This is a genomic window from Sphingomonas sp. IC-11, from assembly GCF_021043365.1.
Taxonomy (GTDB): Bacteria; Pseudomonadota; Alphaproteobacteria; order Sphingomonadales; family Sphingomonadaceae; genus Sphingomonas.
Genome location: NZ_JAJNDU010000001.1, coordinates 1,726,204 through 1,783,874, shown reverse-complemented (window position 1 = coordinate 1,783,874; position 57,671 = coordinate 1,726,204). Strand labels below are relative to the sequence as shown.

Sequence of the window (57,671 nt, the reverse complement as noted above, 5' to 3'; positions counted from 1 at the left end):
GGAGAGGAGACTGGCGACGTCCAGGTGAGACCACTGAGAATGGCGCTCGCGAAAAGCCATCTGGCGACTTCCCGGTATCGTGGCGACCTGCTCTGAACTGGCGATGTAAGTCGCCGGGAGCGTCGTGCCGCGCGACAGGTGCCCGGCACATCCGCCGCATGGACGTATCAGCGTTACTTCACGACTGCGCGATGCACGGTGGGATGCCCCACGGTTATATAACGATAAGTGGGACGTCGGTTGTGGAACAATCTGCCATGCTTATGCAGGCGCGCCTAACGAAGTGGTGCGGCCGGCGATCTCCGTTCCAACGCGAGGCAGGCGTGCGGCGGCGAACGACCAACTTTGGTGGTGGATGCGGGAGCATCCAAAAGAGACTTTCAGGGGGTATATCGATGATCAACCGCGGCGCTTTTCTGGCGACTACGGCCTTTGCTTCACTAGCCATCGCCAGCTCCGCTGTTGCGCAAACCCAGGCGACATCGGACAATGCGGCGTCGACCGCGGCTGTGGAGGCAGCTGTCCAGGGCGACGATACGGCACCGGCAGAGGACATTGTGGTCGTCGGCAGCCAGATCCGCGGCAGCTCTGTTGCGGCCGCTTTGCCGGTCACCGTGGTCGGCCAGGAGGATTTCGCGGCAATCGGCGCTACCTCTGGCGACGAATTGCTGCGCTCGATCCCGCAGCTGGGCGACGTGACCTTCAACGCCAGCTACCTGCCCAACAGCTCGAACGCGGCACGGGGTGACGTCGGCTCGGTCAACCTTCGCAACCTCGGCGTCGGCAACACGCTGGTGCTGCTGAACGGTCGCCGCGTCGTCAATCACCCGACCAGCCGGGCGAACGAGAACCTCGTTCCCGTGCTGACCGTCAACAGCAACACCATTCCCGCCTTCGGCATCGAGCGTCTGGAAGTTCTGCGTGACGGCGCTGCCGCGATCTACGGCTCCGACGCCGTCGCCGGGGTGGTCAACACGGTGCTGCAGTCCGACTTCGAAGGTGTGCAGGTGGAAGGCCAGGTCGGCTTCGCCGAGGACACCAGCCTGCTGGAAACGAACCTGAACCTGCTGGCCGGCACGAAGCTGGGCGATCGCGGCAATATCACCCTCTTCGCCTCGCGCGAATCCCGTACGATGATGCGGGCGGCGGATCAGGATTACACGGCATCGGACGACAAAAGCCCGTTGTTCGCCGGCACGCCACTGGCAGGGTCGACGTTGGTCGACGGCCGCTCAACGATTACCCCATGGGGTGTGTTCACCACCCGCGGCGGCGTACCCGTGCGTCAGGGTGTCGGCACCACCGGCGCGCTGGTGACCAGCGCTGCCGGCGTGTTCCATATCCAGCCCACGGCGAATGGCGGCTGTTCAGCGGCGATCCCGTCCAATCCCGGCATCTGCATCGACGATGGCAACAATACCGCTCAAGGCGATCGCAACCTGCGCTTCGATCAGACCAAGGCGTATAACCGGACGATCCTGCCCAGGGTCGAGCGCTACAACCTGTTCGCCAACGCCAATTATGAGCTGACGGATTCGTTGGAGCTGTTCGGGGAGGCCGGCTATTATCAGGCGTCGACCGACAGCATCCAGAGCTCGCCGGGCACGCTGGCGGCGGGACCGATCGTGATCCCGGCCAGCAATTACTACAATCCATTCGGTGCCGTCGGCAGCGCAGGCCGCATCCCTGGGCTTAATACGCCAGCAGCCGGTCTCGACCTGACGCTGACGAGCTATAATTTCTCCGATTTCGGCCCGAACATCGTGAAGGTCGATAACGAGCAGTGGCGTGCGCTCGCCGGCGTCCGCTTCAACCTGTTCGGCATCGATTTCGAAAGCGCGGCGCTGTATTCGGAAGCCGTCGTCACCGACACATCGACGGGCGTCAGCGCCACCCTGTTGCAGCGTCAGCTGGGCCTCGCCACGCCGGACGCATACAATCCCTTCAACGGCGCCAACCTGGTGTCGCCGAGCCTCGCCGATACGACGCCGTCGAACCAGGCAGCGATCGACGCGATCCGGATCACCACGACTCGTCGCAGCAAGGCGACCCTCGCGCTGGCTGACCTGAAGGGCTCGAAGTCCGACCTGTTCGCCCTTCCGGGCGGCAATCTGGGCGTCGCGTTCGGGGTTGAAGTGCGTCGCGAAACCCAGCTTGACGACCGCGACCCGCGCGTCGACGGGACGATCCAGTTCCGCGATAGCGTGACCGGCTTCGTGAACCCGTCCGACCTGGTTGGCACGAGCAACTCGCCCGACACCCGCGGCCGCCGCGACGTGTTCGGCGCCTATGTCGAGGCTGCGGTTCCGGTGGTGTCGCCGGATATGAACATCCCGCTGGTCAACCGGCTGGAACTCCAGCTGGCGGGACGGTTCGAGCATTATTCGGACGCGGGCTCGGTCGCCAAGCCGAAGATCGCCGGCGCCTGGGACATCGTGCCCGGCATCCGCCTGCGCGGATCGTACGCCGAGAGCTTCCGCGCCCCGAACCTGGAGCAGGTCAACGCGCAGCTCGTCACGCGTTCCAACACGCGGCTCGACCCGATCCGCTGCGAAGCCCAGGTGCGCACCGGCGCTATCAGCTCGTTCGCCAACTGCACCCAGAGCTTCGCGACCACCGCGCAGCGCGCCGGCAATCCGGATCTGAAGCCGGAGCAGTCCACCAACTGGACCGCAGGCGTGGTGCTTCAGCCCAGCTTCCTCGATGATGCGGTGGGCCGGATCACGCTGACCGCCGATTACTGGAACATCAAGCAGCGCGACATCGTCGGCATCTTTGGTGAGGCCAATGCGCTCATCAACGACTATCTGCTGCGGGTTGGCGGCTCGAGCGATCCGAACGTAGTCCGTCTGGCACCGACAGCAGACGACGTCGCGTTGTTCATGGGAAGCGGGATCGCACCCGTCGGCCGCGTGCAGTTCGTCAACGACCAGTATCAGAACCTTCAGCCGCAGACCGTCTCCGGCTGGGACTTCGGCTTCAACTGGCGCGTGCGCGATTTCGGCATTGGCAAGATCGTCGCGAATGTGAACGCGGCGTATCTGAAGACCTATTTCCTCACCCCGTCCCCGGGCGTGCAGACGCTGATTGACGCGCGGGCTGCGGGCACGATCAGCCGCGAGATCGTCATCGTCGACGGCGGCGATTTGGTTCGCCAGAACGGCAAGCCGGAATGGCGTGTCAGCGGATCGTTGACTTGGTCCTCGGGCCCTTTCCAGATCGGCACGTTCACCAGCTACACCAGCGACGTGGATGACACGGACGGAACCGTGAACGGCGTGCCGTGGCGGGTTGACGCTCGCACCACGATCAACCTGTATGGCCAGGTGGAATTCGGCGACCGCAGCCGCGGCGAGGGGCAGCACCGGTTCCGGATCGGCGTGCGCAACCTGACGGACAAGCAGCCGCCGCTGGCGACGAGCGGGTTCCTGGGCTCGCTCTACACGCCCTATGCTCGCTACTGGTACGCCAACCTGCGGTCGACGTTCTGATGCGCCGCATCGCCGCCGCCGCTGCGCTTCTCGCGCTTACCACCCCGCTCGTGGCGCAGGAGGGCAAACCGCCCTCCCGCACCGGGACGGGCGGGGACATCGTTGCCTACGACCAGATCCACAAGCCCGTGATCGGTCGCGGGGGAATGGTTGTCAGCCAGAACATCATCGCATCGAGGGTCGGTGCGGAGATCCTGCGCAAGGGCGGCAACGCCGTGGACGCGGCAGTTGCGATGGGTTTCGCGCTCGCAGTGACCCTGCCGCGCGCGGGCAACATTGGCGGCGGCGGGTATATGCTGGTTCATATGGCCGCGAAGGACGGCAAGCCGGCGCAGGACATTGCGATCGACTATTACGGTCAGGCCAGCCGGCATACCACGCCTGACCTACTGCTGGGGGCCAACGGTCGCTTCGACCCTGCCAAGGGTTATTCGATGAAGGGCGCGGCAATCCCGGGGACGGTCGCCGGCCTTTGGGAAGCGCACCAGCGCTTTGGGTCAATGCCGTGGGGTAAGCTGATCGCGCCGGCCATTGCGATGGCAAAACAGGGCGTCATCCTATCCGATGACGAAGCCAAGGCGAATGCCGATCAGAAGGCCGCGATGGCCGATGATCCGGCCGCGCTCGCCATGTTCTTCAAGCCCGATGGCAGCGCGTATGCGCCGGGCGAGCGCTGGAAGCAGCCGGACCTTGCCGCGACGCTGAAGGTGATCGCCGCCAAGGGGCGCGACGGCTTCTATACCGGACCGCTGGCCGAGCGGATGGCGGCGGGGATCAAGGCCGGGGGCGGCGTGATCGACGCGCAGGACCTGGCGAGTTATCGCGCCATCGTGTCGGCACCGATCTGGTCCAGCTATCGCGGGCAGAAGATCGCCTACATGCCGCCAACCGCCTCGGGTGTCAGCGTTGCCGAAGCGATGAACATCCTGGAGACTTTCCCGGTTCGCGAACAGCGTTGGGGCTCCGTGGCGAACCTCCATCTTCTCTCGGAAACGATGAAGCTGGTGTCGGCCGATCGCCGCCTTGTGGGCGGCGGGCCGGACTGGCGATCGCCGACCAAGGGGCTGGCGTCAAAGGCCTATGCCGCCGAGCGCGCCAAGCTGATCCGGCCTGGTCAGTCGCTGGGGGCCAAGGAGGCCGCGGATGGCAATCCTTATCCGTACGAGAGCCAGGACACGACGCATTATTCGATCGCCGATGCGGCCGGCAATGCGGTGAGCAACACTTATACCCTGTCAGCCTCCTACGGCGCGCATGTCGTTGTGCCTGGGACCGGCGTGCTGCTCAACAACTCGATGGGCAATCTCGCCTGGGGCCGTTCGGGGGACGACAAGGCCACGCTGCCAGTGCCGGGCAAGCGGGTCGGGTCGACCATCACACCGATCATTGTCTTCAAGAACGATCGGCCGTGGCTCGTCACGGGTACGCCGGGCGGCGGCTATATCATTGCAACCATGGTACAATTGCTGTCGAACGTGCTCGACCACGGCCTGAACGTCGCTGAAGCGGCGCAGCGTCCGCGGGTGAACCAAGGCGGCGGCGACGCGCCGCTGGAACTGGAGGAAGGCTTCTCGCCCGATATCGTGCCGCTGCTGGAAGCGCGCGGGCACAAGGTGCGGCCATCCAACACGATGGGCAGCACCCAGTCGATCATGGTTGACGGCGAGCGCTTCTTGGGCGCGGCCGATTCCCGGCGGCCCGACGCCGCGGCGATCGGGGTCAAGTAAGCCGTTCCGGCGGGACGATAGAAGGGGGCAAAAGTGGCCGCGACTGGTTCGCGGCCGGCCTGCCATCGGAGTAGTTCGGCCGTTTTCCGGCCTCGCCGGGAGAGGGAGCGGCCAGTTCCCCTCCTGGCGCCGCAGTGCCGCCACCGGGCCACTTTGACGGCAGTGGCGCTGGGCGCGACGCGAGTGCTCGCTCCTGCCGCAACCCAGTCCGATCCCGGCCCGGGCGGTCACGTCGCGTAGCGGAATTCGGGGCCATCCAGGTTGATGGCCGGGATCTCTTCGCGTTCGCGCCAATAATCCTGATTGTGCATCCATTCGGGCTTGTCGCCGCGTAGAGGCATCTGATCGAGGCCGCGGAGAAGATAGCCCGGATTGAAGTTCTCGCTGTCGATCCAGGGCAGCAATGGCATGCCGGCGTCGTCGGGTCCCAGCTGAACCTCGACGCGCTCGGCGCCCTGTTCATCCATGTGCCGGAGAAGTCGGCAGACGAAGTCGGCGAGCAGATCCACGCGCAACGTCCAGCTCGCGCGGAAATAGCCCATGACCCAGGCCATGTTCGGCACGCCGGTAAACATCATGCCCCGGTAGGTGACCGTTTCGTGCCAATCGACGGGACGCCCGTCCACGTCGCACAAAATGTTGCCCATCATCAGCAGGCGGAAGCCGGTTGCGGCGATGATCACGTCGGCGTCGATCGCTCGACCCGACATCGTCACCACACCCGTTTCAGTGAAGCGCTCGATCTGGTCGGTGACGACGTCCACCTTGCCGTCGCGAACCGCCTGAAAGAGGTCGCCCTCGGGGCAGAACGCCAGACGCTGTTGCCAGACGCGATATTTGGGCGTGAACTCCGGCCCGATCTCGAAATCTTCGCCGGCATAGGTGCGGATCGCCGCCTTCAACTCCTCGAAGACCGTGTCCGGCTCCTCCATGCAGCGCCTCGTCATCACGTCCTGATCATGGCTGATCTGGGCGCGGACCACGCGGTGAATAGTAGGCTCGTCTATGCCGATTTCGCGCAGGCGATCGGCCAGTTCGTTGCGGTTTGGCGAGCAGTAGAAATAGGTCGGCGATCGCTGGAGCATGGTGACGTGCTCCGCCTCTTTCGCAAGCGCGGGGACGAGCGTGGCCGCCGTTGCGCCGGAGCCGATGACGAGCACCCGCTTTCCGGCACAGTCGGTTGCGGGATCCCAAAGCTGGGCGTGCTGGAAGACGCCGCCATAGGTTGAACGCCCCGGCCAATCGGGGACGTAGGGCCGCTCGTGATCGTAATAGCCCTGGCACATCCACAAAAAGCGGGCGGTCAGCACGACCGGGACATGGTCGGCGAGCCTGAGCGCCTCGACAGTCCAGCGGTTCTGCGCGCTGGACCAGTGGCAGGCGGTGATCCGGTGACCGTAGCGGATGTTCTTGTCGATGCCGTTCTCGGCGATCACTTCATTCAGATATTTGAGGATCTCCGATCCGCTCGCGATCGGCGCGCCGACCCACGGTTTGAATCGATAGCCGAAGGTGTAGAGATCGGAGTCCGAGCGGACGCCCGGATATTGATGGGTGTGCCAAGTGCCACCGAAGGACTCCTTGGCCTCCAAGATCAGATAGCTCTTGCCCGGGCATTGGTCTTGCAGGTGGAATGCCGACCCGATCCCGGAAATGCCGGCGCCGACGATCAGCACGTCGACGTTCAGGCCTTCAGCATCACTGCCCACGGCAGCGTCACTTTCCCTGGTTTCCCCCACCGCGATCATCCTCCATCTCCTATCCTGGCCCGTGTGACCTCCGACCTTGCGGCATGTTCTGTCCGCCGCTGGATCGGTGCGGGATCGTGCTGGGGTACTAAGACCGCGGGAGAGCGGTTATCCGGGGGTTTACGGATATGGATGTCGCCGGCCGGTCGTCGCGCCGGGCGGAGTGCTTGCCCGCCGGTAACGACGGGGCGCCTTTCATGAGGCGAGTAACGGTAGGAGGCGGTCCAGGAAGGGGCGTTGGCTGGGGAGCATCTCGTCCGCGGCCTCTTCGAGCGAGAACCAGCGGGCGGCGTCGACTTCGGGAAAGCTGGCGGACACGCCGCTGCGCGGTGGCCACTCGACCGTGAACTGAGCGCCGGCGATGGTCGAGGGATCGAGGTCGCCCTCCACCGCGAACGCGACCACGCGCTTTCCGGCTGCCTGCGTTACCTCGCCGAGCGGCGACGCCGCTCCCACGCAGGGCGATCCCAGTTCCTCCGCGAACTCGCGGCGAGCCGCGGCAAGCGCTTCCTCACCGGGCTCGATCATGCCCTTGGGAAGCTGCCACCAGCCGCGCCAGCGATTGCGCCAGAAGGGCCCTCCCGGGTGAACCAGCAGCACCTGCGGCACGTCGCCGGTGCGGCGGTACAGGAGGATCGCGGCGCTGCGCGGGCGCTGGGAAGTTCGGGACATGAGGGCAGGCTATCGCATTGCGCCGGCGATAGAAGGGCCGCCGGCTGCTTTGGGCATAGCGACGACGCTATTCGTTGGTTGTGGCTCCGTCCGTCGGGGTGCGCGACTGATGATGACCGCCTTGCTTCAGCGTCAGCATATAAGCGGCGAGCGCGTCTGCCTGCGGCGGAAGCAGGTAGAGATCCATTTCCTGGGGATAGTTGTGCGCTTCCCGCAACCATGCCGACAGCGTTTCTGCTGTTGCGCCCTTTTGGTTGACGAGCGTCGAGAAGGTCGGAGCCTCGGAATAGTTCGACGTTCCCGAGGGGCCGATCGCGTGGCATCCGCTGCAGTTGGCCTGCGCGAGCGCTCTGCCTTGCGCGATCATCGAATTTCCTGCCGTTTCCCTGGGCCCCTCGACCTGACAGGCCGCGAGGAGGAAAGGGATGGGGAGCAGGGCAAGGATTTTCATTATACCCTCCGAAGGCGAGCGGCGGTCACACGATCCTGCGTGACGCCGGCACCAGAGTTGAGCGCGCACCGAGCAGATGGCCCAGACCTGCGCCGGGATACGGCGTCTGCCGGTGCGCCGAACCTAGTAACATTGCGTATCTTTGAAGGGCCGTGATCAGCGACCAGCAGAGCGGAGCGCGCACTTAAAGAACGAGCCAGCCGACCAGCAGTGATATGATGAGGGTGGCGGTGCTGGCGGCCAACGCCAGGGCGGCAATCCTGCCGTGGCGGCCTGCATAGGCCAGGGTGACGCCGATCTTCACCGCCATGTTCGCGATGATCGTGCCGCCGATGGCAATGGCGGCAAGCTCGGCCGTGATGGCGCTGGCCGGCAAGCCGCCGGCAGTGATGATCGAGGCATCAACATCCACCGCGCCCATCACGAACAGCAGCACGGCGATGCCCTGACCGCCGAGCTGGCCCTCTGCCCAACGAGCCGCAACGGCCGCAATGGCGACGAAGCCGACGAAGCCCAGCGCGGGCAGCAACGCAATCGGGTTGCCCGGGGCGGGCGGCGCAGCGGCGGCAGGCGCGCGCCGGTACAGCCACCATCCCGCAAGGCCAGCGACCAGAAGCGCCGGCGCCACCAGAATGGCGAAGGCCGCGAACAAACGCGTGGCGAGCGCGGCGACCAGGATCAGAACGCGCAAGTACATGACGGCGCTAGCCAGGGCGATGCCCGCGGCCTCGGCCCCGGTCCGCTCGTCCTGTCCCAGCCTTTGCGCGAGTGACTGCGTGACCGCGGTCGACGAATAGGCGCCGCCGATGATCGCGGTGGCGATGGTGCCATGGCGTGCGCCGAAGATCCGGTTCGCGATATAACCGGCAAAGGAAAAGCCGGTGACCGCGATGATCACCCACCAGAGATTGGCCGGGTTCCACGCGTCGAACGGCCCCATCGCGCGATCCGGCAAGAAGGGGAGAATGGCGAGCGCGATGACGGCGAAGCGGGCAAGGGCCTTCACGTCATGGGAGTCGAGCCGGTTGACCCACCCGTGAAGCTCCTCGCGCAGGGCGAGGATCAGCACCGCCGCCGCAGCGGCGGCCAGCGCAACGCCGAGGCTGCCGGAGCCGGCCAGAAAGCCAAGCCCGACCACCAGCAGCGCCGCCACGGCGGTGGTGGAGTCGCGGCGTTCCAATAAGATTCGCGAATAGCCGAACAGGAGAACAGCGGCCGCTCCGAGGACCAGCATGGCGGACACGAGGGCTGCGCCCGACGTCGCGATCAGGCCTGCCACCCCGCCGACCAGCGACAGAAGTGCGAAAGTCCTGATGCCGGCGATGCGCGTTCCCGGCGCCTCGTGACGCTGAGTCCAGCCCCGTTCGATGCCGATCAGGATGCCGCACGCAAGCGCGCCGGCGAGCGCCACGGACTGTTGTTCCAACTCCACGCCCTTGTTCCGTTCAGCGCGGGCATGGCCCGGTGAAGCGGAGCGCGGGTTCATGGCAGCAAGGTGCGGGATCCATGCTCATCGATGCTGTTCCCTTCCCAGGACGTCATGGCGGCGCGAGACCTCTTCGGCCCGGCGAGTGCCAGATGTTACTAGGAAAGAAGAAGCTGGCTGACAAACGGCGGGATGCGCCCCGCGTTCATTCACGCCTGATCGGTCAGCGGACGGCGCGCGATCCAGCGCCAGCACCCGGGACGTACGCATCGATCAGCGCGCCGACATAGTCCGGGCTCGTGGACGTGAGGTTTTCGTGCGGGCGGCCGGGCGCGTAGATGAAGCCGTGCACCTTGTAGACGGTCCCACCCAGCCCGTTGGAATCGCGGAACCAGACCTTCACTTCGCTCCAGTCATTGTCCTTGCTGACGTCGAAGACGGTGACGTCCTGCTCCGCATGCCCGCGCTCCCCATCGAACCGCGACCAATTGGCATGGGTGAGCATCAGAACGCGCGATTCGACGATGCGACTGACCACCGCCACGTGTCCGAGCGGCAGACGGGCCTGACGAGCGAAGGCGATCACGGAGCCAACGCGCGGTTGCTCACCACGGCTGTAACGATCCTGAGCCTGATCCCACCAGGTCCACGCGTCGCCATAGATCTGGATGCCGGAGGCCTGGCGAGCGAAGGGCACGCACTGGCCCACGTAATCGAGCAGCGAACGGGCTTGCGCAGGTGCGGCAAGGGCGCACGCGCAGGCTGCGATAATAGCAAGAGAGGAGCGCTTCATCACGCCTTCCGACTATCCCAAACGATGCATGCGATCAGTTGCCGACCACGGTTAACACCGGGTTGATCGCCCCGGCAATGCGGCGGAACGAGGCCTAAACGGCGGGGAATTTCGTGAATAGCGGTACCACCCGCTCAACAATGGCGAATCGCCATAGCGGTGAGCGGGTGACGATTCGCCAATCAAGCGGCCGACATCGCTGCCGGCCGCTTTCGGGGAGTTTACAGGAGGAAGGCTGAAGCCGTGAGGTGATCGACGCCGACCAGCGTGATGGTGAGGTCCGCCACCCGATCTCCCGTCATGTCGGCCATGCACACCACACCCTCTCCGGTGCGTTCGTAACGCAATTCGCCGGCCGCCCCGGTGAATGCGCCGGTGCCGATGAACCGGAAGGCATCGTTCGCGTCAGTGCCGAGGTTCGCATCCATCAGCGACAGCGAGATCCGGTCGCCCTTCGCGAAATCGGTGATGACGTCGCGATCGCCGAACGATTCGTCACGGAACAGGAAGGTATCGCCGCAAGCGCCGCCGCTCATGACATCATTCCCGACACCGCCTTCGATGATGTCCACCTGAGCGCCGCCCCAGATCTTATCGTTGCCTTCGCCGCCGATCAGCGTGTCACCGCCGCTGCCGCCGTAGATGAGGTCGTTTCCGGCACCGCCGTGCAGATTGTCCTTCCCGTCCTCACCATAGAGCGTGTCGTTGCCGTCCATGCCCTGGATCGAGTCATTGCCCTTGCCGCCGTAGAGGATGTCGGTGCCGGCCGTGCCCGCCAGCCGGTTGTCCAGCGCGTTGCCGCGCCCGATGCGACCGGGTTCAACCATGCGGAGCGTTTCGACGTTGTCGGGCAGCTGATAGTCGATGGAAGCATAGACGGTGTCGGTGCCGGCGTTGCGCTCCTCCACCACGACGTCCCGGTCGGACCGGACGAAATAGATGTCATCTCCAACGCCGCCCTCCATGCGGGTATGGCCGTCGCCGCCGGTCAGCTGGTCATTGCCCTTGCCGCCGAACAGGATGCTGTCGCCGATCGCGGCTGCCGTCAGCCGGTCCGCGCCGTCGGTCCCCATGATGCGGGTGAGCGGCACCGGCGGGGGCGGGAGATCGGCGAGGTGGCGAAGCTCATCCGCGACACCGCCCAGGACGGGGGAGGCATGGGCGAAGCGAACCCAGTCGGTGTTCGCCGCCAGCCAGCTGCCGACGAACGCGCTGCCGTCGTCATAGATCGCACGCGTTACCGCGTTGCCGCGCGGCGGCTCCACCGTCTTGCCGTCGATCACGTACAACTGCGCCACGTTGCCGCTCATCGCCGTCACGTCCGCAACCCGGATCCACGAGGCCTGATCGAGATAGCCGGCCACGATATTGTCGGTGACGGTGAGCCCTGCGGCACGCTCGACATGGATGCCGTTGTACATGCCGCCGACCACCAGATTGTCGGAAATGGTGACGTTCTTGTAGGGCAGGGCATCCGTCTCGTCGCCCATGAAGATGCCCTGGATCGCCGCACCGTCGCCGCGATGAATGACGTTGCCGGTGATGGTGATGTTCTCGGCGCTGACCTTCTGACCGGCGGTCCAGAACTGGATGGCATCTGGATGGTCGCCCGCTGCCGGATGAAAATCGGTGAAGACGTTGTCCGCAATGAGCACGTTGGAAAGGCCGCCGCCGTGGAAGCCATCCGCACGCATGTCGTGGAAATAATTGCCCTTGAGCGTCACGCCCGAGTTGTCGAGCATGTTGATGCCGTAACGCAGGTGCGTGATTTCCGAATTGGTGACGGAGATATCGCGGCTGCCACGCACCATGAAGGCGTTGGACTGGTAACCCGCTTCGCCATCCTGGCCGCGAATGACGACCCCGTCGAAGCTTACCTTTGCCGCGTTCTTGATCTCGAAATCGTAAGGCGTTGACGCATCCTTGTCTGCGAACACGACGTTGCGGAACGTGAGGTTCTCGACACCGATCGCCTTCAGCCCGTTGATCTCAGCGGGTGCGCCCGGCGCAGCGGAGGTGATCGTCACGGGACCGTCGAACTTGATATTGCGCAGAACGACGTTGTCGTAATTGCCAGCGGCCAGCGCGATCGTATCGCCCGACCGAGCGCGTGCCGCAGCCGCCATCAGTTCCGCAGCCGTGGAGACGCTTATCGTTGCCATGAGAAGTTCCTGCCTCAGATCCCGCGTAACGGCGCGGGCTTCCAATGCAGAGACTGATGCGGCCGGAGCCTTAGAAGAAAGGTTAAAGAATAGCTAAGGACAAGTACTATAGCGGATCATTCCATAGAGCAGCGTCAGAAAGAATGATCTGATGTTGATAGATGTTCATCCATTTTGGATGTAAATGGCTGTTCGAAAGGTTGAGAAGGGGAAGAAACAGCGTACGAAATGGTCCCGTAATCTATGACGAAGGGCGAAAAGGATCGATCGACTATGGATCGAACTGCCTCGCAGTGTCCGCGACTGCGGTCGTGTTCGTCATGCTGGGAGGGACGCGATGGCAAAAGGATGGACCCGCTTCTTCATTGGTGCGATTGCAATCGCGTGGTCTCCCGCCCAGGCGCAGCAGAGCGATCCGGCGCAGTCCGCCGCCGACGGCAGTTCAGGGATCATCGACCAGCGACCGCCCTATGTGTTCGGGCGGGGCGATGTCATTGAAACAGCGGTAATTGGCCGGACGGACTTCAACGCGCGCGTGCAGGTGCAGGAAGATGGCGCGGTGCAGCTGCCATTCGTGGGCGTCGTACCCGTGGCCGGGAGAACGGCCCTTCAGTTGCGGGATGAATTGCGCGCCCGATTGATGCGCGGCAACTTCCTGGAGGATCCCGTCGTCACCGTATCCGTCGCGACCTTCGGCAGCCGTTATGTGACCGTGCTGGGGCAGGTCAATCAGCCCGGGGTGGTGCCGATCGATCGTGCTTATCGATTGTCTGAGATCGTGGCGCGTGCAGGTGGCGTCCGCTCAACGGCGGACACCATCGTGTTGACCCGACCGGACGGCTCGTCGCGGTCATTGTCGCTGCGCGCGATCGCCGCCGCGCCGGCCACGCAGGACCCGCGCGTAGAATCGGGGGACAAGGTGTTCGTGGTGCCGCCCCCGACGTTTTACATCTATGGGCAGGTGAACACGCCGGGAGCCTTCCCAATCGAGCGCCCTATGACCGTGCAGATGGCGTTGGCGCGCGGCGGCGGCCTCACAGCGCTTGGTTCGGCCAAGCGGGTGAAGCTGGTTCGTGCTGGCAAGGAGCTGAAGGTCGGTCTGAACGAAGACGTGCGGTCCGACGACGTGCTCGTGGTCGGCGAACGGTTTTTCTGAGGCCTGGTGAGCATGTCTCCAATTCAGATCCTGCGCATGCTGCGTGCGCGATCATGGCTGATCGTCCTGCTGGCACTGATCGGGGGAGTGGCCGGCGCCATCGCGGCGAAGTGGATGCCTTCGCGCTACGAAGCGCGCTCCCGCATCGTTGTCGACATGCTGAAGGCGGATCCCGTCACTGGGGAGACGCTGCCGCCCCGCACGCTGGAGACGTTCCTGGCGGCGCAGGTTGAACTCGTGCGCGACCCCCGGGTGACCCGGCGGGTGGTCGATCATTTCGGCTGGACGCAATCGCCGAGCTTGCGCGCGGCCCATCAGCGCGCGGTAAGCGCCGGAGAGCAGGCAGGGTTGCGCGATTGGCTGGCCGAAGACGTGTCCCAACGAACGCGGGCGACCATGATCCGCAACAGTCCGCTGCTGGAGATTGCCTATAGCTCAACCGTCCCGGAGACCGCTCGGCGCGGTGCAGATGCTGTTCGCGACGCGTTCATTGCCGAAGCGCTGGACAGCAAGCGGCGGGACGCGGCGCACAAGGCACGATGGTTCTCACGACAGGTCGAGACGCTGAAAGGCCGCCTCGCCACGGCAGAGCAGCGGAAGGCCAGCTTCGAGCGCGCCAACACCATCGTGCTCCAGGACGACAATGTGGACGCCGAATCGTCCAAGCTGCGCGCGCTCGCCAGCAGCGCGCCAGCGGCACCGGCCGCCATGGCCGCTCCTGCGATTGCGCCCTCGTCAACGCAGCTGGCGCAGGTGGATGCCCAGCTTGCGGCTGCGCGGCAATCGATGGGGCGCAATCATCCGGACATCATTGCGCTCGAGCGACAGCGCGCGGCGCTTTCCGCAGCGGTGAGCCGCGAGTTGGCGAGCGCGCGGGCGGCCAGCCATGCATCGGCGGCGGTCGGCTCGGCAGGTGGAGATTTGAGCGCGCAGACGCGCAAGGTTCTGGCCCAGCGCGGGTTGGTGGATGAGGCGCGGCGCCTCGCCGGCGACGTGACGGTGCTGCGCGAGCAAGTGGCCAAAACCATGCAGCGAGCGGCGGAGTTCGAATTGCAGGCGCGATCCACGGAGGCCGGGTTCAGCAGGCTTGGCGCGGCAGCAGTGCCGAGGGCGCCAGTGACGCCTGGCCGGTGGCTGCTGATTCTAGGCGGGTTGGCGGCAGGCGGTGTCCTGGGGGTGCTGACTGCCATTGTGCTTGAGCTGATCCGCCGCCGCGTTCGTGGACCCGAGGACCTGAGCATGGCGGGAGTGCCAGTGATCGGAATGCTTCCGCGTTCCTCCTCTGGCTGGCGCCTACCTGACCTTCTCAGATCACGGTCGGGCGGGAGGGCAATTGCATGAACACGTCGAGCGATGTGGCTGCTGCGGCCTTGAGCGATGTCGTGCCGGGCGCGGGTGGGGAGCAAAGCAGCGTGGCGGCAGACGCGGGAAGCGGCGCCGAGAGGCGCGATCGCCAGGCGGGCTTGACGGGGGCGACGACCTACGCCGGTGAGCCGCCGTTTGGGCAGTTGCCCAATCAAGATGCGTTTCGACCTGACGGCGCGTCGGATGGGGAACGGCCGGGTTATGCCTTTTCGCGCCGGCTTGTGTGTTTGTCTGCGCCCGAGGGAGCAGCAGCGGCAAGCTATCGATCGTTGCAAACGTACTTGCTTGCCAGACACATAGGGGATGGCCGTCGCGGCCTGGCGCTTTGCTCCCCGAAGATCGGCTCCGGCTGTACCACGGTCGCCGTAAACCTCGCGCTGGCCTGCGCTCAGGCGGGCATCAACACATTGCTGGTGGACGCTAACCTGACGCGGCCAGCGGTCCACCAGTTCATTGCGCCGGCAGATCGGGTAGCCGGACTTGCTGAAATGCTGACGGTGGATTCGGCCGGGCGCGTGGACGAGATCCGGCGTGACATTCGGCCGAACCTTTCCGTTCTGTTTGCAGGTGGGCTCACCCTCGGAGCGGCTGGGCTTATCCCTCAGCAGCGCCGCTTCAAGGACATCATGGACGCCTGCATGCGATCGTTTGATTTCACGATCGTGGACGCGCCGGCGACGGGTGGCGCGACTGACGCGAGACATGTGGCGATGAGCGTGCGCTACGCGATGATCGTCGCCCGCCGCGACGTGACGTTGCTGGCCGACATGAAGAGAACGGCGGACGAGCTCAGTAGTGATCGGGTCAAGTTGGCGGGAAGCTTCCTCACGGATTTTTGATAGGCGTGCGCGAGGGCGCAGGCACCGTTGCGGCGGCGTCAGCCGGACGTTCGCCAAGGTGAGCGCGGGCCAGCGGCCCGGTTGATTGCGCAGGCGCTGGGTTCAAGCGAGGTCAGTCCCACGAGCAGAGGTAAATCACGCATTTGCGGAATGGGCGGCGCTTGTGTGACGGCTTGGTAGATCCTTAGAAGGGATTCGACGTTCATCATGGCTGCCGTGTCGATCGTGGGGTGCGCGACGAGCGGTGCGTTTCCGAGCGTTGATGTGACATCTGGGCGCTGATCGTGGGCACGCTGGCGCCAGTTGATGGCGACCAGTTCCAGCCGAGGCATCTTTGAGAAAGCGACGAGCCCCTTTGATCGCTCCGTAGCAAAGTCGGAAGCGCGACGAATGCGGTGAAGGTGGGTCGACCTGATCCGCTGCCCCGCGCGGGAGTTCGCGACTGGCCGCTTACGCGGTCGCTCGGCGCGCAACGTGGTGCTGATGAACTTGTGGGCGAGGATCCAGTGAGGCGTTGCTGCCTGCCTTTCGGTTCAGGCTGACATAGGCGCGGGAGGGCTTAGGCCCCCGGCGACACTCGCGCGGTATGCGGGTGTATGCTTAGCCCGCGCGATTGCCGCGGCTGTGTCCGTGCATGAGCCTTACCCAGAGGTACAGCGGCACGCCGTCGTCGACGAAGCTCAGCGCTCCCGTTGGGTCGTCGGAGACGGCGGTGAGCAGGCGGTATTGGTCTTTCAGTGCCGCCAACGCCTCGGCTGTATTGGCCGGATTTCCCGGACGCAGATTGTTCAGTTCTCGATCGATCTCATCCGACGGAAGACGAAAGCTGTTGGCGAGTGCGACTTGCGCGAGGCGGCCCAGCAGGTGCTCCTGCCCGGCACGAAGGGCCTGCTCCATCCGCTGCCGCACGTCGGGCGCGATGCGTAAGTCGAGATGATCGAGAACCTGACCAATGCCGCGATCTACGTCGGTATGGTCAATCGTCGTGGATTGCCGGTCGAGCGCGGCGAACCCGGCGTGTTGCCCGACGAGACTGGCGAGATAGGGCAGGCCGAGTGCCGCCAGGCTGATGAGCTGCAATGCCTTTGGAGTGAACGTCATTCCACTCGCTTGTTGCCCATTGCTGATGAGCTCCGCGATGTCGTCCGGCGTCATGTTCGGAACGCGCAGGCCAAGGATGTTCCGCCGGATCGAAGGCACATGCTCGACGATTTCGGTAAGGTTCTGGGCGACCCCGGCGATGACAAGCTGCACCCGGCTACCGCGATCGGAGACGTTCTTGATCAGTTCGGCCACCGAACGGCGAAAATCGGCGTCACCCGCGCGGTCGAACTCGTCGAGCACGATCAGCAGCCGCGTGCCCGCGACCTTGCCCAGAATGTCGCTGGCGCGGTCAACCGTGACCGGGCGATCATCCAGCAGATCGGCGAAGGAGAGCCCCTCCTCGATCTCCGCAGCGGTGGGATCGTAATTGGCGTGAAACAGCAGCGGTACATCCGCCATCACCGACCGGAACAAGCCATCGAAGCTCGTCCGCTCACCACAGGAGATGTAGCGGACGACGTAGCGCGATTCCTGCGCGATCCCGCACAGCACGTGAAGGAGGGAAGTCTTGCCGATCCCGCGCGGGCCGAAGAGGATGACATGCAGATATTGGTCCTCGATCGCGCGGATCATTGTTCTCAGCAGGTCAGTCCGCCCGGCCAGCATCGCCGGATTCATGATCGGGCGGGCGGGCGTGAATGCCTGGCGCAATTGCAGGCGAATGCGATCATGCAGCCGTGTGCCGGAACGAAGCTGATCAGCGGCAGTGCCCCGGAACCGAGGCAAAGGGCGGTCCCTGGTTTCGACAGAAGGCGGCGGCGCAAGGACGACGTCCGCGGGCGCGGTGACATCCTGGGCGACATCCTCTTCCCGCTTGCCGAAGAAGGAAGAAAACCAGTTCATGTCGCGCGCCCTTCCGGTGGTTCGACACTTGTCATGGGTCGCGTGAGCGCCGGCCGGCAAGGGAATGGGTCCACCTTGGCGGTATCTTCCACCGAACAGGTGGGAAGTTAGCCGCGCCGGGACGTCGGCGTCGCGCGAAAGACTTGTAGGGCAGCCGAAAGGTCGAGCCTGGCAGCGCAACGCCCGAGAAGCAGCGTGGCAAGCGGGAGGAGAAGGAGCCAGCCATAGCCGCTGCCCCACGTCACCATCAGCGCGGCCGCAAGACAGAGCGTCAACAACAGGAGAAGCTGTCGGTAACGGGCGCCGTCGATCCCGGCACGTCGGTGGGCCAATTCGCCAGCGAGGGTGGCACCGGCCAGTTCGGCGAGGATGCCGGCGAGGATCATCGGCCCGATTGCGCCGGTGAGAGTGGCCGCAGCCATTGCGAGCGGTACGCCAAGCGCTCGCACCAGGTTCGCGTAGAGCGGATTGCGGGTCTCGCCATGCGCCATGGCCGCAATCGTCGGCGCCACACGGAGGAGGCGAAGCGCATTCATGCAGGCTAGAGCGGTGAGGAAGCCCGCCGCGGGCATGAACTTCTCGCCGAAGAGCAAGGCGATGATGACCTTGCCGAGCAACAAGGCGCCCAGGATGCTGGCAAGAGCGGCCAGCGCGGTTGCGCTACAGCAGCGGTCGTAGATGCGCTGGAAGGCACCGGTATTCGAGCGGGCGCGGGAAAGAGGAGGCAGCGTCACCGTCTGCAGCGACTTGGCGATCAGGTTGGCAGGCGTGAGCGTAAGCATCACTGCCGCGCTGAACCAGCCAAGCGCGGCCGGCCCGAAGCGGTGAAGAACGATGATCCGGTCCCCGTTCAGAATAAGGAACATGAGGAGGCCGTTAGCGATCAGGGGCCAGCCGAAAGCAGCGGCGGTCTGCCAAACCATGCGGTCGAAGGCGACGCGGAAGGCTGGACGCACGTGAACATGGGTGAGGACCACTGCCGCCCATTGCTGAGCGATGATGGAGACGAGGGCTGCGCGGTGATCGCCGAGCCACCAATAGCCAGGTAAGATCGCGAGAAGCCCGATCGGCTGCGAGAGCAATGCGCGGCGCACCTGCGGCCCGAACTTGCCGTGCCGCTGCATCCGGAATGTCTCGAGATTGCCGAAGGCGTTCGCCAGCGGAACCAGCGCAAGCAGCAGATACGCGGAAGTGAGCGCCGGTGTGCCCATGGCAAGTGCGAAGGGATAGGCGAACGCGGCCAGCAACAGGGCCGCGGCAACGCTGACGCCGATCTGCGCGCCGTGAAGGCTGGCGAGAAAATGTGGATCCTCGGCGCGTGAGTCCTGCACCACGAGCCGGTTCAGCCCCACGTTCTGGAAGGTTTCGATCATGGTCATCAGGATCGAAAAGGTCGCGGCGAGGCCGAACTGTTCGACGGGCAAAAGGCGCGCAAGGATGATGTTGCGGAGGAGGACCGCTGCGACATCGACCACATTGGCAACCAGGACGATCGTACCGGACCGGAGCATCACTGCTGGCAGTTCCTCATTAGGGATCGGTCCTGTTCAGAAGCCGAGCCGGCGCAGGCGAGCATGCCGGCTTTCCGTCGGCTGTTGATCGGCAGGAGAGCCCGATGGGCATTCGGCAATGCCTGCGTCCGTGCGCGTCATCCACGCCACGGCCCCCAGCATGAACATCAGCCATATGTAGCTGTTGTTCCAGAGATGAACGCTGACCGCGGCGATCATGGTGGCAACAAGCGAGAAAATGACCGCCCGGCGCATGTCACGACCCTGTTCATCAGCGTCCGGATGATGAGCGATCCGCCAGATCGTCAGGATGAAGGCGGCGGCAAGAAGGGCAAATCCTGGCAGCCCATAGCGGTAGGCGATAACCAGCCAGAAATTGTCCATGCTGGCGTGCATGAACGCCGGTCGATCCCAATCGTCCGTCACATGGCCAAGGAGCGGCGAGTCCATGACCGCGGCCGAGCCATATTGCCAGATGAGGATGCGATTGTACGAGCTCTGGGCGCTGAACGTCGCATAGTCGACAAACAGGTGAAACGGCGTGCGGTCCGACAGCAGATCGGCGGTGACGTAAAGCGCGATCACCAGCCAGATGAGGATCGCCCATCGCTTCTTCACGTGCCGCAGAACCGCGTTCCACAGCATCAGGCCGAACTGGATATTCATGCTGAGCAAGGCGCCGGTCGACAGCGAGGTCATGGCCGAGAGTACAACCGCGGGCGCGGCTAGCCACCGCATCATCCGGCCGCGCCGCCCGTGGAACATGAACGTGGCCGCCGAGACGAGGGTGGCGACAAACATGCCGAGCAGAATGGGATGTTCGAAAACCCCCTGGGCGCGCTGAAAGCCCCAGCGCGGGTCCATTTGCGTCGGCAGCAGCGTCTTGCCGAACAGTGCGGCGACATCGAGCAGCGGTTTCGCGCCAGTAACCGATTCCCACAGGAGAAACGGCAACATCAGGGCAACGCCGGTGATCGCCGTGGCGAACACCAGTCGGGTCGCCGCTGCATTCTGGGCGAGCACGCGGCCGGCGATATAGGCGCCAGCTGTCTGAAGCAGCACGACGCCGGCCGGCTCCAACGCAGCAGCGACGTCCAGCTGTACGAAGCGGGTGAGGAAGGCCCATCCCGCGAAGGCGAGCACCAGCATGTCAGTCGCGAGGCGCGGGCCGGCGTGACCCATCAGCCAGAAGGCGAGCAAAGGGAGGAAGGCCAAGGCCAGGTAAAGCAGCGCGGGCGAGAGCACGACGGGCCCGATGAAATACACCGATGGCAGGAACAGCGCGGCGACGAACAGCACGATGGCCGCTCTGGTACGCAGGGCCAATTGCGGCACCGGCGTGAGCTGCGCCTCCGGGAAAGGGGCGGGTGTCCCCGGTGCGGGCGTGGAAACTCGCACGAGGCGCCCACGACGTAGGGCCACCTTGGGCCCGGCCCGTGTGTGCACGGATCCGAGATGCTCAGCCATAACCGACATCAGCGGCGTTGCCCCACGCGATACAATAACGAGCGATCAGGCAAAGGACTGGAACCAGCGTTTGACGATCACCTTCGCATTGAAGCGATCAACGTCGATCTGGCGCTTGGGCGAGATTCCCCCGATCAAGCTGGCTGCGACCGAGAAGGTGGAATGCCGGGAGTGGATGAGCCAGTCGCATCCCGCGAGCGCGAACATGTCGATCACGGCGTTTTCCGCTTCCCGTAGCGGGTCGCTCATCTGGGTTCCGGCATAATGTAGCGCTCGTCCATCCTCCACCAGCTGCTTGTCGATGGTGAAGACCCGCTTGAAGCGGGACGTGATGTACCGCTGAGCCTCCGCGCTGTCGGTTGCCAGAAAGATGTCGCTGGCCGGCGAATGTGCGCGCAGCCTGATCAACGCACGTTCGATCTTCGCGAGCGGAACCTTGCGGTCGGTGAAACGGATGTGGACGCCAATCATCGGGCGCCGACGCCCGGCGAAAAGATGGCTGACAGCCTGGCGCACCCGATCGTTGGGGGTGAAGAAGCGGTGCAGCATATCCTGCGTGATCGCGTCCAGGCTCCGCCCGTCGAACCGGCGATCCGCCCGCAGGCGCCCCCGGAGGCGCGCAAGCTTCGGTAGGTAGGACCAGAACACACCCACAGGAGCGGCGGGGTCGGCGGCGGTCAACGGGACGGACAGGCGCCGGTAAATGAACGGGCTGGAATGTTTATCCGGAAAGTGGCGGGCGATGATGGTGACCGGCTGTTCGGTCAGGCGGCCAGTCCACAGCGAAGGGGCGACCGCCGTGCTGTCGTCAAAATGAGCAGGATCGATGCCGATCGGGTCACGAAACAGTAGCGGATAGAGATTGGTACCCTCCGGCACGTACAGCCCATCCCGCCAGTCGATGACGGGAGTGCGACCGCTGAGCTGGGCGAGGATCACCCCGGTGACCGCGGCCAGCATACGGTTGCCAAGGCCACCCTTCGCCTTGATCAGCAGTGTTCGCGATCCTGCCGGCGGCGCCGCCTTCGTCGCAGGAGGGAAAGGATCGTTGGCGGGCGTCGGCCGCAAGGGCGCGCGCGCGTCAGAGACTGTCGACATGGCGGCGGAGACTTTCGCTGTAGCGATGGAGCGGGCGCCCGCGCGCCCAGGCTTTTAGCGCTGCCGCGCCAGCATCCGCGCGAACGGGTGTAATATGGTTGTTCGCCACAACCTTCGCGCGGTTGTTGCCGATGAGGTAGATCGGCGCGCTGTTATCACGCAGCGTTGCATGGTCGTTTACCCGTATCCAGCTCTTCTGATCCGGGTACGCAGCGACGACGTTGTTCTTAAGGGTAAGGGATTTGGTTTGGGAGAGAACAGCGATGCCGTTGAACATGCCCCCGGCGACTAAATTATCCTGAATATATACGTTGCGATAAGGAAGGTTGCTGGTTTCATCGCGCATGAAGATGCCCTGCATCGCCTTTCCGCGGCCGCGATGAATGACATTGCCAACGATCCTGATGTCATGCGCGGCAGCTTTCTGACGACTAGTCCAGAACTGGATGCCATCGGGGTGGTCCCCTGCCTTTGGGCTGAAGCCCGTGATATAATTATACCCGATCAGAACATCCGAATTGCCGCCGCCGCGGATCGCATCCATCCGCAGGCCGTGAAAGTAACTGGACGTTACCGACACGCCCTTCGTGTCGAGAAGTGAAAGGGCGATCACCGCATTGGTGAACTCGGCGCGCGTGATCGCGGCATCCGTGCATTCTCGCAATTGCATGATCTTGTCCTCGGCGAGGCCGACCGCACCGGGACGTCCGCTGGCGAGAATGTTGCTGATCGTCAGATTGCGCATGCGACGGAACAGAAAGTCTTCCTGCACCGCCTTGCCCGAGCCGCGCAGCACGAGATTGCGGAAGGTGAGGTTTGCGCCGTCCCGCAGGTTGACCCCGGTGAGCACCGCCCGCCTTGAAGGATCCTGAGAGGTGATCACCAGTTCGGCTGGCGGGGCAATGCCGCGCAGCGCGAAGGGCGCATATTCGCCCGGTGCGAGCAGGACACGCTTCCCCCCGCGGGACTGCCGCAGCACTGTCACAAGCTGCGGTGTGTCGCGCACCACCACGTCCCTCATGGCGGCAGGCGCCGGTATCGCCGAGCCTGCGATGAACGCGCCGATGCAGCCAGCAATCGTGGCCGAAACGGATCGGATTGAGGTGATCGGCATGGTCCCCCGCCGCGTGATGCTGCACCAACACAGATACCGCCGGTCGTGCGGGCTGCGGAAAGAGTTGGCGCAGAAATGGAGCAGCCTGGTTCAGGCGCCGGGAATAACGGGGGAGCGGAATGATCGAGGCGCTGCAATCAACGGTGTTGGAGAAACTGTACGCCGGGCGACGATCGCACGGCTGGTTCCTTCGGCTGATGCGGCGCTGGGACGGCGGGGAAATGCGCTCCCCGCGGCTGCGCAGGTTGATGCGGGCGCATCAGGGGGTGACGATCGGCGACTATTCCTATGGCGCGATCCTGCACCGCGGCGTGTTGCCGCGCGGCACGGTGGTAGGCCGCTGGTGCTCCGTCGGTCAGGAACTGATCGTGCGGCGCCGGGACCATCCCATCGAACGGGTGAGCCAGCATCCCTTTTTCTACAATGCGAAGCTGGGCCTGGTGCCGCGCGATACGATACCGCTGGACGAAGAAAACCCGCTGGTGATCGGCAATGATGTCTGGATCGGTGACCGCGTCACGATCTTAAGCGGTTGCCGCAGCATCGGCGACGGCGCGGTGCTGGCGGCAGGAGCCGTGGTGACACGCGACGTCCCACCGTTCGCGATCATGGGCGGCGTCCCAGCCCGTATGCTCCGGGCGCGCTTCCCGGATCCCATCGCAACGCTGGTCGCGGAATCGCGCTGGTGGGACTTCGACCTGGAGACGGTGGCTGGGTGGCAGTCGCTGCTGTTCCAGCCGCTGACGGAGCAGAGTGCGCGGACGCTGGTGAAGCAGTGCGAGAGCCTGCGGGCGGCGGGCGCCGGCAGATGATCGGACGCGACGAATAGCCCGGAGGCGCGGCGTCGAGCGCGCCGGCGGCGCCCTTTGCTGGGCTGCCGACGAAAGAAAAAGGGGCGAGCGGTTGCGCTCGCCCCCTTGATGGCGATCAGCGCGTCTCCATGCGGAGGCCGATGCGGAACTGGCGGCCGAGCAGATCCGAATAGGTGCTGTTCGCGGCGAGACCTGTTTCCGGCAGCAGCAGCGGCCAGCGATCGAAGAGGTTGGTGACGTTCACGAAGAACTGCGCCTCCGCGTCACCGAACGTCACCTTCTGCGTCAGGTTCAGGTCGGCATAAAACACACCCGACACTCGATTGCTTTCATACGTGGGTGCGTTGACCGTCGAAACCGGGCAGCCGGTGGTGCATTCCACACCGTTCGCGACATATTTGCCCGCGCTGATACCGCGACCGACCGCCGTGATCGCGAAGTTCGGCGTGTCGTAGGTCGCGCTGAAACGGTAAATCCACTTGGGCGTGGTGGACTGGCCGCCATTCACGCCGACCGAGTTGGAGATAACGGCACCCGGCACGCCAGTGTCGAGGATGTTGTCGATATACCGCGTCGCCACGCCGCGCAGGGTGAAGGTACCCTCCGCGTCGGCGAAGACCCGCTGCAGCGGCAGGCGATAGGAGGCGTCGATGTCGACGCCGCGCACCGTCTGACCGGCAGCGTTGAACGGCTGGCTGCGAACCAGCTTATACGGCTGACCCGGCGTCGAGCGGCTCGGATCGTCCGAGATCGCGGCGCAGAAATCCTGATTGCCGACATAGCACAGGTCAAAGATGCTCTGTGCGCTGAAGGTGGTGATCCCGTCCTCGATCTGGATGTCGAAGTAATCGACCGACAGGTTGAAGCCGGGCAGGAAGCGCGGCGTCAGAACGATGCCGGCGTTCCAGGAATCGGACTTTTCGACGCGCAGGTTGGTGTTGCCAGTGACAAAGCCCGAGTAGCCGAACGACGACGGACCGTTGGCGCCATCGGTGGTGTAGGCAGGGTTGCGAACCGAGTCACTGTTGGCGGAGCCGCCCTGGTACAGTTCGTTCAGGTTGGGCGCACGAATATCACGCGAGCGAGTGACACGGACGCGGAAGTCGTCGATCGGCTGCCACGTCGCACCGGCCTTCCAAGTGGTGACATAGCCGGCGGTGGAATAGTCCGTTGCACGAACGGCGCCATTGAACTCCAGCCCGAACCCGAGCGGCACCACCGTTTCGAGGAAGACTTCCTTCACGTTGTAGCTGCCGTTGGTGGGCAGATAGTTACCCACCGACCAAGCGTTCGACGTGGTCGGCCGGCCAGCGGCATTGGTGGTCGCCGTCGGCTGGAACTCAGTCGGCACGAAGCCGCGGATCTTCTCCTCGCGGTATTCCGCGCCGGTCGCGATGCTTACGTCGCCCGCCCAGGTGCGGAACGGCGTGACCGAGACGTTGAAGGCAGCGTTATACTGTTCGACCACTTCGTCGCGGTACGGATCACCAAGCACATAGGCGATGGCGGCGGGGTTCGCGACACCGATACCCAGACGGTTGAGCGGGACGCAGTTCGGATCGTTGTTCGTCGTGCTGGCGTCGACGTTGATCAGGCACTGAATCGAACCGGGGGCATAGCTGCTGCCGGCCGGGGCGAAAGCAGCCGCCGTCGCATTGTTCATGCGGTTGATGTGCATGATGTTGCGAAGCTGTTCACGCAGATCCGCGCGGCCATATTGGCCGTAGATGTTCCAGATCGCGTTCTTGCCGAACACCTCAGCCGTGCCCTCGGCGCCGATCGCGTAACGCTGCACCTCACGCTTGTTGTCGGCAGCGCGGAACGGCAGGTCTGCCGCCGTCGTGGCAAGGGTGACGCCGGTGATCCCGTTGAGCGCCGCCGGGCCAAGTGCGTTATACAGGAACGCGTTGCAGGTGACCGGAACGGGCACGGTGGTGCAGCCGGTGGCGTTGAGCGCAATGCCGGTCGACAGGTTCGGCCCGGCGTTGAAGAACACCTGCTGCCAGTTGTAGGAACCCTCCGCAAAAATCTCGATATCGTCGGCGATTTCGTAGCTGGCGCGGGCAAAGACACCGCGGCGATCGTCTTCGGGATCGAGGCCGATACGGCGGCCGGAGTCGTTGACCCGCCAGTCACCACCCTGGGTCAGCGACGGTACCGCCGTGCCCGTCGGCGACGGGAAGGTGAGGGCGCCGTACTGATATTGGTTTACCGACCCGTTATAGCCGAAATACGTCCCGCGCAGCTGATTGGTGCGGGTGCCCGTCGAGGCCGTGATCAGGCCGCCGGGGGTGGAGTTGGCCGAGCCGACCTGGCGGCGGATCAAATACTGCGGCGTGGTGCTGGTCGCGGTCCAGTTCGGATCCTGGATGCGAACATAGCCGGTGGCGTTCCAATCGCGGTCGACTTCGAAGATGCCGTCGCGATGTGCGAGCTCCGCGTTGACCAGCAGGTGGCCACGACCTTCGCTGCCCCACTCAAGGCCGCCCGTCACGGCGAACGAGTAATTGGCGCCGTCGCCCTCTCCGGTGATGCCGCTGTCGATGGCGACCTTGAGCCCGGTGTACTTCTTGTCGAGCACGAAGTTCACCACGCCAGCCACCGCGTCCGAGCCGTAAGCGGATGACGCGCCGCCAGTGACGACCTCCACGCTCTTGATCAGCGCCTGCGGGATGGTGTTGACGTCGACCAGCCCGGTGACGGTCGAGGCAACCGAGCGGCGGCCGTCAAGCAGCACCAGCGTGCGCGTTTCGCCCAGGTTGCGCAGGTTGAGCGCGTTGATGCCGGCCTGCCCGCTCGAAAGGTTCAGGCGCGAGTTGGACGGGCGGGTCGAGCCGGCCAGGGCCGGCAGCTGGTTGACGAAGTCCGCGACGTTGTTCGACGGCGAGGAGTTCTGAATTTCTTCCTGGGTCAGCACCGTGAGCGGCGTTGGTGCCTGGAAGCCGTCCCGGACGATGCGCGTGCCGGTGACGACCACGTCTGGCCCGCTGCTGTCATCGCTGGTTCCCGGCGCAGGATCGCCGATCTGGGCCGTCGCGACATTCGACGGTTGTGTTTGTGCCGCTGCCGGCGTTGCAAGGCCGGCCGCAAGGGCGATGAGCCCCGTTGTGCCGAGCATTGCCCTGGACAAGAAAATACCACGCATGTGCCGTCCCCCGAAAGCTCTTGAACCTGAACCTACCCGCGTGCGTCATGCTGTTGTCGCAGATCGCCGTTACTGTGGAACGTGCCGGTATGGGCGGAAAGGCGTCAAGAGGCGATCGACTTACGTTTGTTTGTTGATCCATAGATTGCGCATATGGAAGCGCCGCTGCGCGGCCGCATAACCGCCTTCTATGAGGTGGAGCGCGCTTGTCATGGACGCGCCGCTTACGAGGGCGTTAGCCTGCGGCGGGACCGATGACGAAAGGATCGCAATGCTCGACCGGCGCCTGTTTCTGCTTGGCTCCGCGGCGACGGCGCTGGTGTCCGTCGCATGCCACGGGCAATCCGCGCCGACCGCCCGCCCGCTCCGCGTAAAAGGATTATCGGCGCCCATCGAGATCATCGACGATCGGTGGGGCGTGCCGCATATCCGCGCGCAGACGAAGCCGGATGCGTTCTTCGGCCAAGGCTATGTCGTGGCGCGCGACCGGTTGTTCCAGATCGACCTGGCGCATCGTCGGGAGCTGGGCCGGATGGCCGAGGCGTTCGGGCCGGGTTTTGCCAAGCACGACGCCGTGGCGCGGCTGTTCCATTACCGGGGCGACCTGGATGCGGAACTGGCGCGAGTGCCCGAGGAGGTTCGCAGCTGCGTGGCCGGGTATATCGCCGGCATGAACGCCCGCATCGCGGAGGTAGAAAAGGATACAAGCCAGCTGCCGCTGGAATATCGTATCCTGGGCGTGATGCCGCTGCGCTGGGACATTCGTGATCTGGTGCTGGCGCGCGGCGGATCGATCGGCAATGCGGACGACGAGATCCGGCGCGCGAAGCTGGCTGCGCTCGGCCTGCTGGAGCTGGATGCGGTGATCGCACCGCTGCGCCCGGCCTGGAAGCTGGAGGTGCCGGCCGGGCTGGACGCGTCAAAGGTGAGCGACGCCGATCTTGGCGTTCTGCAGCTGGGTCGACTGCCCTTCGGACCGGACACGCCGACGCGCGACCCGGATGAGCAGCTCGATCGGTCTCAGGCAGGGTCCAATGCCTGGACGGTCGCGGGCAGCCGCACCACCACCGGCCGCCCGATCCTGGCGAACGACCCGCACCTGGGCATCGGCGGCTTCGGGCCGCGGCATGTGGCGCATCTGACTGCGCCGGGTCTGGACGTGATCGGCGGCGGTGCGCCGGGGCTGCCGGGCATCATGCAAGGGCACACTGACCGCTTCGCCTTTGGCCGCACGAACTTCCACATCGACCAGCAGGACCTGTTCGTGCTCGAGCTCGATCCCAAGGATCCGGAGCGGTATCGCCATGATGGCGGGTGGAAGCGGTTCGATCGGGTAGAGGAGACGATCCTTGTCAAGGGCGGCACCTCGCAGAAGGTGGTGCTGCGCTATGCCGTGCAGGGACCGGTAATCATGCACGATCCGGCGGGCGGGCGCGCCACCGTCCTTGGTTCGATCGGGATGCAGCCCGGCGGGTCCGGATCCTTCGCGATGGTGGCAATCAACCTGTCGCGCGACTGGAACAGCCTGAAGGAGGCGTTCAAGCTGCACGCCTCGCCGACGAACTTTCATTATGCGGATGTGGACGGAAACCACGGCTGGCAGGTGATCGGGTTCGTTCCGCAGCGGAAAAAGGGCGACGGGCTGATGCCGGTGCCCGGCGACGGGCCGTATGACTGGAACAGCTATCGCGATTTCCGTGCGCTGCCGAGCGAGTTCAACCCGCAGAAGGGCTGGTTCGCGTCGGCCAACCAGAACAACCTGCCGGCCGACTGGCCGCGCGATAAGATCCCTGCCTTCTCGTTCCGCGACCCCTATCGTTACGAGCGCGTCGCCGAGGTGCTGGCATCGCAGCCGCGCCATTCGGTCGCGGACAGCGTGGCATTGCAGTTCGACACGCTGTCGACGCCGGCCAAGCAGTTCCTGGCGCTGCTGCCCAAGCAGCCGTCGGCGGGCGCGGCGCCGGCGGTGAAGGTGCTGTCCGGATGGGACGCGCGGCTCGACAAGGATAGCGGCGCTGCGGCGCTGTACGAGATCGTGTGGCGCGACCTGGGCAAGCGGATGCTGGCGGCGATCGTGCCGGAACAGGCCAGGGAGCTGGTCGACGAGATCGCGCCGTCCGAGCTGCTGCGCCGCGCCGCGAGCCGGCCCGACATGGTGGACGCCGCGCTGGCGAGCGGCTGGGCCGAGGCGCAGCGGCTGATGGGCAGCGACCCCGCCGCCTGGCGCTGGGGCACGTTGCATCAGGTGCGGATCGCGCATCCGCTGTCGAGCATCCCGGCGATCGCGGCGGCCTTCCCGCCGATCGAGGGCGAGGGATCGGGCGGTGACAGCTATACCGTCATGGCGCGTTGGCTGGGCAATGGACCGGGCTGGCGGACCGGCGGCGGCGCGAGCTACCTTCATGTCATCGACGTGGGGGATTGGGATAAATCGGTGATGCTGAACCTGCCGGGGCAGTCGAACGACCCGCGATCACCGCATTACCGCGACCAATATGCCCCGTGGATCAAGGGTGAGATGCAGCCGATGCCGTTCAGCCGCGCGGCGGTGGACGCGGCGACTGTCAGCCGTTCGACGCTGACGCCGCAGGGGAAGGACAAGTGATGCGGGGCATGTTGCGCGCCGGGGTAGCGATTGGATCGCTGCTGGCGCTGGGCGCGGCGAGCGGGCCGAACGTCGATGTCGTGATCCGCGGGGGCACGATCTACACCGGCGCCGACACGCCGCCGATCACCGGCGACGTCGAGATCGCGGGCGATCGCATCGTCTATGTCGGGCCGGGCCGTGGCACGCGCGCCGGGCAGGTGGTGGAGGCCAAGGGGCAGATCGTCGCGCCCGGCTTCATCGACGCGCATACGCACCCGGACAGCTATATCCGGTCAGATGATCCCAAGGTTCGGTTGAACCTGCCGTGGCTGGCGCAGGGGGTGTCGACGATCGTGATCGGCGTCGACGGCTATGGCACGCCCGATGTGGGCGATGACGCGCGCAAGCTGGAGGCGAGCGGGATCGGGACCAATGTGGTGCCGTTCGTCGGTTTTGGCGGGATCCGCCAGCGCGTGCTGGGCAAGGCCGATCGCACGCCGACCCCGGCCGAACTGGCGGAGGAAAAGCGGCTGGCGGCGAAGGCGATGTGCGAGGGTGCCTATGGCCTGTCGGCCGGGCTGTTCTATCCGCCGCAGAGCTTTGCCAAGACCGATGAGGTCGCCGCAGTGGCGGCCGAGGTGGGCAAGCGCGGCGGCATGTACGACAGCCACCAGCGCGATGAGTCCAACTATAACATCGGCCTGATTGCCTCCACCAAGGAAGCGATCGAGATCGGGCGCCGAGCGGGAGCCCCGGTGCATTTCGCGCACCTGAAGGCGCTGGGCGTCGACCTGCACGGCAAGGCGCCCGACCTGATCCGTACGATCGAGGAAGCGCGCGCGGCGGGGCAGGAGGTGACCGCCGACCAATATCCGTGGCTCGCGAGCGGATCGAGCGTCGACGCCTCGCTGGTCCCCGCCTGGGCGGTCGATGGCGGCTATCAGGCGATGATCAAGCGGTTCGACACGCCTGCGACCATGGCGAAGATCAAGGCGGAGATGCGCGAGAATCTGCGACGTCGCGGCGGGGCGGAATCGCTGCTGCTGATCTCCCAGGGGCAGCCGTGGACCGGCAAGACGCTGGCGCAGATGGCGGCGACGTGGAAGCTCGATCCGATCGACGCGGCGATCCGCATCCTGCGCGTCGCCAATGCCAACGGGACCGATCCCGCCGGCTCTGGCGTCGCGAGCTTCAACATGGCGGAACGCGACGTCGACCTGATCATGAAGCAGCCGTGGGTCGTCACCTCCTCCGACGGATCGAACGGGCATCCGCGGCAATATGCGACCTTCCCCAAACTGTATCAGGATTATGTCGTGAAGCGGCCGGTGATCACCCTGGCGCAGTTCATCCGCCGGTCGAGCGGAGCGACCGCCGACATGTATCGCATCAAGGATCGTGGCTATCTGAAGCCCGGCGCATTCGCCGATGTCGTGGTGTTCGATCCTGTGGGTTACGCCCCGCGGGCCGACTACATCCGGCCGCGCGAGCCGAGTGCCGGCGTCAGCGCATTGTTCGTCAACGGCAAGCTGGCGCTGAAGGACGGGGCGGTAACCGGGGCCGCGGCGGGACGTGCCCTGCTGCGGCCGCGGCCAGTCAATTGCGGGCAATAGCCTTGCGTTATAGGCAAAGCTGCGAGCGCGATTGGCGGGTCCCTGCGGGCGCCATCTATCGTCCAGCGCTATGAGCATTCCGGCACCATATCTGCTGTACCTCGGCCATTCGGACGACGAATTTGGCCTCAAGACCTCGCGCGGCCTCGCCACGTTTCGACGCCAGGATTGCGTCGGCGAATGGCGGCACGACGACTGCCCGTTCAGCTTTGACCTGCCACGCATGGACGCGGCGGCCGGGGCAGCGGCGGGCGCCCGGACGCTGGTGCTGGGCATCGCCAATGCCGGGGGACGTTTCCCCGAATGGATGATGGCCGATGCGCTGGCAGCGATCGCGGCCGGGATGAACCTCGCGTGCGGCCTGCACCAGCGGCTGAAGGACGAGCCGCGGCTGGTCGAGGCGGCGAAGGCGGCCGGCGTGCAGCTGTTCGACATTCGCGACCCGCGGCCCGACCTGCCGGTGGGCAATGGCAAGAAGCGCGCGGGCAAGCGGCTGCTGACGGTCGGCACCGATTGTTCGGTCGGCAAGATGTACACGACGCTGTGCCTGCGCGACGCGCTGCGTGCCCGCGGCGTCACCGCCGATTTCCGCGCGACCGGGCAGACTGGGATCCTGATCGCGGGCGACGGCGTGCCGCTCGACGCGGTGGTGGCCGATTTCATTGCCGGCGCGATCGAGGATCTGGCGCCCGCGCGCAGCGATGATGGCTGGGACCTGATCGAGGGGCAGGGCTCGCTGTTCCACCCCGCCTTTGCCGGCGTGTCGACCGGGTTGCTGCATGGCGCGCAGCCGCAGGCGCTGGTGATGTGCCACGATCCGACGCGGCCGCACATGCGCGGCCTGCCGCATTATCCGCTGGTCGACCTTGCCGAGTGCATCGACGCAAACCTACGCGTGGCGCGGCTGACCAGCCCGGCGGTGCGGTTTGTCGGCATCGCGCTGAACACTGCCAAGCTGGGCGAGGCCGAGGCGCGCGACCTGCTGGCGGCGACGAGCGAGGCGCATGGCCTGCCGTGCACCGATCCGTTCCGCTTTGGCGCCGATCCAATCATCGACCATCTGCTGGCGACCGATGCCGCGAACGCTTGACGCCCGCCACGACGGCTTCGCGCTGCACACCCCGTTCCGCATCTCGCGCGGGGTGAAGACGATCGCCGACGTGGTGACCGTCTCGGTCCGCGACGGCGACCATGTCGGGCGCGGCGAGGGGGTTCCCTATCCGCGCTATGGCGAGACGGTCGAGGGATCGCTGGCCGCGATCGAAGGCGTGCGGGCGCTGATCGAAGGTGGCGCGTCGCGCGAGGAGCTTGCCGCCGCGATGCCGGCGGGCGCCGCGCGCAACGCGGTGGATTGCGCGTTGTGGGACCTGGAGGCGAAGCGCGCTGGGACGAGCGTGGCGGCGCTGGCGGGATGCCGCGCGCCCGAGGCGCTGGCCTCCGCGATCACGATCGGCATCGATACGCCCGAGGCGATGGCGGCGGTGGCGCAGCGGCACACGTCGGTGCCGCTGCTGAAGGTTAAGCTGAACCGCGAGGAAGCGGAGGCGCAGCTGGCCGCCGTGCGAGCGGTGGCGCCGCTGCCGCGCCTGATCGTCGATCCCAACGAAAGCTGGCGGGTCGAGGATGTCGCGCGGTGGCAGGACATGTTGCTGGCGCACCGCGTCGACTTGCTCGAGCAGCCGGTGCCGGCCGATGATGACGCAGGGCTGGAAGGGCTGAACAGCCGAATTCCGATCTGTGCCGACGAGGCGCTGCATACCCGTGCGGACCTGCCGCGGCTGCGTGGCCGCTATGATTACGTCAACATCAAGCTCGACAAGACCGGCGGTCTGACCGAAGCCCTGGCGCTCGCCGATGCGGCGCTGGGGATGGGGTTTGGCCTGATGGTGGGTTGCATGGTGTCGTCGTCGCTGGGCATTGCCCCGGCGATGCTGGTCGCGGAGCGCGCGTCGTTCGTCGATCTGGACGGGCCCTTGTGGCTGGCCGCTGATCGCAAGGGCGGGGTGCGTGACGAGGCCGGCTGGATGCAGCCGCCGGCGCCGGGCTTCTGGGGAACGCCGGCGTGACCATCCTGCGTGGATGGTTCGCGATAACTTTGTGGAAGCGGGTGGTGGCCGGGCTGGTGCTCGGCGCGCTGCTCGGCCTGCTCTGGCCCGATGCGGCGCCGGCGGTGAAGATCGTTGGCGACCTGTTCGTGCGGCTGATCAAGATGCTGGTCGTGCCAGTGGTGCTGATCACCATTGCGGCGGGGATCGCAGGGCTTGGCGACCCGCGGCGGCTGGGGCCGATCGGCGGACGCACGATCGGGCTGTTCGCGGTGACGACGCTGATCGCGGTATCGCTGGGCATGGCGGTCGGCCTCTTGGTGCGGCCGGGCGAGGGTATCGCGCTGGCCGGTGTCGCGCCGCACGTGCTGGGCGCGGCGGTGTCGCCGAGCGACCAGTTGCTGTCGATCGTGCCGGCCAACATCATCGAGGCGCTGGCCAAGGGCGACATGCTGGCGATCATCTTCACCGCAATCCTGCTGGGCATCGGCAGCGTGCTGGCGGGCGAGGCAGGCAAGCCGGTCGTCGCGCTGTTGCAGGGCCTGGCCGCAGTGCTGATGCATATCGTGCGGATCGTGATGGAGGTGACGCCGTTCGGTGTCTTCGCGCTGATCGCCAATGCGGTCGCCGCGAATGGCGCGGCGGTGTTCGTCAACGTCGGCTGGCTGGCGCTGTGCGTGATCGTCGCCTCGCTGGCGCAGATGCTGGTGGTGCATGCCGGGCTGATCGCGCTGGTCGCACGGCTGCCGGTGGTGCGATTCTTCCGCGGGATCGTCGATGCGCTGGCGATCGCATTCTCGACCGCCTCCTCCTCCGCGACGCTGCCAGTGGCGCTGCGCGTGGCGCACGACAATCTGGGCGTGGCGCGGCCCGTCGCCTCCACCGTGCTGCCGCTGGGCGCGGCGATCGGCAAGGACGGGACGGCGATGTATGTCGGGCTGCTCGGCCAGTTCGCGCTACAGGCGCTGGGCATCATCCCCGATGCGCAGATGCTGGTCGTGATGCTGGCGACTGGAGCACTCGCCGCGTTCGGCACGGCGCCGGTGCCGTCCGCCTCGTTGTTCATGCTGGCGGCGATGCTGTCGGCGGTGGGGGTGTCGCCGGAGCAGACCGCGCTGGTCGTCGGGCTGGTGCTGCCGTTCGACCGGCTGCTCGACATGACGCGCACCGTTCCGTCCGCTTCGGCCAACCTGACGGTCGCGACCCTTGTGGCGCGCGCTGAGGGAGGATTGGACGAAGAACGGTTCCGCGGACGGGTAGTCGAGTGACGGCAGCGGCGCTAGGGACCCGGCCGTGAACCTGCGCCATATCGAAATCTTCCACGCCGTTTACGTCAACGGCTCCGTTTCCGCCGCGGCCCGTGCGCTGAATGTGTCGCAGCCCTCGGTATCGAAAACCCTGCGTCACGCCGAGACGCTGCTGGGTTTCGACCTGTTCCAGCGGATCGGCGGCCGGCTGGTGCCGACCGAGGACGCCCACAACCTCTTCGCCGATGTCGCGGAGATCCAGGAGCGCGTGCGCGCCCTGCGCGAAGCCGGGCGCAACATGCGCAGCGGCGGTGGCGGCAGGCTGCGTATTTCCGCGCTGCCAAGCCTTGCCCTCGGCGTCCTGCCCGCAGCCGTTTCGCGCTTCATGGAGCGCCACCCGGACGTCCACTTCGACCTACAGACGGTTCATCACGACGACCTCCTCCGCAAGCTGTACGAGCGCGAGACCGACATTGCGGTGGCGAGCGAACCCCCACGCGGCGCCGCGCTGAGCAATACATGGCTCGGAGAGGGGGAATTGGTGGTCCTTTATCGCGAAGCGGAAATGCCCGACGCGCCCGCCCGGGTGGAGCTGGCGGAGCTTGCCAACCGCCGCTTCATCTCACTGGCCGGAAGCGGGCCGATCGGTACGCTGCTGACCGACGAGCTCGACCGGCTGGGCATTGCGCTGGACGAAGTGGTTGCGGCGCGCACCTTCTATATCGCGGCCGCGCTGGTCCGCGCTGGCGTTGGCATCACGGTGGTGGACAGTTTTACGGCCGAGGCGTGGGTGGCGGAAGGGCTCGCCACGCGGCCGTTGAAGCCGTCGCTCACCTTTGACGTGCACGCGATTCACCTGCTCGACCGGCCGCCCTCAGCGCTGGCGAGCGAGTTTCTGGCTGTCTTGCGAGAGGAGATCGATACGGAATGATGCTGATCCTGCTGCCGTTGCTGGCTGCCGCTGCGGCGGACACATCATCCCCGACCCCGACCCCGACCCCGGCCATTGCCGCGCCCGCTCCGGTGACGGAGGCGCTTGCGACCGCGGCGACCGGCACCCGTATCGGCCTGCTGGTGGTGGACGAGGCCGGACGCGAGATCGTCGCGATCCGGCCGGACGACCGCTTCGTTCCAGCGTCGAACACCAAATTGTTCACCACCGCCGCGGCCTTTGCCATGCTGGAGACGGAAGGTGCCGATACGGCTGCGGGAGCCAGCGTGCGGCTGGAACCGCGCGGCGCACTGCGGGACGTGGTTCTGGTGGGCGCGGGTGATGCGCGGCTTTCCAGCGCACGGGATTGCACCAACGATTGCCTGGCGACGCTGGTGGATGCCGTGGCACGCGAGACGAAGGTCGTAGGCGACGTGATCGGTGACGACACCGCGTTTCCGGACGAACGCTGGCCAGCGGGCATGAGCTGGAACAACATGGTGGGCCGCTATGGCACGGCCGTGTCCGCGTTGACGATGGACGATAATGAAGTGGCGCTAACGGTGCGCCCTGGCCGCGCGGGTGGCGCGCCTGAGGTTTCCGGTGACGGCTATTACCGGATCGACAATCGCGTGGTGACCGTGCCCGCAGGAGGCAAGCGCTCGATCGGTTACATGCGCGAGCCCGGAAGCGATCTGCTGCGGCTGACGGGCACCATCCCGGCGGATGCCTCACCCTATGAAGTCAGATTGGGCGTCGATGATCCGGCGCACCGTGCTGCCTGGCGCTTTGCCGAACTTCTGCGGTCGGCGGGCGTCCGGGTCACCGGCAAGGTGGGCGTGCGGCATCGGCCGGTAATGCCGGCGGACGATCCCAAGGTGCGCGGCAACGCGCCGGCAGCGAGGCCGCCCGAAGTGCCCGCGTTGGCAAGGCTGACCCCGGCACCGCTCCGCGAGGATTTGGTGCACACGAACAAGGTAAGCCAGAACCTGCACACCGAATTGCTGTTGCGGCGGGTGGGTGCGGTATCCGGAAGCGGATCGGTGGCCGACGGACATGCCGCGATGGATGCCGTGCTTGAGCGGGCGGGCATCCAGCGCCGGCAATATGACTTCGGCGACGGATCCGGGATGTCCAATTATAATCGGGTGACCCCGCGTGCCAGTGTCAGGCTGCTCCGTTGGGGTGCGGAACAGCCCTGGGGCGCGGCGTGGCGCGAAACCTTCCCGATCGCGGGTAAGGATGGGACGCTGGCCAACCGCTTCAAGGGCACGGCTCTGGAGGGGCGGCTGTTTGCGAAGACCGGCACACTGAATGCCTCCAACGCACTTGCTGGTTATTTCACGACGGCGACCGGCCGCACCTTCACCTTCGCCGCTTACGCGAATGACATGCCCGGCGACGTCAGCGCCACCGCTTCGCTTGACGCGGCACTGGTCGCCGTGGCGGCGGCGAACTGAGGAAGCCGATCCGGCGCCGCCTGAGGGGCGCAATGGCGGGAGCAAATCCCCCGCATTGCGGCCAGCGCTCAAGCGGCGCAGGATCAGAGCCATGACGAAGTACCTGATCTCGTTTCCGAGCGAAGCCATGATCGTCCGGGAGGACGAGTTGCCGGCAGTGGCGGATGCGGCGCGCGCCGTGATCGAGCAAGCGAAGGCGGCAGGCGTTTATGTCTTCGGCGGAGGCATCAACGAGCAGGTGGCGCCGGTTCTGGTGGCGGGCGACGGATCCGCATCGCCGCAGATCTATCCGGGCAGTCAGCTGCGCGGCGGGTTCACGATCCTGGAACTGCCGACGCGGGACGAGGCGATGGCCTGGGCGCGCCGGCTCGCGGTCGCTTGCCGGTGTTCCCAGGAGCTGCGCGAGTTCATGTACGATCCGGCGAGCTGAGGAGGTGACCGGCAGTGCTGCCTGTGTTCAAGCGGCGTCGAAAGCCTGGATCACCGCGTCGCCGGTTTCCGGGCGAAGGGTGAAGATGCCGCTGTCATGATGGCGCGTGGGGTGGACGCGATTGGTGAGTAGCGTCCACGCAAGGTCACGCTCGAAATCGATCCAGAGACCGGTGCCGGTGAAGCCTGTGTGGCCGATGGCGCCAGGCGAGCAGGCCTGACCACCCGACCAGCCGGGAAAGCGGATCTCCCAGCCGGCCGTACGGTGACCCTCAACCGGTGTCCGAATTGCGTCCAGCATCGCGGGAGAAGCGGCAGAGCCATCCAGCAGGCCGCGAGCGAAATCGAGGACGCCGTCGACGGTTCCGAACAGTCCGGCATGGCCGGTACGCCCGCCCATCGCCCAGCAATTTTCGTCGTGCACTTCGCCCTTCATGACCCGGCCCCGCCATTGGCAGTGTTCGGTTGCGACCGCCGGGCCCGGGGGCGGACCCCAGCTGAGGCCTTTGCCGAGCGGCTGAGCTTCCAGCCCGGCGCCGGTCAGTCGCTCGATAGCGATGCCGAGCAGGATGAAGTTGATATCCGAGTAGACCGACGGGCCGTGCCGCCATTCGCGCTGAAGAACGAAGGCCCGCAGGCGCGCCGGATCATCGCCATAGGTGTAGATCGGCTCCACCGCCGGAAGAAAGGTGCGATGCACCAGGCAGTCCCGGAAGGTCAGCCGACGTTCCGGCGCATTCGCGACATCATATTGGCGCAGATCCGGGATGGCGTCAGTGAGCGGACGATCGAGATCCAGCCGACCTTCGTCCGCCAGCCGCAGGATGATACTGGTCGTGGCGATAACCTTGCTGACCGATGCAAGATCGAACCAGTGTTCGCGCGTGAGCGGCTCTTCCTCCGGTTCTCGCTGCGCCAGGCCGGCTAGGCGAACGGCGCGCGTACCATCGGCCGTAACGATGCCTAAAGCGGCGCCTGGAATACGGCCAGCAGACACAGCCGCGGCGGCGGGCGCAAAGCCGCCTTCGACAATGGAATCGATCATTCGCTCTCTTCGGATCTGGGGCGGATATGGGCGAGCAGCGGCAGGAACACGACGGCCACAAGGCTCAGTGCGCCAGACAACAGGAAGAAATTGTCATAGCCGATCCGGCCGACGATCGTCCCGCCGGCGCCTGAAAGCAGCCGCGGGAGCAGAAAGGCAAAGCCGGTGAGGAAGGCATATTGAGCACCGGGATACCGCGGGTTCACCAGCAAGGAGAGATAGACCACGAAAACGGCACCAGCGAAGCCGTTGCCGAACTGGTCGGCACCGGTCGCGAGGTAGAGGAGCCCTTCGCTGACGGGCTGATGCTGAAGCCAGACAAAGCCGAAATTGCCGATCGCAGCCACGAGGGCCCCGATCGCCAGCATCCATGACATGGCGTGCCGAGTGACCATCCAGCCAGCGAGACCAACGCCGATCGCGCTGGCGGCAAGCGCCACAACGCTATCCGCACGGCCAATCTGTGACAGGGAGTAGCCGAGATCCTTGATCATCGGCTTGGAGAGATTGAGCGCGAGAACGTCGCCCATCCGATAAAGCGAGACGAACGCCAGCAGGATCAGCGCGCCGAAGCCATAGCGCCAGAAGAAATCGACGTAGGGGCCGAGCAGCGCGGAGCGGCGGATCGGCGCGTCGCTGGGTGCGCGGCGGATCTGCGGGAGTGCGGCGGCCATGAGCAGAAACGGAAGCATGCAGCAGCCCAGCACCCAGGGGGTGACGTTCGTGTCGGCATCAATTCCCGCGCCGGACGCGGCCCACAGGATGAGCCAGCCGATGGCGGCGGTGGCAACCATGGCGCTGCTGAGGATCATGCCGCTGGCGACCAGTCCGGTAGCAAGCGCGGGAACCCTCTCCCGGGCGTCGGGCGTGTGGCCGCGCATGGCGGCCAGGATCGGAAAGGGAAGAAATGCGGCCGCCGCGATGGCGAGGTAGGCAATCGTCCAACCACCCCAATCGGCAAGCAGGAGCGCGCCGCTGCCAGCGGCGACCATCGCCCCGCGATAGCCCCACAGATTGGCAGCAACGATCGGGCCTTGCTCGTCCTGCGTAGGATAAAGTTCGATACGCCAGGCATCGGCGGCGACTTCCAGCGTGGTTGTCCAGAAAGCCAGCAACACGGCAAACAGCGCGGTCACCCCGAGAGAGGCGTCTTCAGCGGTCCACGCCATCGCGACGAGAGAAGTGAAGATCCCAAGCTGGGCCAGCATCATCCAGCCGCGGCGCTGTCCGTAGAATCGGGAGAAGCCGGGGACGGCGTACCGATCCAGCAGCGGCGCCCAGACGAACTTCAGGGTGGGCAGCAGCTGCACCCACGCGAAGAAGCCGATCACGGCCAGCGCCACGCCATGTGCCTGTAGCCGGAGCGCGAGCACCGTGGAGAACATGTAAAAGGGCAGGCCCGCGGCGAACCCCAGCACGCCATAAAGGGCCATGCCGCGGCGATCGATGGCGGCCGGTGCGGAAGGGGGCTCAGCGAGCGCTGCCGGAGCAGCCAGTTCGGTCATGCCGCCGATCGTTCAACGCCCGCTCGCCCGCGTCAATCCCGGCAGCTGCGGTGAGTGGCGACGGCATCACTGCTGGTTATACCGGCGAGACAAGCCGATATGGGTCATCACGCGCCCGCGAGCGCAGAATGGCGATTGCGATGGTAAGCTGGTATCTCGGTGTGGATGCGGGCGGCAGCCACTGCCGCGCGCGATTGATCGACCAAAGCGGGTTGGTGATCGGCACGGGACATGCCGGGCCGGCCAACATGCGCATCGGCGCTGCCGCCGTGCGGGCAGTTTTCGACGATGTGATCGATCAAGCCCTGGAGTCCGCTGGCCTTGCCGCGAGCGCGCGCGCCGATATCGCGGCAGGCGTCGGCATCGCTGGCTTGTCACGGCCCGGGAGCGCCGAAGCGCTGCGCGCCATTGACTTTGGTCTGGCCAGGATAGCGTTCGCTACGGACGCGGCGATCGCCAACCTCGGCGCTCATCGGGGGCGGGACGGTGCGACCCTGATCCTAGGCACTGGCAGCATCGCTCAATTGCGCGTGGGTGGCACCGATTTCGCGATTGGCGGCTACGGATTCCCCATTTCGGATGAGGGCAGCGGAGCGGCGCTTGGCCTGTCGGCGATGCGGCACGCCCTGCGCGCGCTGGATGGGCGCACGACCCGCACACCGCTCGCTCTTGCCATCGCTGCGCGCTTCGGACACGCCATTCCGCAAGCGATTGCATGGATGGATCGCGCGACGCCGGCGGATTATGCCGCCCTCGCGCCGATCGTGATCCAATATGCGCAAGCGGAAGATCCGATCGCGCGGTCCATCGTGGAGGATGCCGCCGGCCATGTGGAGCGGTTCATCGAGACGATCTTTGAGCGGGGCGCGCCGGCCTGCGCGATCCTGGGCGGACTCGCACCGCACCTGCGACCGTGGTTGCGCGCCAGAACGGTTGCGAAGCTCAGCGAGCCGCTTGGGGATGCTTTGGACGGGGCGCTATTCCTTGCAGGCTTTGCCTTGCCGGAGGTGACACGCGAATGACGGCGCTGATCAGGCTGAGCGAGCAAATGGCCGATCGTTTCGGCGAACGGTGGATCACGCACGAAGCCGGCCGCGCACAGTTCATGGCAGCCGAAGGGCACCACGAGGCCCTACTGCCAGACGTCGTGGCGCAGCCACGCACCGCAGAAGAAGTACAGATCCTAATGCGGGCGGCGACAGCTCTGGCAGTGCCGATCGTGCCGCTGGGCGTCGGCACCTCTTTGGAAGGCAACGCCGGCGCGGTCGTCGACGCGGTCTCGGTCGACCTGTCGGGCATGAACCGCGTGCTTGAAGTGGCGCCAGAAGACCTTCTGTGCGTGGTGGAGCCCGGAGTCACTCGCGAGGCACTGAATGAGGAGCTGCGCGCAACGGGCTTGTTCTTCCCGATCGATCCCGGCGCGAATGCGACGATCGGAGGCATGATCTCCACCAGGGCGTCAGGAACGAACGCCGTGCGCTACGGTACGATGCGGGAAAACGTGCTGGGGCTGAAGGTCGTGCTGCCGGATGGCACGATGATCCGGACTGGCAGTCGGGCGCGAAAGTCAGCCGCGGGCTATGACCTCACGCATCTGTTCACCGGATCGGAGGGCACACTCGGGCTGATCGTGGAAGCGACAGTTCGATTGCACGGCATCCCGGAGACCGTTCTCGCCGGAAGTTGGGCGTTCGACAGCCTAGAGGGCGCCGTTCAAACGGTGATCGAGACGATCCAGAGCGGCGTTCCCGTGGCGCGGATGGAGTTGCTGGACCCGGTGGCGATCCGAGCCTGTAACGCTTACGCAGGCCTTACGCTGCCGGAACAGCCGACGTTGTTCGTGGAATTGCATGGTTCGCCCCGAGCCGTTCAGGAGCAATGCGAGCAGCTGGAAGCGATCGGCGGGTCGAATGGTGCGGGCACGCTGGTGATGTCAGCTGACCGTGACGAACAACGCCGCCTGTGGCGCGCGCGTCACGCCGCGCTGCCGGCAGCGCGCGCGCTAGTGCCGGATGCGGTGACATGGTCCACCGACATCTGCGTTCCGATCTCCAGCCTGGCGGAGGCGATCAGGCGTGCGAGGGCGGCAATCGATGCCGCAGGGTTGCTGGCGCCGATACTGGGGCATGTGGGCGATGGGAATTACCACGTCTTCTTCGTCTTGCGCCGGGATGATCCGAGCGCTTGGGCAAGAGCGCGGCAGGTCAACGAGGAACTGATCGACTTTGCGCTGTCGGTTGGGGGAACCTGCACCGGGGAACATGGCATTGGTATTGGCAAAAGGGGGGCGCTGTTGCGTGAGCATGGCGGTGAAGCCGTCGCGCTGATGCGGCGGTTAAAGGCCGCGATCGATCCGGCAGGCCTGATGAACCCTGGCAAGATCTTCGCGGAGGCGTCGGCCGATGAGCACTGAGCAGGTCGATCCGCGCTACGTCTCCATCGACTGCTGGCCATCCGTCTCTGCGGTCGAGGCCATGCTGGAGGGCCAGATGGCCGCCATTGCGGCGATCAAGAGCCAGGTCGCGACCATTGCGTCCGCCGCGGAGGCTGCTGCCCGGCGGCTCGGGGCCACGGGGCGATTGATTTATGCAGGCGCGGGTACGTCGGGCCGCGTTGCCGTGCAGGATGGGGTGGAGTTGTTCCCGACCTACAACTGGCCGCGCGAGCGGCTCGTATTCCTGATGGCCGGCGGATCGGCTGCCCTGACCGAAAGTGTCGAGGGAGCCGAAGATGATGCAGCAGCCGGCCGTGAAGCGGTCGCGCAGCTTGGCGTTGAGGCGAGCGACGTGGTGATCGGCGTCGCCGCCAGCGGGCGTACACCCTACACGTTGGCAGTGACCGAGGCTGCGCGCGAGGCGGGCGCCTTGACCATCGGGGTAGCGAACAATCCGGGCGTCGGCCTGCTTACCAAGGCGGAGCATGCGATCCTGGCGGACACGGGAAGTGAAATCGTGGCTGGATCGACCCGGATGAAGGCGGGAACAGCGCAAAAGGCGGTGCTCAACCTGCTGTCCACCACCATCATGCTGCGCCGCGGATTGGTGCATCAGGGCCTGATGGTGAACATGCGGGTCTCCAACCGCAAGCTGCGTGGGCGCGCTGAGGCGATGGTCTCGAATATTGCCGGGGTCAGCCGCGACGTGGCAGCTGCGGCCCTGGACCGGGCGGGAGAAGAGATCCGGAGGGCGGTGCTGGTGGCTCTGGGTGCATCCGCGGACGAGGCAGACGACTTGCTCGTCGCGCATGACGGTGCTCTGGCGGGAGCAATGGCGGCTTTGAGGCCACGGCAAGCGGCAGAGTGCTGATCGCGAAGCGCTGGGTTGATCAGGGCAGGCGCCGCTGCGTTGGTCAGCAGTCAATAGCCGCACCAGCGCCGGTATATCGCCGGTCCCGCTCCAACCGAGCGGGACCAAGAGGCGTAGACTGTCTCGATCAGTAGCGGAAGCTCACGGTCCCGAGGACCGTCCGGGGCGGGCCGTAGAAGCTTTGGTCGAACGTCAGGGCACTAAGGTACCGCTTGTTCGTAGCGTTGCGCACGTTGACGCCGATCGCAACATTCGGCGTGAGTTCGTAGCGGCCCATCAGGTCCATTAGCACATACCCACCTTGTTCCAGCCGGATCGGATCACCAGCAGGCGTGAGGCCGCCCGGCTCGAAGTAGAAGTCACTCTGGTACTGGAGTGAGGTGCCAAGCTTCAGCTTTGGCAGCGCTGGCGGTGCGTAGGTGATGTTCAGTCGACCAACGTTGCGGGGCACGAACGTGCGCTCGGGTTCGTCGTTCTGATCCCGGATCCGCATCGTCGTGAAGCCACCAGTGGCTTGCAGGCCCGCCGCGAGCTCACCGCCGAACTCAAGCTCAACGCCTTGCGACTTTGCATCGACCGGAATGTACACGGTGCGGCCCAGGGCCGAGTCGAACTGGCCGAAGGCGGTGTTGTTCTGGCGCGCCTGGAACAATGCTGCGCTGGCGTATAGCCGTCCGCCGAACCATTCCGCCTTGAGGCCAGCCTCGAGATTGTCCCCCACGATCGGCGGCAGGATTTCGTTTGTCGCGCTTACCTCAACCTGCGGACGGAAGATCTTCGCATAGCTGGCATACAGGCTGAGGTTTGAGGAGATATCGAATGTGGCGCCGACGAACGGCGAGAAGCGCGAGCGGTCGTAAGCCTGGGCTGTTCCGTAGGAATCGCCTTCACTGGTGGCGTGGGTGAAGTTGCCGCCCAGCATGACCTTCAGCGGATCAGCCAGATTCAGGCGTGCGAGGCCGTAGACGGTCTCGCGTACCAGGTGGGTGTCGAGGCTGAGTGCGTAGGGCGTCGGGAAATCGACCCGAGGGAACGCACCATCGAAGAAGGTGTCGAGCGACAGCGGAATGCCGACCTGGCTGTAATCATAACTGGAATATTGCCGGTACTTTTCGGCACCGCGCTGCAGCCCGAGCACGACGTCGTGATCCCGGCCGCCGGCCGAGAGCTTGCCGCTGAGATACCCATCAATCGTCAGGTTTCGTGTCTCGCCCTTGAAGGCGCCGGGATAACTGAAGATCGCGCGTGTATCGTCGGGATCGTTCGGATCCCCGGAGTCGATACCGCCCGGTGCGCCGCGGACCGGGTTGCCGTAGACGTAGAAGAGCCGGTCGTCCTCGCTGTTGGCGCGCCGCAGTACCGACAATTTTGCCGTCCAGCCGTTCCCGAAGTCGTGGGTCAGATCTCCGAAGATCTGGCGCTCCACCACGCCCCACGAGGACCATTCCGGCGCGTAATTCGCGCTGCGATCGAACTCGAGCCGCGTGCCATCAGTATAATAAAGCGGGATCGCCCCCCACATGGCGCCGCGACTGCGATGATCCTGATGGCCATAGCCTGCGGAGATCACGGTGTTGGGACCAAGATCGGCCTCGACGATGCCATAGCCCGTCCAACGCTGCAGGCCGTAGCGATCAAGGTGGCTGTCCGTATCAAGATACGCACCGACCGCGCGGGCCCGGATCGAACCGTCCTGGGTCAGCGGTACGCTGACATCGGCATCGACGCGGAAATTGTCGTAGGAGCCATATTGCACACTGCCGGAGGCCTTCAGCTCGCGGTAGGGGCGTTTCCGGATGAAGTTGACCACGGCTGAAGGGTTACCCGTGGGGGATAGCAGGCCTGGCGCGCCACGGACCACTTCGATGCGATCATAGATGGCGGTATCGATGGACCCGGTCTGGATGCCAAATGAAAAGGGCAGGCCAATCCCGTCGACCTGGAACGTCTGAATGTCGAACCCGCGCGCAGAGTAGTAGATGCGGTCAGTGTCCGAAGTCAGGACGCTGACGCCCGGCACGGTATTCAGCAGTGCGTTGACGTCGTTCAGCTGGAAATCGTCGATCTGAGCGCGGGTGACGACGCTGATGGACTGCGGCGTTTCCCGCTGGCTCATCTGAATGCGTGTGGCGGTTCGTTGCGTCCGCACACCATAATCATCGCTGCCTTCGCTGCGCTGACCGGTCACCACGATGTCCTCGCCGCGCTGCGGCTCGGTTACCGCTTCCGGAGCGGCAATCGCGGCAGCGCTGGCCAGCAATGCAGAGATCATCATGGTTCGTGCCTCCCTTGAACGGGAAGCCCGCTAGAAGCGTTTGCCTGCTATTGCAAGCGAAACTCATTATCGGAAGTTGAGGCTGGATTAGGCGACTGGATAGGGGGTTAGGGTCGCGCGGTTCTCATCCGCGGCGACCGCGCGGCCAATCATGGGGAAGGCGCGTTGCGGGCAGGCGGTGCGTTCGCACACCTTGCACGCGACGCCGATCGGGGTGGCGGCGGACGGATCGCTGAGGTCAAAACCGCGCGAATAGACGAGGCGGTGCGCGTGGCGGATGTCGCAGCCGAGCGCGATGGCGAAGGTCTTGCCGGGCTCGCCAAAGGCGCCGGCGGTGCGGCGCACCGTGCGCGCGACCCACAGATAGGTGCGGCCGTCGGGCATTTGCGCGACCTGGCGCAGCACGCGGCCGGGCTGGGCGAAGGCCTCATACACCTTCCACAAGGGGCAGCTGCCGCCGACGCGCGAGAAGTGGAAGTCGGTCGCCGACTGCCGCTTGGAGATATTGCCCGCGCGGTCGACGCGGATGAAGAAGAAGGGGACGCCGCGTGCCTCTGGCCGCTGGAGCGTGGAAAGACGGTGGCAGATCGTTTCGAACCCGACGCCGAAATAGCGCCCGAGGCGCTCGATATCATAGGCCTGCGCCTCCGCCGTGGCGAGAAAGTCGGCATAGGGGAGAAGCAGCGCGCCGGCGAAGTAATTGGCTAGGCCGATCCGCGCGAGCCGGCGTGCCTCGCTGCCGGTCAGAACCGGGCTGCTGGCGAGATCGTCGATGAGGTCGCCGACCTCCAGGAAGGCGAGCTGGGTCGCCATCTGGAACGCCTGCTGGCCGGCCCGCAGATCGGGCGAGATGTGGAGAACTCGGGCTTCGGGATCGTAGCGGCGCTGAACCGAGCCGGGCTGGGCATGGACGACGCGGATGTCGTGCAGCCGCTGGAAGCGCTCGATCAGCCCCGCATGGACCATGCGCGGGGCAAAACCGGCCTCGCGGTAGAGCCGCTCGGCCGCCTGATCGAGCGGTTCGATATGGTTGTTATGCGCATGGAAGAATTCGCGCACCTGTTCAAACGGCATGCGCGCCGAGCCGCCGCCAAGCCATTCATTGCCAAGCTGATCGGCCATCGCCTCGGTCCGCTCGATCATCTCGCGGTGGCGGCGCTGGAGGCTGATGAGAGTGCGCGCCACGGCGGGCATGTTGGTGGCGAGCTCGCGGATTTCGGCGAGCGCGATCGGCTCGGGCGCCTCGGCGAGGCTGTCGCGCAGGTCGGTGATGAGACGCGCCTCCTCGTCCTCCGAGAAAAGCTGCACGTCGATGCCGAAGACGGCGTTGATCTTCAGCAGCACCGGCATGGTCAGCGGGCGCTGGTTCTGTTCGATCTGGTTGAGATAGCTGGTCGAGATGCCGAGGGCATGGGCGAGCTCGACCTGTTTCAGTCGCCGTTCCTCGCGCAGCCGCCGCAGCCGCACGCCCATAAAGGTCTTCCGCATGTGCGCCTTTGCACCTTTCGCATCCAGCGGCCGGCGGGGAGCCAGCGTTACCGGATGGGGAGCTTAGCGCCTTGCGGATGTTGCGAAAAGGCGGGTGGCTGCCCGGCCGGCGCGACGCCGGCCGGGCATACCGAAGTGGATCAGCCCTCCTGCGGCATCACCGGCACCACCGTCTTGATGATGCTGGCGTCGAGTTCCTCGAAATCGTGCAGGCCGATCGTGTCGTACAGCTCCTGACGGGTCTGCATCCGGTCGACATACTTGTGCGTGCCGCCATGCTCCTTGATCGACGCATAGAGCTCCGCCTGCGCCTTGTTGGCGACGCGCAGGGACGAGACCGGCCAGATCACCATCTTGTAGCCCATCTCCTCGAATTCCTCCGCGGTGTAGAAGGGCGTCTTCCCGAATTCGGTCATGTTGGCGAGCAGCGGCACGTTGGGCAGTGCCTTGGCGAACTTCTCGAACATCTCACGCGTGTTGAGCGCCTCGGGGAAGATCGCATCGGCGCCGGCCTCGACATAGAGCTTGGCGCGATCGACCGCGGCGTCGAAGCCCTCGACACCGGCGGCGTCGGTGCGGGCGACGATGACGATGTCACGCGCGGCCTTCTTCGCAGCGGCAACCTTGGTCGCCATGTCCATCGCCGAAACGAGGTTCTTGCCGTTCAGGTGGCCGCACTTCTTCGGCAGGATCTGGTCCTCGAGGTGGACTGCGCCGGCCCCGGCATCCTCGAAGGTGCGGACCATGTGCATCACGTTCAACGCCTCGCCATAGCCGGTGTCGCCATCGACGAGCAGCGGCAGGCCCGACGAGCGGACGATCTGGCGGATGAAGAAGGCGACTTCATCGACGGTGATGATGCCGAGATCGGGCAGGCCCATCGAGGCGGTCATCGCCGCGCCCGACAGGTACAGGCCGTCGAAGCCGGCGTTGCGCGCCTGGATCGCGGCCTGGCCATTGTGCGCGCCGGGCAGCTGGAAGATGCCCGGACGCTCGAGGCCGGCGCGGAAGCGCTTGCCGGCGGATTCGGTGGGGAGGTCGGAGGCGAGGAGGTAAGGCATTATCGGTCCTTGCTTATTCAGCGTCTGATTTGGGTTGGCGTCAGCATTTTTTTAGCTTGGCGCGGCCCTCGACGATGGCCGCGCCTCCGATCCTCTCACTACGTCAGCGGGCGCTTACGTGCGCTCGGCCAGCGGCACCCACTTGAGGTCTTCCGGACCCGTGTAGTTCGCCGACGGGCGGATGATCTTGTTGTCTTCGCGCTGTTCGATGACGTGCGCTGCCCAGCCCGAGGTGCGGGCGATGACGAACAGCGGGGTGAACATCGCGGTGGGGACGCCCATCATGTGATAGGAGACGGCCGAGAACCAATCGAGGTTCGGGAACATCTTCTTCACTTCCATCATCACCGATTCAAGCCGGTCGGCGATGTCGTACATCTTGGTGGAGCCGGCCTCGTCCGACAGCTTCTTGGCGACGCGCTTGATGACGACGTTGCGCGGATCGCTGATCGTATAGACGGGGTGGCCGAAGCCGATGATGACTTCCTTGGCTTCCATGCGCTTGCGGATGTCGGCCTCTGCCTCGTCCGGGTTCTGGTAGCGCTTCTGGATCTCGAAGGCGACTTCGTTGGCGCCGCCGTGCTTGGGGCCGCGCAGCGCGCCGATCGCGCCGGTGATGCACGAATGCATGTCCGACCCGGTGCCGGCGATGACGCGGCTGGTGAAGGTCGAGGCGTTGAACTCATGCTCGGCATAGAGGATCAGCGAGGTGTGCATCGCCTGCACCCAGCTATCGGACGGCTTTTCGCCGTGGAGCAGGTGGAGGAAGTGGCCGCCGATCGATTCATCGTCGGTCTCGACCTCGATCTCCACGCCGTTGTTCGACAGGTGGTACCAATAGAGCAGCATCGAGCCGAGGCTGGCCATCAGCCGGTCGGCGATGTCGCGCGCGCCCGGTGCGTTGTGATCATCCTTTTCCGGCAGCGCGCAGCCGAGCGCCGACACGCCGGTGCGCATCACGTCCATCGGGTGAGCGGCGGCGGGGAGGGCGGCGAGCGCCTCCTTCACGGCGAGCGGCAGGCCGCGCAGCGCCTTCAGCTTCGCCTTGTACGCCTTGAGCTCGGCGGCATTGGGGAGCCAGCCGTGGACGAGGAGGTGTGCGATTTCCTCGAACTCCGCCGTCTCGGCGAAATCGAGGATGTCATAGCCGCGGTAGTGCAGGTCGTTGCCGGTGCGGCCGACGGTGCACAGCGCGGTGTTGCCGGCGGTGACGCCGGAGAGGGCGACGGACTTCTTCGGCTTGAAGGTGGGAGCGGTGGCGGTGTCGGTCATGCTCTTTCGGTCCTCTTTGACTAATCAATCTGCCCGTTTCGGGCGTGTTGCAGCTACTACCCGTGCCGGGCAGCTGGTCAGAAGCTTCCTTCGGGCACGCGCACATGCCCTTCCATGAGGATACGTGCGCTGCGGCTCATGATCGCCTTGGTGACGGTCCACTGGCCGTCGACCAGCTTCGCCTCGGCGCCAACGCGCAAGGTGCCCGAGGGGTGGCCGAAGCGGACCGCCTGGCGTTCCCCGCCGCCGGCCGCCTGGTTGACGAGGGTGCCGGGCACGGCCGCCGCGGTGGCGATGGCGACCGAGGCGGTGCCCATCATCGCATGGTGGAGCTTGCCCATCGACAGCGCGCGGACGAGCAGGTCGATATCCTCGCCCTTGACGATCTTGCCGCTCGACGAGGCGTAGTCGGTCGGGGGCGCGACAAAGGCGATCTTTGGCGTGTGCTGCCGCTTGGCGGCTTCCTCGGGCGACTTGATGAGGCCCATCTTGAGCGCGCCGATCGTGCGCAACGTCTCGAACCGGCGCAGCGTGTCGGTATTGGTGTTGATCGTCTCGCGCAGCTCGGTGCCGGTGAAGCCTATGTCGGCGGCATTGACGAAGATCGTCGGGATGCCGGCGGTGATCATCGTCGCCTTGAGCTTGCCGCCGGGCACGATCTCCTCCGGCACGTCGAGCTCATCGACGAGATTGCCGGTGGGGAACATCGAGCCACCCTCGTCGCCCTCGTCGGCCGGGTCGACGAACTCGAGCACGATCTCGGCCGCCGGGAAAGTGACGCCATCGAGCTCGAAGTCGCCGGTTTCCTGCACTTCCCCGTTGGCGACGGGGACGTGCGCGATGATCGTCTTGTTGATGTTCGCCTGCCAGATGCGGACCGTGCACATCCCGTTTTCGGCGCGTTTCGCATCGACATAGCCGGCGTGGATCGCAAAGGCGCCCGCGCCGGTCGACAGGTTGCCGCAATTGCCCGACCAGTCGACGAAATCGGTGTCGATCGACACCTGACCGTAGAGATAGTCGACGTCGTGGCCCGGCTGGCTGCTGGGCGAGACGATGACGCATTTGCTGGTACTGGACGTTGCGCCGCCCATGCCGTCGATCTGCGCGCCATAGGGATCGGGGCTGCCGATGACTCGCTGGAACAGCTTGTCACGGGCGGGACCCGGAACCTGGGCGGTCTCGGGCAGATCCTCCAGCCGGAAGAACACGCCTTTGCTGGTGCCGCCACGTATGTAGGTGGCGGGGATGCGGACCTGGCCGGCCATTATGCCGCCGCCGCCTCGGATTCGAGGAAATCCTGTGCGAACCGCTGCAGCACGCCGCCCGCCTCGTAGATCGAGACTTCCTCGGCAGTATCGAGGCGGCAGGTGACGGGCACCTCTTCCGTCGTCCCATCCTTACGGTGAATGATCAGCGTCAGCGTGGCGCCGGGCTGACGATCCCCGATCACGTCATAGGTCTCGGTACCGTCGAGGCCGAGCGTCAGGCGGGTGGTGCCCGGCTTGAACTCGCACGGCAGCACGCCCATGCCGATGAGGTTGGTGCGGTGGATCCGCTCGAAGCCCTCAGCCACGATTGCCTCGACGCCGGCGAGGCGGACGCCCTTAGCCGCCCAGTCACGCGAGGAGCCTTGGCCGTAATCGGCGCCGGCGATGATGATCAGCGGCTGCTTGCGCTGCGCGTAGGTTTCCATCGCCTCCCACATGCGCATGACGACGCCGTCCGGCTCGACCCGGGCGAGGCTGCCGCGCTTCACCTGACCATCGACCACTGCCATCTCGTTGACGAGCTGCGGGTTGGCGAAGGTTGCACGCATCGCGGTAAGGTGATCGCCGCGGTGAGTGGCGTAGGAGTTAAAGTCCTCCTCCGGCACGCCCATCTTCGCCAGATACTCACCCGCCGCCGACGAGGGCAGGATCGCATTCGAGGGCGAGAGGTGGTCGGTGGTGATATTGTCCGGCAGGATGGCGAGCGGGCGCATCCCCTTCAGCGTGCGCGGATGCGCGGCGAGCGCGCCGACGCCCTCGGTATCCCAGTACGGCGGGCGGCGGATGTAGGTCGACATCGGGCGCCAGTCGTAGAGCGGGCTGATCTTTTCCGCCGAACGCGCCCGCGCGCCGAACATCGGCTCATAGACCTTGCGGAACTGCTCCGGCTTCACGTGCGCGGAAACGATCGCGTCGATCTCCTCGTCGGTCGGCCACAGATCCTTGAGGCGGATTTCCTTGCCGTCGACCACGCCCAGCACGTCCTGCTCGATATCGAAGCGGACGGTGCCGGCGAGCGCATAGGCGACGACCAGCGGCGGCGAGGCGAGGAATGCCTGCTTGGCATAAGGATGGATGCGGCCGTCGAAGTTGCGGTTACCCGAGAGGACGGCGGTGGCATACAGATCGCGGTCGATGATCTCCTGCTGGATCTTCGGATCGAGCGCGCCCGACATGCCGTTGCAGGTGGTGCAGGCGAAGCCGACGATGCCGAAGCCGAGCTTCTCGAGCTCGGGCAGCAGCCCGGCCTCTTCGAGATACAGGCGCGCGACGATCGAGCCGGGGGCGAAGCTGGTCTTCACCCAGGGCTTGCGCACGAGGCCAAGGTCATTGGCCTTCTTCGCGACGAGGCCGGCGGCGACGACGTTGCGCGGGTTCGACGTGTTGGTGCAGCTGGTGATCGCGGCAATGATGACCGCGCCGTCCGGCAGCAGGCCCTGGCGTTCCTCCTCCTGCGCAGCCTCAAGCCCGACGGCGATGCCGCTTTCCTCCAGCGCGGAGGTCGGCAGGCGGCGGTGCGGGTTGGACGGGCCGGCGAGGTTGCGCACCACGGTCGACAGATCGAATTCGAGCACGCGTTCATATTGCGCGGTCTTCAGCGCGTCCGCCCACAGGCCGGTGTGCTTGGCGTAGGTTTCGACCAGCTTCACCTGCTCCGGCTCGCGCCCCGTCAGGAGGAGATAGTCGATCGTCTGCTGGTCGATGTAGAACATCGAGGCGGTGGCGCCATATTCCGGGCACATGTTTGAAATGGTCGCGCGGTCGCCAATCGTGAGGCTCTCCGCGCCGTCGCCGAAGAATTCGAGCCAGGCGCCGACCACCCGCTCCTTGCGGAGGAATTCGGTGATGGCGAGGACGATGTCGGTCGCGGTGATGCCCGGCTGACGCTTGCCGGTGAGCTTCACGCCCACGATGTCGGGCAGGCGCATCATCGACGCGCGGCCGAGCATCACGGTTTCCGCCTCAAGCCCGCCGACGCCGATGGCAATGACGCCCAGTGCGTCTACGTGCGGCGTGTGGCTGTCCGTGCCGACGCAGGTGTCGGGGAAGGCGACGCCGTCGCGCAGCTGGATGACGGGCGACATCTTTTCCAGGTTGATCTGGTGCATGATGCCGTTGCCGGCGGGGATCACGTCGACGTTCTGGAACGCCTCCTTGGTCCATTCGATGAAGTGGAAGCGATCCTCGTTGCGGCGATCCTCGATCGCGCGATTCTTTTCGAACGCCTGCGGATCGAAGCCGCCATGCTCGACCGCCAGACTGTGATCGACGATCAGCTGGGTCGGGACGACCGGGTTCACCTTCGCCGGATCACCGCCCTTGTCGGCAATCGCATCGCGCAGGCCGGCGAGGTCGACGAGCGCGGTCTGGCCGAGGATGTCGTGGCAGACGACGCGGGCGGGATACCAGGGGAAGTCGAGATCGCGCTTTCGCTCGACGATCTGGGTCAGGGCATCGGTGAGCAATGCGGGATCGCAGCGGCGCACGAGCTGTTCGGCCAGAACGCGGGAAACATAGGGCAGGCCGTCATAGGCACCGGGGCGGATCGCCTCGATCGCCTCGCGCGTGTCGAAGAAGTCGACGTTCGTGCCGGGAAGCTGTTTGCGGAATGCTTTGTTCATGGGCGAATCTCTACCTGGCGTTGCTCGGCGCACAGGAACGAGGCTCTAACCCGGGCGTGCGCGTCGCGTCGTACGATCACGGTCCCTTCATTTGTGCATTATCCGCAACGACGCAACCCATGCGGGCCCGTTAAAGGGCGAAGATCGGCGGATGCGCGCCGGACGGCTTGCGAACTTTGCGAAGATAGCGCTTTTGCCCTCCGGGCCGACTTCCCGTATATCGCCGCGCCATGACCGAGATCGAACGCCCCCTGCTGACCCCGCCTGAGGGCCACAAGAAAGTGCTGCTGCACAGCTGCTGCGCGCCGTGTTCCGGCGAGGTGATGGAAGCGATGACGGCGAGCGGGATCGACTACACGATCTTCTTCTACAATCCGAACATCCACCCCAAGGAAGAATATCTCCTGCGCAAGGAGGAGAATATCCGCTTCGCCGAGAAGCATGACGTGCCGTTCGTCGATGCCGATTATGACACGGTGAACTGGTTCAAGCGCGCCAAGGGGATGGAGCAGGAGCCCGAGCGCGGTATCCGCTGCACCATGTGTTTCGACATGCGGTTCGAGCGCACCGCGCTCTATGCGCATGAGAATGGCTTCCCGGTCATCACCTCGTCGCTGGGGATTTCGCGTTGGAAGAACATGGCGCAGATCAACGATTGCGGCGAACGCGCGGCATCGCATTACCCCGACCTCAGCTATTGGACGTTCAACTGGCGCAAGGGCGGCGGCGCGGCACGGATGATCGACATTTCCAAGCGCGAGCATTTCTACCAGCAGGAATATTGCGGCTGCGTCTATTCGCTGCGCGACACCAATGCGCATCGCGTGTCGCAGGGGCGGCCGGAGATCGAGATCGGCAAGCTGTTCTACGGGGCTGACGAACAGTCTTGATACGCTGATCCCGCGACGAGTTCAGGCGATCTCGAACCAGACCGGTGATTGGGCGAACAGCGCGGCGGCAGGGCAACGGGTACCGGACGGGAACGTGATCGAGGCGCTCGCGGGCGGTGTTCCATTCAGTGCGACGGCGCAGCGCAGTGACGCGCCTCCGTGTTGTCGTTCGAAGGCTAGCAGACGCGAGGGCCCAGCGCCCTCTACCGTGGCTGGCTCATAGCTGCCGCTTGCGAACAGATCCGGGTATCGTCGACGCGCGCTGAGCAGATCGCACAGCAGCTGGAGCTTGGGTGGCGGTGCTTCCAGGGCTGTGATGCGAGCGGTGTAATCGACCGGGCGTCGGTTGTCTGGATCTACGAGGCTCAGGTCCGCGAACTCATTCCCCTGATAAAGATCCGGCACGCCGGGTAAGGAGTACCGGAGCGCCACCTGGATGAGGCTGTTGCGGGCTGCAGCCGGCTCGATCTCGGCTAGAAAGGACTGCATGGAGGCGACAAACCGACTGTCTCCGATCAGCTTTCCGGCCAGATCGTTGCAGCGGTCTTCATATTCTTCGTTCGGTGCCTCCCAGGAGGAGTGCAACTTGGCTTCACGAAGCGCCTTGGTCTGCCAGGCGGAGATGCGGTTGGCAAAATCCTCTTCCGGCGAGTCCGGCCAGGCGCCCAATAGCGACTGGAACAGCATGTAGCGGTCGGCCCGATCGACCCCGGCGGCATAGTCGGCGGCGATCCGCTCCCACTCCATCGCGATTGCCTGCCATCGCGCCGGCATCTCGCTGAGCACGGCGAGCCGCGCGCGGGTGTCTTCGCCGCGCTTGTGATCGTGAGTGGCAGTCGTAAGCATGGCGTGCGGCCAATCGCGGGCGCGCGCCTCCATCCGTTGATGGAAGGCGGCGGGAGAAAGCGACATGCATCCTGCATCGAAACCGACGTCGTTGCGTGAAAGAAGCCGGCCGTAGCGATAGAAGGCGGTGTCCTCGAGCGCCTTGGCAGCGATGGGCGCGGAGAGTTGCTGGAAACGGCGGACCGCTTCCGCCCCGAGTGCAGCATCTCCTGCCCCGCGCCCCGCGAGCCAATGGAGGATCATGTCCGTGACCTCGGTTTCGCCGGGCGGCACATGCGGCCGGACGCGATCGCGCACCGCATCGCGTACAGCCTGATCGCTGGCTGGCGCATCGGGGCCATAAGTCCGATAGACGGGAAACACCCATAGCAGTCGTTCAACGGCCCGGCGGAGCATCGAGCGGGTGACCCCGTCCGGCGCGATCGCGACGAAGGCGTCGACACAGCTTTCCAGCTGGCCCGTAAACTGCCAGGCGAGCAATTGCTGACGAGCGAGCAACTCCTCCGGCTCGAGATCCGGTGAGCGGCCGCTCACCCCCCGCCATATCTCACCAAGTGGCGCCGCGCCGGCGGGATCGTGGAGAAGTGCGGCCACTTCTTCCATGAAATCATAGCCACTTGTGCCATGTACCTGCCATTCGGACGAAAGGAGCTCGCCCGGTCCCAGGATTTTTTCGATCACGATCCAGGGCGGGCCCGGCGGTGCGTCCGCAGGGCGGACCTGTGCTTCCAACCGCTCCCGCAGCTTGCGGCAATATCCCAGCGGGTCTGTCAGTCCGTCGACGTGATCCACGCGAACGCCGTCGATCAGCCCCTCGCCATAGAGACGGAGGTAGAGCGCGTGGGTAAGGTCAAAAACGCCCGGGTCCTCGACCCGAACGCCGGCGAGTTCGTTGATGGCGAAGAAGCGTCGCCAGTTGAGTTCATCATTGGCCGTGCGCCACAAGGCCGGCCGGTAGTGCTGGCGGTCGAGCAGCGCCTCGATCGGCGCCTGATCGGGCGCATCCTGATCTTCGTCGCGGAGTGGAAAGCGCTTGTCGCCATAAGCGACGAGCCACCATCGCTCCTCATGCCGCTCCACCGTAAGCGCGCCGTTCGCGAGTGCCTCGGAGAGCGAACTGCCGAGGACGGGAAGCAGGATCGGACGCGACCAGTCGATGTCGAACACGTCGGCATATTGGCTGTCGCGGCCGTGGCGCAGCACGTCGTTCCACCAAGCGTTTGTGTCGCCGGCGACACCCATGTGATTGGGAACGATGTCGATGATGATCCCCATGCTGCGGGCGCGCAACGCCGCCGCGAGGCGTCGAAAGCCTTCCTCCCCGCCGAGCTCCGGATTGATGCGCGTGGGATCGATCACGTCATAGCCGTGCGTGGAGCCCGGAGCCGCGGTGGTGACAGGTGAGGCATAGACGTGACTGATGCCGAGCCGGTCCAGATACGGCAGGATCGCCTCGGCATCGGCGAAGGTGAAATCCTTGTGAAACTGCAGGCGGTAGGTGGCGCGAGGGATCATCCAGGCCTCTTCTCGGAAAGCATGTGGGTACGGCGTTGAACGTCCGGTCGGGCGAGAAGGGCGGGGGTGGCAGCTGGCATACGGCGGCGCCAGTTCGGGTGCTGGTCGGTGGTGCCGGGGAGGTTCGGTTGCTCTTCGAGGCCGAGGAGATCTTCAATCGGGAATACCGCAAGCGCGGCGGGCGCTTCTGCGACGGCTTCCATGATCTCATCTAGGGGCGGGGTAAGCCGATCTTTGGATATTCCAATGGCTTGCGACATGGAGCTGCGTTCTTCTCTGCGCTGCGTCGACGAACCGGGATCAGTTGCGCCACTGATCCTGGAACGCCATTCCAGGTCGCGGCCTTTCCACCAGCCGGCAACGGTGGGCGTGTCGTGCGTGCCAGTCATGGCAACGGCGTCGGCATCCCACTTAGCAGGGGGAACGAACTCGCCCTCGGTGTCACGTTCGAAAGGAAGAACCCGCATGCCCAGCATGCCGCGTCGAGAGAGATCGTCGCGCAGCCCAGGCGGGACCGTGCCCAGATCCTCCGCGATGACGATGGCATTGGCGCGATGTGCCTCGATTGCCACGATATTCTTCAGCGTGTCGCCCGGCATGGTGAGATAGGCGCCATCCGCGGCGGTGCCGCCGTCGGGCACGATCCAGAGGTGGTCCAGGCCAATGGCGTGATCGATGCGAAGGCCGCCGGCGTGTCGAAGAGCAGTGTGTATGGTATTGATAAACGAAGAAAAGCCGGTGCGTTGAAGCGCGTAGGGGTCGAGTGCGGAGATCCCCCAGTTCTGGCCGTCCGGGCCGAGCGGATCGGGGGGTGCACCGATGGAGACGCCGCTGAGCAGATCGGAGCGCCGGCTCCAGCCGTGGCTGCCAGCGCGGTCGGTGCCGACGGCCAGGTCTGCGATCAAGCCGATCGCCATCTGTTTGCGGGCAGCCTTCTGAGCGTGTTCAAGGCCTTGGTCGGCCAACCACTGAAGGAATATGAAGAAGGATATTTCATCCGCATGTTCGGTGGCGAAGCGTTGAACGGCGGGGCTTGCGGGATCCTGGAACTCGGTCGGCCAATCGGGCCAGCCGGCGCCGCCCAGTCGGCAGTGCAGCGCATCAAAACGGGCGTGCGCGGCTAAATCCGGCCCCCTCTCGGCCGCGAATGCAGTAACCGCGGCCTGTAGGCGGAGATTTTCGGCCAGATACACGCGGCGAAGGTGCGTGAGCCGCGCCGATAGCGCGTTGGGCCAGTCGATGAGGTCGCCGGACTGCTCATCAGGGAAGGGAGCATCGACCAGCGACGGATCGGCGAGCATCACATTGTGGAACAGCCGCGAAGAGGGTGCATAGGGGCTG

At 65.4% G+C, this 57,671-nt stretch carries 40 protein-coding genes (1 of these 40 running past the window's edge); 18 read left to right on the top strand and 22 right to left on the bottom strand.

The annotated features are described in order from the left end of the window. Positions 1 to 395 precede the first annotated feature (395 nt). Both LQ954_RS08545 and ggt read left to right on the top strand, forming a co-directional pair. A complete protein-coding gene (locus LQ954_RS08545; protein WP_231022662.1) occupies positions 396 to 3,491 on the top strand; it encodes a TonB-dependent receptor domain-containing protein in 3,096 nt (1,031 codons plus the stop codon). Beyond that, positions 3,491 to 5,218, top strand: coding sequence for a gamma-glutamyltransferase (gene ggt, locus LQ954_RS08540; protein ID WP_231022661.1), 1,728 nt, complete (start codon positions 3,491 to 3,493; stop codon positions 5,216 to 5,218). The genes LQ954_RS08545 and ggt overlap by 1 nt, the downstream gene beginning before the upstream one ends. Positions 5,219 to 5,445: 227 nt before the next feature. On the opposite strand, the gene LQ954_RS08535 is transcribed toward ggt, so the two are convergent. From LQ954_RS08535 to LQ954_RS08510, 6 genes are all read right to left on the bottom strand, one after another. Then, a complete protein-coding gene (locus LQ954_RS08535; RefSeq protein ID WP_231022660.1) occupies positions 5,446 to 6,966 on the bottom strand; it encodes a flavin-containing monooxygenase in 1,521 nt (506 codons plus the stop codon). A gap of 195 nt (positions 6,967 to 7,161) precedes the next feature. Continuing rightward, positions 7,162 to 7,638 carry an NUDIX domain-containing protein gene (locus LQ954_RS08530; protein WP_231022659.1) on the bottom strand — a complete coding sequence of 159 codons (477 nt, stop codon included), beginning with the start codon at positions 7,636 to 7,638 and terminating at the stop codon, positions 7,162 to 7,164. A 67-nt stretch (positions 7,639 to 7,705) separates the two neighbouring features. Further along, on the bottom strand, positions 7,706 to 8,089 hold the full coding sequence (locus tag LQ954_RS08525) for a c-type cytochrome (RefSeq protein WP_227769883.1): 384 nt from the start codon (positions 8,087 to 8,089) through the stop codon (positions 7,706 to 7,708). A 184-nt stretch (positions 8,090 to 8,273) separates the two neighbouring features. Continuing rightward, entirely contained in the window at positions 8,274 to 9,575 is a 1,302-nt protein-coding gene (locus tag LQ954_RS08520) for an MgtC/SapB family protein (protein ID WP_231022658.1), read from the bottom strand. Between the two features lie 163 nt (positions 9,576 to 9,738). Continuing rightward, positions 9,739 to 10,308, bottom strand: a complete 570-nt coding sequence (locus tag LQ954_RS08515; protein ID WP_231022657.1) for a CHAP domain-containing protein — start codon at positions 10,306 to 10,308, stop codon at positions 9,739 to 9,741. A gap of 221 nt (positions 10,309 to 10,529) precedes the next feature. Next, positions 10,530 to 12,470, bottom strand: coding sequence for a right-handed parallel beta-helix repeat-containing protein (locus LQ954_RS08510; protein WP_231022656.1), 1,941 nt, complete (start codon positions 12,468 to 12,470; stop codon positions 10,530 to 10,532). 337 nt (positions 12,471 to 12,807) lie between these two features. Here LQ954_RS08510 and LQ954_RS08505 point away from each other — a divergent pair, with 337 nt between their 5' ends. Genes LQ954_RS08505 through LQ954_RS08495 form a run of 3 tightly spaced genes read left to right on the top strand, consistent with a single transcriptional unit; the run spans position 12,808 to position 15,830 of the window. Beyond that, entirely contained in the window at positions 12,808 to 13,626 is an 819-nt protein-coding gene (locus tag LQ954_RS08505) for an SLBB domain-containing protein (protein ID WP_231022655.1), read from the top strand. A gap of 12 nt (positions 13,627 to 13,638) precedes the next feature. Further along, positions 13,639 to 14,967, top strand: a complete 1,329-nt coding sequence (locus LQ954_RS08500) for a GumC family protein (protein WP_231022752.1) — start codon at positions 13,639 to 13,641, stop codon at positions 14,965 to 14,967. Next, positions 14,964 to 15,830 carry a CpsD/CapB family tyrosine-protein kinase gene (locus LQ954_RS08495; protein ID WP_231022654.1) on the top strand — a complete coding sequence of 289 codons (867 nt, stop codon included), beginning with the start codon at positions 14,964 to 14,966 and terminating at the stop codon, positions 15,828 to 15,830. Before LQ954_RS08500 ends, LQ954_RS08495 begins: the two co-directional genes overlap by 4 nt. 600 nt (positions 15,831 to 16,430) lie before the next feature. On the opposite strand, the gene LQ954_RS08490 is transcribed toward LQ954_RS08495, so the two are convergent. The 5 genes from LQ954_RS08490 to LQ954_RS08470 form a co-directional block, all read right to left on the bottom strand. Next, on the bottom strand, positions 16,431 to 17,777 hold the full coding sequence (locus LQ954_RS08490; RefSeq protein WP_231022653.1) for an nSTAND1 domain-containing NTPase: 1,347 nt from the start codon (positions 17,775 to 17,777) through the stop codon (positions 16,431 to 16,433). 107 nt (positions 17,778 to 17,884) lie between these two features. Further along, entirely contained in the window at positions 17,885 to 19,288 is a 1,404-nt protein-coding gene (locus tag LQ954_RS08485) for an oligosaccharide flippase family protein (RefSeq protein ID WP_231022652.1), read from the bottom strand. A gap of 36 nt (positions 19,289 to 19,324) precedes the next feature. Next, the gene (locus LQ954_RS08480) at positions 19,325 to 20,686 is read right to left on the bottom strand and encodes an O-antigen ligase family protein (protein ID WP_231022651.1); all 1,362 of its coding nucleotides are present in this window, start codon (positions 20,684 to 20,686) and stop codon (positions 19,325 to 19,327) included. Positions 20,687 to 20,800: 114 nt separating this feature from the next. Further along, on the bottom strand, positions 20,801 to 21,853 hold the full coding sequence (locus tag LQ954_RS08475; protein WP_231022650.1) for a nodulation protein NodZ: 1,053 nt from the start codon (positions 21,851 to 21,853) through the stop codon (positions 20,801 to 20,803). Next, complete coding sequence (locus LQ954_RS08470; protein ID WP_231022649.1) at positions 21,837 to 22,967, bottom strand: right-handed parallel beta-helix repeat-containing protein; 1,131 nt, start codon at positions 22,965 to 22,967, stop codon at positions 21,837 to 21,839. The genes LQ954_RS08475 and LQ954_RS08470 overlap by 17 nt, the downstream gene beginning before the upstream one ends. Before the next feature lie 119 nt (positions 22,968 to 23,086). Here LQ954_RS08470 and LQ954_RS08465 point away from each other — a divergent pair, with 119 nt between their 5' ends. Continuing rightward, a complete protein-coding gene (locus tag LQ954_RS08465; protein ID WP_227769892.1) occupies positions 23,087 to 23,779 on the top strand; it encodes a CatB-related O-acetyltransferase in 693 nt (230 codons plus the stop codon). A gap of 115 nt (positions 23,780 to 23,894) precedes the next feature. Here the strand turns inward: LQ954_RS08465 and LQ954_RS08460 are convergent, their stop codons facing one another. After that, positions 23,895 to 26,924, bottom strand: coding sequence for a TonB-dependent receptor plug domain-containing protein (locus LQ954_RS08460; protein ID WP_231022648.1), 3,030 nt, complete (start codon positions 26,922 to 26,924; stop codon positions 23,895 to 23,897). 271 nt (positions 26,925 to 27,195) lie between these two features. Here LQ954_RS08460 and LQ954_RS08455 point away from each other — a divergent pair, with 271 nt between their 5' ends. The 8 genes from LQ954_RS08455 (at position 27,196) to LQ954_RS08420 (ending at position 37,237) form a co-directional block, all read left to right on the top strand. Continuing rightward, on the top strand, positions 27,196 to 29,529 hold the full coding sequence (locus LQ954_RS08455; RefSeq protein WP_231022647.1) for a penicillin acylase family protein: 2,334 nt from the start codon (positions 27,196 to 27,198) through the stop codon (positions 29,527 to 29,529). Continuing rightward, the gene (locus tag LQ954_RS08450) at positions 29,529 to 31,124 is read left to right on the top strand and encodes an N-acyl-D-amino-acid deacylase family protein (RefSeq protein WP_443026608.1); all 1,596 of its coding nucleotides are present in this window, start codon (positions 29,529 to 29,531) and stop codon (positions 31,122 to 31,124) included. Before LQ954_RS08455 ends, LQ954_RS08450 begins: the two co-directional genes overlap by 1 nt. A 70-nt stretch (positions 31,125 to 31,194) precedes the next feature. Then, complete coding sequence (gene dgcN / locus LQ954_RS08445; RefSeq protein ID WP_227769895.1) at positions 31,195 to 32,214, top strand: N-acetyltransferase DgcN; 1,020 nt, start codon at positions 31,195 to 31,197, stop codon at positions 32,212 to 32,214. Beyond that, positions 32,198 to 33,190: an N-acetyl-D-Glu racemase DgcA gene (gene dgcA / locus LQ954_RS08440; RefSeq protein ID WP_231022646.1), complete on the top strand. Its 993-nt coding sequence runs from the start codon at positions 32,198 to 32,200 to the stop codon at positions 33,188 to 33,190. The genes dgcN and dgcA overlap by 17 nt, the downstream gene beginning before the upstream one ends. Then, the gene (locus LQ954_RS08435; protein ID WP_231022645.1) at positions 33,187 to 34,437 is read left to right on the top strand and encodes a dicarboxylate/amino acid:cation symporter; all 1,251 of its coding nucleotides are present in this window, start codon (positions 33,187 to 33,189) and stop codon (positions 34,435 to 34,437) included. Before dgcA ends, LQ954_RS08435 begins: the two co-directional genes overlap by 4 nt. Positions 34,438 to 34,462: 25 nt before the next feature. Beyond that, a complete protein-coding gene (locus tag LQ954_RS08430) occupies positions 34,463 to 35,347 on the top strand; it encodes a LysR family transcriptional regulator (RefSeq protein ID WP_227769898.1) in 885 nt (294 codons plus the stop codon). After that, positions 35,344 to 36,807 carry a D-alanyl-D-alanine carboxypeptidase/D-alanyl-D-alanine endopeptidase gene (dacB, locus tag LQ954_RS08425; RefSeq protein WP_231022644.1) on the top strand — a complete coding sequence of 488 codons (1,464 nt, stop codon included), beginning with the start codon at positions 35,344 to 35,346 and terminating at the stop codon, positions 36,805 to 36,807. Before LQ954_RS08430 ends, dacB begins: the two co-directional genes overlap by 4 nt. Positions 36,808 to 36,898: 91 nt before the next feature. After that, entirely contained in the window at positions 36,899 to 37,237 is a 339-nt protein-coding gene (locus tag LQ954_RS08420) for a YciI family protein (RefSeq protein WP_231022643.1), read from the top strand. Positions 37,238 to 37,264: 27 nt separating this feature from the next. Here the strand turns inward: LQ954_RS08420 and LQ954_RS08415 are convergent, their stop codons facing one another. Both LQ954_RS08415 and LQ954_RS08410 read right to left on the bottom strand, forming a co-directional pair. Further along, positions 37,265 to 38,281, bottom strand: coding sequence for a serine hydrolase domain-containing protein (locus LQ954_RS08415; protein WP_231022642.1), 1,017 nt, complete (start codon positions 38,279 to 38,281; stop codon positions 37,265 to 37,267). Further along, positions 38,278 to 39,786, bottom strand: a complete 1,509-nt coding sequence (locus LQ954_RS08410) for an MFS transporter (RefSeq protein WP_231022641.1) — start codon at positions 39,784 to 39,786, stop codon at positions 38,278 to 38,280. The genes LQ954_RS08415 and LQ954_RS08410 overlap by 4 nt, the downstream gene beginning before the upstream one ends. A 128-nt stretch (positions 39,787 to 39,914) precedes the next feature. On the opposite strand from LQ954_RS08410, the gene LQ954_RS08405 reads away from it, so the two are divergent. From LQ954_RS08405 to LQ954_RS08395, 3 genes are read left to right on the top strand one after another with little or no spacing between them, the layout of a single operon-like run. Next, positions 39,915 to 40,808, top strand: coding sequence for a BadF/BadG/BcrA/BcrD ATPase family protein (locus LQ954_RS08405; RefSeq protein ID WP_231022640.1), 894 nt, complete (start codon positions 39,915 to 39,917; stop codon positions 40,806 to 40,808). Next, the gene (locus LQ954_RS08400; RefSeq protein ID WP_231022639.1) at positions 40,805 to 42,199 is read left to right on the top strand and encodes an FAD-binding oxidoreductase; all 1,395 of its coding nucleotides are present in this window, start codon (positions 40,805 to 40,807) and stop codon (positions 42,197 to 42,199) included. The genes LQ954_RS08405 and LQ954_RS08400 overlap by 4 nt, the downstream gene beginning before the upstream one ends. Continuing rightward, complete coding sequence (locus tag LQ954_RS08395) at positions 42,189 to 43,091, top strand: N-acetylmuramic acid 6-phosphate etherase (protein ID WP_227769905.1); 903 nt, start codon at positions 42,189 to 42,191, stop codon at positions 43,089 to 43,091. Before LQ954_RS08400 ends, LQ954_RS08395 begins: the two co-directional genes overlap by 11 nt. Before the next feature lie 127 nt (positions 43,092 to 43,218). On the opposite strand, the gene LQ954_RS08390 is transcribed toward LQ954_RS08395, so the two are convergent. From LQ954_RS08390 to acnD, 6 genes are all read right to left on the bottom strand, one after another. Beyond that, positions 43,219 to 45,366 (bottom strand): TonB-dependent siderophore receptor, encoded by a 2,148-nt coding sequence (locus tag LQ954_RS08390; protein ID WP_231022638.1) that lies wholly within the window; start codon positions 45,364 to 45,366, stop codon positions 43,219 to 43,221. Positions 45,367 to 45,453: 87 nt separating this feature from the next. Next, positions 45,454 to 46,854, bottom strand: a complete 1,401-nt coding sequence (locus tag LQ954_RS08385) for a short-chain fatty acyl-CoA regulator family protein (protein ID WP_231022637.1) — start codon at positions 46,852 to 46,854, stop codon at positions 45,454 to 45,456. A 140-nt stretch (positions 46,855 to 46,994) separates the two neighbouring features. Further along, the gene (prpB, locus tag LQ954_RS08380; RefSeq protein WP_231022636.1) at positions 46,995 to 47,915 is read right to left on the bottom strand and encodes a methylisocitrate lyase; all 921 of its coding nucleotides are present in this window, start codon (positions 47,913 to 47,915) and stop codon (positions 46,995 to 46,997) included. A gap of 114 nt (positions 47,916 to 48,029) precedes the next feature. Then, entirely contained in the window at positions 48,030 to 49,187 is a 1,158-nt protein-coding gene (gene prpC / locus LQ954_RS08375) for a bifunctional 2-methylcitrate synthase/citrate synthase (RefSeq protein ID WP_231022635.1), read from the bottom strand. A gap of 77 nt (positions 49,188 to 49,264) precedes the next feature. Next, complete coding sequence (prpF, locus tag LQ954_RS08370) at positions 49,265 to 50,455, bottom strand: 2-methylaconitate cis-trans isomerase PrpF (protein ID WP_231022634.1); 1,191 nt, start codon at positions 50,453 to 50,455, stop codon at positions 49,265 to 49,267. Then, positions 50,455 to 53,079, bottom strand: a complete 2,625-nt coding sequence (acnD, locus tag LQ954_RS08365) for a Fe/S-dependent 2-methylisocitrate dehydratase AcnD (protein WP_231022633.1) — start codon at positions 53,077 to 53,079, stop codon at positions 50,455 to 50,457. Before acnD ends, prpF begins: the two co-directional genes overlap by 1 nt. A gap of 230 nt (positions 53,080 to 53,309) precedes the next feature. On the opposite strand from acnD, the gene LQ954_RS08360 reads away from it, so the two are divergent. Further along, on the top strand, positions 53,310 to 53,969 hold the full coding sequence (locus LQ954_RS08360; RefSeq protein WP_227769912.1) for an epoxyqueuosine reductase QueH: 660 nt from the start codon (positions 53,310 to 53,312) through the stop codon (positions 53,967 to 53,969). A gap of 21 nt (positions 53,970 to 53,990) precedes the next feature. Here the strand turns inward: LQ954_RS08360 and treY are convergent, their stop codons facing one another. Further along, the gene (gene treY / locus LQ954_RS08355; RefSeq protein ID WP_231022632.1) at positions 53,991 to 56,330 is read right to left on the bottom strand and encodes a malto-oligosyltrehalose synthase; all 2,340 of its coding nucleotides are present in this window, start codon (positions 56,328 to 56,330) and stop codon (positions 53,991 to 53,993) included. Further along, positions 56,327 to 57,671 carry the 3' portion of a 4-alpha-glucanotransferase gene (malQ, locus tag LQ954_RS08350; RefSeq protein WP_231022631.1) on the bottom strand. 527 nt of this gene lie beyond the right edge of the window, so the window shows 1,345 of its 1,872 coding nt (coding positions 528–1,872); its start codon lies beyond the right edge, outside the window; its stop codon occupies positions 56,327 to 56,329. The genes treY and malQ overlap by 4 nt, the downstream gene beginning before the upstream one ends.

What these genes read in the sequence shown, in the direction of transcription:
- LQ954_RS08545 (WP_231022662.1), top strand. Translation starts at nt 396, where the DNA reads ATGATCAACCGCGGCGCTTTTCTGGCGACTACGGCCTTTGCTTCACTA.
- ggt (WP_231022661.1), top strand. Translation starts at nt 3,491, where the DNA reads ATGCGCCGCATCGCCGCCGCCGCTGCGCTTCTCGCGCTTACCACCCCG.
- LQ954_RS08535 (WP_231022660.1), bottom strand. Translation starts at nt 6,966, where the DNA reads ATGATCGCGGTGGGGGAAACCAGGGAAAGTGACGCTGCCGTGGGCAGT.
- LQ954_RS08530 (WP_231022659.1), bottom strand. Translation starts at nt 7,638, where the DNA reads ATGTCCCGAACTTCCCAGCGCCCGCGCAGCGCCGCGATCCTCCTGTAC.
- LQ954_RS08525 (WP_227769883.1), bottom strand. Translation starts at nt 8,089, where the DNA reads ATGAAAATCCTTGCCCTGCTCCCCATCCCTTTCCTCCTCGCGGCCTGT.
- LQ954_RS08520 (WP_231022658.1), bottom strand. Translation starts at nt 9,575, where the DNA reads ATGAACCCGCGCTCCGCTTCACCGGGCCATGCCCGCGCTGAACGGAAC.
- LQ954_RS08515 (WP_231022657.1), bottom strand. Translation starts at nt 10,308, where the DNA reads ATGAAGCGCTCCTCTCTTGCTATTATCGCAGCCTGCGCGTGCGCCCTT.
- LQ954_RS08510 (WP_231022656.1), bottom strand. Translation starts at nt 12,470, where the DNA reads ATGGCAACGATAAGCGTCTCCACGGCTGCGGAACTGATGGCGGCTGCG.
- LQ954_RS08505 (WP_231022655.1), top strand. Translation starts at nt 12,808, where the DNA reads ATGGCAAAAGGATGGACCCGCTTCTTCATTGGTGCGATTGCAATCGCG.
- LQ954_RS08500 (WP_231022752.1), top strand. Translation starts at nt 13,639, where the DNA reads ATGTCTCCAATTCAGATCCTGCGCATGCTGCGTGCGCGATCATGGCTG.
- LQ954_RS08495 (WP_231022654.1), top strand. Translation starts at nt 14,964, where the DNA reads ATGAACACGTCGAGCGATGTGGCTGCTGCGGCCTTGAGCGATGTCGTG.
- LQ954_RS08490 (WP_231022653.1), bottom strand. Translation starts at nt 17,777, where the DNA reads ATGAACTGGTTTTCTTCCTTCTTCGGCAAGCGGGAAGAGGATGTCGCC.
- LQ954_RS08485 (WP_231022652.1), bottom strand. Translation starts at nt 19,288, where the DNA reads ATGCTCCGGTCCGGTACGATCGTCCTGGTTGCCAATGTGGTCGATGTC.
- LQ954_RS08475 (WP_231022650.1), bottom strand. Translation starts at nt 21,853, where the DNA reads ATGTCGACAGTCTCTGACGCGCGCGCGCCCTTGCGGCCGACGCCCGCC.
- LQ954_RS08470 (WP_231022649.1), bottom strand. Translation starts at nt 22,967, where the DNA reads ATGCCGATCACCTCAATCCGATCCGTTTCGGCCACGATTGCTGGCTGC.
- LQ954_RS08465 (WP_227769892.1), top strand. Translation starts at nt 23,087, where the DNA reads ATGATCGAGGCGCTGCAATCAACGGTGTTGGAGAAACTGTACGCCGGG.
- LQ954_RS08460 (WP_231022648.1), bottom strand. Translation starts at nt 26,924, where the DNA reads ATGCGTGGTATTTTCTTGTCCAGGGCAATGCTCGGCACAACGGGGCTC.
- LQ954_RS08455 (WP_231022647.1), top strand. Translation starts at nt 27,196, where the DNA reads ATGCTCGACCGGCGCCTGTTTCTGCTTGGCTCCGCGGCGACGGCGCTG.
- LQ954_RS08450 (WP_443026608.1), top strand. Translation starts at nt 29,529, where the DNA reads ATGCGGGGCATGTTGCGCGCCGGGGTAGCGATTGGATCGCTGCTGGCG.
- dgcN (WP_227769895.1), top strand. Translation starts at nt 31,195, where the DNA reads ATGAGCATTCCGGCACCATATCTGCTGTACCTCGGCCATTCGGACGAC.
- dgcA (WP_231022646.1), top strand. Translation starts at nt 32,198, where the DNA reads ATGCCGCGAACGCTTGACGCCCGCCACGACGGCTTCGCGCTGCACACC.
- dacB (WP_231022644.1), top strand. Translation starts at nt 35,344, where the DNA reads ATGATGCTGATCCTGCTGCCGTTGCTGGCTGCCGCTGCGGCGGACACA.
- LQ954_RS08420 (WP_231022643.1), top strand. Translation starts at nt 36,899, where the DNA reads ATGACGAAGTACCTGATCTCGTTTCCGAGCGAAGCCATGATCGTCCGG.
- LQ954_RS08415 (WP_231022642.1), bottom strand. Translation starts at nt 38,281, where the DNA reads ATGATCGATTCCATTGTCGAAGGCGGCTTTGCGCCCGCCGCCGCGGCT.
- LQ954_RS08410 (WP_231022641.1), bottom strand. Translation starts at nt 39,786, where the DNA reads ATGACCGAACTGGCTGCTCCGGCAGCGCTCGCTGAGCCCCCTTCCGCA.
- LQ954_RS08405 (WP_231022640.1), top strand. Translation starts at nt 39,915, where the DNA reads ATGGCGATTGCGATGGTAAGCTGGTATCTCGGTGTGGATGCGGGCGGC.
- LQ954_RS08400 (WP_231022639.1), top strand. Translation starts at nt 40,805, where the DNA reads ATGACGGCGCTGATCAGGCTGAGCGAGCAAATGGCCGATCGTTTCGGC.
- LQ954_RS08395 (WP_227769905.1), top strand. Translation starts at nt 42,189, where the DNA reads ATGAGCACTGAGCAGGTCGATCCGCGCTACGTCTCCATCGACTGCTGG.
- LQ954_RS08390 (WP_231022638.1), bottom strand. Translation starts at nt 45,366, where the DNA reads ATGATGATCTCTGCATTGCTGGCCAGCGCTGCCGCGATTGCCGCTCCG.
- LQ954_RS08385 (WP_231022637.1), bottom strand. Translation starts at nt 46,854, where the DNA reads ATGCGGAAGACCTTTATGGGCGTGCGGCTGCGGCGGCTGCGCGAGGAA.
- prpB (WP_231022636.1), bottom strand. Translation starts at nt 47,915, where the DNA reads ATGCCTTACCTCCTCGCCTCCGACCTCCCCACCGAATCCGCCGGCAAG.
- prpC (WP_231022635.1), bottom strand. Translation starts at nt 49,187, where the DNA reads ATGACCGACACCGCCACCGCTCCCACCTTCAAGCCGAAGAAGTCCGTC.
- prpF (WP_231022634.1), bottom strand. Translation starts at nt 50,455, where the DNA reads ATGGCCGGCCAGGTCCGCATCCCCGCCACCTACATACGTGGCGGCACC.
- acnD (WP_231022633.1), bottom strand. Translation starts at nt 53,079, where the DNA reads ATGAACAAAGCATTCCGCAAACAGCTTCCCGGCACGAACGTCGACTTC.
- LQ954_RS08360 (WP_227769912.1), top strand. Translation starts at nt 53,310, where the DNA reads ATGACCGAGATCGAACGCCCCCTGCTGACCCCGCCTGAGGGCCACAAG.
- treY (WP_231022632.1), bottom strand. Translation starts at nt 56,330, where the DNA reads ATGATCCCTCGCGCCACCTACCGCCTGCAGTTTCACAAGGATTTCACC.